General features: G+C 66.6%; 58 protein-coding genes and 1 tRNA gene (2 of these 59 cut by a window edge). 31 read left to right on the forward strand and 28 right to left on the reverse strand.

The features are described 5' to 3' along the window. A protein-coding gene (locus SROT_RS15060) for a hypothetical protein (protein WP_013139880.1) crosses the window boundary here: on the reverse strand, positions 1 to 791 show its 5' portion. It extends 250 nt beyond the left edge of the window; only the first 791 of its 1,041 coding nucleotides appear in the window; it begins with the start codon at positions 789 to 791; its stop codon lies beyond the left edge, outside the window. Between the two features lie 853 nt (positions 792 to 1,644). Here SROT_RS15060 and SROT_RS15065 point away from each other — a divergent pair. The 10 genes from SROT_RS15065 (at position 1,645) to SROT_RS15110 (ending at position 13,281) form a co-directional block, all read left to right on the forward strand. Then, positions 1,645 to 3,372: a fatty acyl-AMP ligase gene (locus SROT_RS15065; RefSeq protein WP_041407413.1), complete on the forward strand. Its 1,728-nt coding sequence runs from the start codon at positions 1,645 to 1,647 to the stop codon at positions 3,370 to 3,372. A 90-nt stretch (positions 3,373 to 3,462) separates the two neighbouring features. Next, a complete protein-coding gene (locus SROT_RS15070) occupies positions 3,463 to 3,714 on the forward strand; it encodes an acyl carrier protein (protein WP_013139883.1) in 252 nt (83 codons plus the stop codon). A gap of 6 nt (positions 3,715 to 3,720) precedes the next feature. Further along, positions 3,721 to 6,750, forward strand: a complete 3,030-nt coding sequence (locus tag SROT_RS15075; RefSeq protein ID WP_013139884.1) for a type I polyketide synthase — start codon at positions 3,721 to 3,723, stop codon at positions 6,748 to 6,750. Positions 6,751 to 6,775: 25 nt separating this feature from the next. Then, on the forward strand, positions 6,776 to 7,798 hold the full coding sequence (locus SROT_RS15080; RefSeq protein WP_013139885.1) for a 3-oxoacyl-ACP synthase III family protein: 1,023 nt from the start codon (positions 6,776 to 6,778) through the stop codon (positions 7,796 to 7,798). Then, positions 7,795 to 9,696, forward strand: a complete 1,902-nt coding sequence (locus SROT_RS15085; RefSeq protein ID WP_013139886.1) for an HAD-IIIC family phosphatase — start codon at positions 7,795 to 7,797, stop codon at positions 9,694 to 9,696. The genes SROT_RS15080 and SROT_RS15085 overlap by 4 nt, the downstream gene beginning before the upstream one ends. Further along, positions 9,693 to 9,914, forward strand: a complete 222-nt coding sequence (locus SROT_RS15090) for an acyl carrier protein (protein ID WP_013139887.1) — start codon at positions 9,693 to 9,695, stop codon at positions 9,912 to 9,914. Before SROT_RS15085 ends, SROT_RS15090 begins: the two co-directional genes overlap by 4 nt. 130 nt (positions 9,915 to 10,044) lie before the next feature. After that, positions 10,045 to 10,815 carry a 2-oxo acid dehydrogenase subunit E2 gene (locus tag SROT_RS15095; RefSeq protein ID WP_013139888.1) on the forward strand — a complete coding sequence of 257 codons (771 nt, stop codon included), beginning with the start codon at positions 10,045 to 10,047 and terminating at the stop codon, positions 10,813 to 10,815. Next, complete coding sequence (locus tag SROT_RS15100) at positions 10,812 to 11,516, forward strand: 4'-phosphopantetheinyl transferase family protein (protein WP_013139889.1); 705 nt, start codon at positions 10,812 to 10,814, stop codon at positions 11,514 to 11,516. Before SROT_RS15095 ends, SROT_RS15100 begins: the two co-directional genes overlap by 4 nt. Further along, complete coding sequence (locus SROT_RS15105) at positions 11,509 to 12,528, forward strand: alpha/beta hydrolase (protein ID WP_013139890.1); 1,020 nt, start codon at positions 11,509 to 11,511, stop codon at positions 12,526 to 12,528. The genes SROT_RS15100 and SROT_RS15105 overlap by 8 nt, the downstream gene beginning before the upstream one ends. 36 nt (positions 12,529 to 12,564) lie before the next feature. Then, complete coding sequence (locus SROT_RS15110; RefSeq protein ID WP_013139891.1) at positions 12,565 to 13,281, forward strand: thioesterase II family protein; 717 nt, start codon at positions 12,565 to 12,567, stop codon at positions 13,279 to 13,281. On the opposite strand, the gene SROT_RS15115 is transcribed toward SROT_RS15110, so the two are convergent. Together SROT_RS15115 and SROT_RS15120 are read right to left on the reverse strand one after the other, a co-directional pair. Next, entirely contained in the window at positions 13,274 to 14,254 is a 981-nt protein-coding gene (locus tag SROT_RS15115) for a cyclase family protein (protein WP_013139892.1), read from the reverse strand. The two genes, SROT_RS15110 and SROT_RS15115, sit on opposite strands and share 8 nt — an antisense overlap. Beyond that, complete coding sequence (locus SROT_RS15120) at positions 14,254 to 15,474, reverse strand: alpha/beta hydrolase family protein (RefSeq protein ID WP_013139893.1); 1,221 nt, start codon at positions 15,472 to 15,474, stop codon at positions 14,254 to 14,256. The genes SROT_RS15115 and SROT_RS15120 overlap by 1 nt, the downstream gene beginning before the upstream one ends. A 102-nt stretch (positions 15,475 to 15,576) precedes the next feature. Between SROT_RS15120 and SROT_RS15125 the strand changes: the two genes are divergently transcribed. Then, the gene (locus SROT_RS15125; RefSeq protein WP_013139894.1) at positions 15,577 to 16,191 is read left to right on the forward strand and encodes a TetR/AcrR family transcriptional regulator; all 615 of its coding nucleotides are present in this window, start codon (positions 15,577 to 15,579) and stop codon (positions 16,189 to 16,191) included. Positions 16,192 to 16,248: 57 nt separating this feature from the next. On the opposite strand, the gene SROT_RS16840 is transcribed toward SROT_RS15125, so the two are convergent. Further along, the gene (locus SROT_RS16840; RefSeq protein ID WP_013139895.1) at positions 16,249 to 16,962 is read right to left on the reverse strand and encodes a class I SAM-dependent methyltransferase; all 714 of its coding nucleotides are present in this window, start codon (positions 16,960 to 16,962) and stop codon (positions 16,249 to 16,251) included. A gap of 244 nt (positions 16,963 to 17,206) precedes the next feature. Between SROT_RS16840 and SROT_RS16845 the strand changes: the two genes are divergently transcribed. After that, entirely contained in the window at positions 17,207 to 17,554 is a 348-nt protein-coding gene (locus tag SROT_RS16845; RefSeq protein ID WP_187288047.1) for an anti-sigma factor, read from the forward strand. A gap of 173 nt (positions 17,555 to 17,727) precedes the next feature. Here SROT_RS16845 and SROT_RS15140 read toward each other — a convergent pair whose 3' ends face one another. From SROT_RS15140 to SROT_RS15205, 12 genes are all read right to left on the reverse strand, one after another. Further along, complete coding sequence (locus SROT_RS15140; protein ID WP_148223470.1) at positions 17,728 to 18,753, reverse strand: quinone oxidoreductase family protein; 1,026 nt, start codon at positions 18,751 to 18,753, stop codon at positions 17,728 to 17,730. Positions 18,754 to 19,359: 606 nt separating this feature from the next. Then, a tRNA-Phe gene (locus tag SROT_RS15150) sits at positions 19,360 to 19,432 on the reverse strand. 48 nt (positions 19,433 to 19,480) lie between these two features. Further along, complete coding sequence (gene purM / locus SROT_RS15155) at positions 19,481 to 20,557, reverse strand: phosphoribosylformylglycinamidine cyclo-ligase (protein WP_013139898.1); 1,077 nt, start codon at positions 20,555 to 20,557, stop codon at positions 19,481 to 19,483. Between the two features lie 74 nt (positions 20,558 to 20,631). After that, the gene (locus SROT_RS15160; protein WP_013139899.1) at positions 20,632 to 21,429 is read right to left on the reverse strand and encodes an ABC transporter ATP-binding protein; all 798 of its coding nucleotides are present in this window, start codon (positions 21,427 to 21,429) and stop codon (positions 20,632 to 20,634) included. A 10-nt stretch (positions 21,430 to 21,439) separates the two neighbouring features. Then, on the reverse strand, positions 21,440 to 22,912 hold the full coding sequence (locus tag SROT_RS15855; RefSeq protein ID WP_013139900.1) for an ABC transporter ATP-binding protein: 1,473 nt from the start codon (positions 22,910 to 22,912) through the stop codon (positions 21,440 to 21,442). Further along, positions 22,909 to 24,057 (reverse strand): ABC transporter permease, encoded by a 1,149-nt coding sequence (locus SROT_RS15175; RefSeq protein WP_013139901.1) that lies wholly within the window; start codon positions 24,055 to 24,057, stop codon positions 22,909 to 22,911. The genes SROT_RS15855 and SROT_RS15175 overlap by 4 nt, the downstream gene beginning before the upstream one ends. Then, positions 24,057 to 25,115 carry an ABC transporter permease gene (locus tag SROT_RS15180; protein ID WP_013139902.1) on the reverse strand — a complete coding sequence of 353 codons (1,059 nt, stop codon included), beginning with the start codon at positions 25,113 to 25,115 and terminating at the stop codon, positions 24,057 to 24,059. Before SROT_RS15180 ends, SROT_RS15175 begins: the two co-directional genes overlap by 1 nt. Continuing rightward, positions 25,112 to 26,710 carry an ABC transporter substrate-binding protein gene (locus SROT_RS15185; RefSeq protein WP_013139903.1) on the reverse strand — a complete coding sequence of 533 codons (1,599 nt, stop codon included), beginning with the start codon at positions 26,708 to 26,710 and terminating at the stop codon, positions 25,112 to 25,114. Before SROT_RS15185 ends, SROT_RS15180 begins: the two co-directional genes overlap by 4 nt. A 98-nt stretch (positions 26,711 to 26,808) precedes the next feature. After that, positions 26,809 to 27,294 (reverse strand): hypothetical protein, encoded by a 486-nt coding sequence (locus SROT_RS15190; protein WP_013139904.1) that lies wholly within the window; start codon positions 27,292 to 27,294, stop codon positions 26,809 to 26,811. Between the two features lie 35 nt (positions 27,295 to 27,329). After that, complete coding sequence (locus SROT_RS15195) at positions 27,330 to 27,845, reverse strand: hypothetical protein (RefSeq protein WP_013139905.1); 516 nt, start codon at positions 27,843 to 27,845, stop codon at positions 27,330 to 27,332. An 81-nt stretch (positions 27,846 to 27,926) separates the two neighbouring features. Then, complete coding sequence (gene purF / locus SROT_RS15200; RefSeq protein WP_013139906.1) at positions 27,927 to 29,438, reverse strand: amidophosphoribosyltransferase; 1,512 nt, start codon at positions 29,436 to 29,438, stop codon at positions 27,927 to 27,929. Next, entirely contained in the window at positions 29,435 to 30,013 is a 579-nt protein-coding gene (locus SROT_RS15205) for a MarR family winged helix-turn-helix transcriptional regulator (protein WP_013139907.1), read from the reverse strand. The genes purF and SROT_RS15205 overlap by 4 nt, the downstream gene beginning before the upstream one ends. A 36-nt stretch (positions 30,014 to 30,049) precedes the next feature. Here SROT_RS15205 and SROT_RS15210 point away from each other — a divergent pair, with 36 nt between their 5' ends. The 3 genes from SROT_RS15210 to SROT_RS15220 all read left to right on the forward strand — a co-directional run bounded on the left by SROT_RS15210 (position 30,050) and on the right by SROT_RS15220 (position 33,933). After that, entirely contained in the window at positions 30,050 to 31,018 is a 969-nt protein-coding gene (locus SROT_RS15210) for a pirin family protein (RefSeq protein WP_013139908.1), read from the forward strand. 190 nt (positions 31,019 to 31,208) lie between these two features. After that, positions 31,209 to 32,237, forward strand: a complete 1,029-nt coding sequence (locus tag SROT_RS15215) for an AurF N-oxygenase family protein (RefSeq protein WP_013139909.1) — start codon at positions 31,209 to 31,211, stop codon at positions 32,235 to 32,237. A 25-nt stretch (positions 32,238 to 32,262) separates the two neighbouring features. Further along, a complete protein-coding gene (locus tag SROT_RS15220; RefSeq protein WP_013139910.1) occupies positions 32,263 to 33,933 on the forward strand; it encodes an FAD-dependent oxidoreductase in 1,671 nt (556 codons plus the stop codon). A gap of 206 nt (positions 33,934 to 34,139) precedes the next feature. On the opposite strand, the gene SROT_RS15225 is transcribed toward SROT_RS15220, so the two are convergent. The 6 genes from SROT_RS15225 to SROT_RS15240 all read right to left on the reverse strand — a co-directional run bounded on the left by SROT_RS15225 (position 34,140) and on the right by SROT_RS15240 (position 38,486). Beyond that, on the reverse strand, positions 34,140 to 34,784 hold the full coding sequence (locus SROT_RS15225) for a hypothetical protein (protein WP_013139911.1): 645 nt from the start codon (positions 34,782 to 34,784) through the stop codon (positions 34,140 to 34,142). Further along, positions 34,771 to 35,238 carry a hypothetical protein gene (locus tag SROT_RS16260; RefSeq protein ID WP_245535320.1) on the reverse strand — a complete coding sequence of 156 codons (468 nt, stop codon included), beginning with the start codon at positions 35,236 to 35,238 and terminating at the stop codon, positions 34,771 to 34,773. Before SROT_RS16260 ends, SROT_RS15225 begins: the two co-directional genes overlap by 14 nt. A gap of 248 nt (positions 35,239 to 35,486) precedes the next feature. Continuing rightward, the gene (locus SROT_RS16265) at positions 35,487 to 35,960 is read right to left on the reverse strand and encodes a hypothetical protein (RefSeq protein WP_245535321.1); all 474 of its coding nucleotides are present in this window, start codon (positions 35,958 to 35,960) and stop codon (positions 35,487 to 35,489) included. Between the two features lie 149 nt (positions 35,961 to 36,109). After that, positions 36,110 to 37,915 (reverse strand): alpha/beta hydrolase, encoded by a 1,806-nt coding sequence (locus SROT_RS15230; protein WP_013139914.1) that lies wholly within the window; start codon positions 37,913 to 37,915, stop codon positions 36,110 to 36,112. Continuing rightward, entirely contained in the window at positions 37,912 to 38,211 is a 300-nt protein-coding gene (locus tag SROT_RS17335) for a hypothetical protein (RefSeq protein ID WP_013139915.1), read from the reverse strand. Before SROT_RS17335 ends, SROT_RS15230 begins: the two co-directional genes overlap by 4 nt. Further along, positions 38,208 to 38,486, reverse strand: a complete 279-nt coding sequence (locus tag SROT_RS15240) for a hypothetical protein (protein ID WP_013139916.1) — start codon at positions 38,484 to 38,486, stop codon at positions 38,208 to 38,210. The genes SROT_RS17335 and SROT_RS15240 overlap by 4 nt, the downstream gene beginning before the upstream one ends. Before the next feature lie 275 nt (positions 38,487 to 38,761). On the opposite strand from SROT_RS15240, the gene SROT_RS15245 reads away from it, so the two are divergent. Further along, entirely contained in the window at positions 38,762 to 39,208 is a 447-nt protein-coding gene (locus tag SROT_RS15245) for a helix-turn-helix domain-containing protein (protein WP_013139917.1), read from the forward strand. Between the two features lie 45 nt (positions 39,209 to 39,253). Here the strand turns inward: SROT_RS15245 and mshD are convergent, their stop codons facing one another. Further along, positions 39,254 to 40,051 (reverse strand): mycothiol synthase, encoded by a 798-nt coding sequence (gene mshD / locus SROT_RS15250; RefSeq protein ID WP_013139918.1) that lies wholly within the window; start codon positions 40,049 to 40,051, stop codon positions 39,254 to 39,256. Positions 40,052 to 40,054: 3 nt separating this feature from the next. Beyond that, the gene (locus SROT_RS15255) at positions 40,055 to 40,798 is read right to left on the reverse strand and encodes a winged helix-turn-helix transcriptional regulator (protein ID WP_013139919.1); all 744 of its coding nucleotides are present in this window, start codon (positions 40,796 to 40,798) and stop codon (positions 40,055 to 40,057) included. A 124-nt stretch (positions 40,799 to 40,922) separates the two neighbouring features. Between SROT_RS15255 and SROT_RS15260 the strand changes: the two genes are divergently transcribed. From SROT_RS15260 to SROT_RS15285, 6 genes are all read left to right on the forward strand, one after another. Beyond that, positions 40,923 to 41,711, forward strand: a complete 789-nt coding sequence (locus tag SROT_RS15260; protein WP_148223472.1) for an LmeA family phospholipid-binding protein — start codon at positions 40,923 to 40,925, stop codon at positions 41,709 to 41,711. Next, on the forward strand, positions 41,708 to 42,124 hold the full coding sequence (locus SROT_RS15265; RefSeq protein WP_013139921.1) for a thioredoxin family protein: 417 nt from the start codon (positions 41,708 to 41,710) through the stop codon (positions 42,122 to 42,124). Before SROT_RS15260 ends, SROT_RS15265 begins: the two co-directional genes overlap by 4 nt. A gap of 196 nt (positions 42,125 to 42,320) precedes the next feature. Then, positions 42,321 to 42,803 carry a DUF4395 domain-containing protein gene (locus tag SROT_RS15270; protein WP_013139922.1) on the forward strand — a complete coding sequence of 161 codons (483 nt, stop codon included), beginning with the start codon at positions 42,321 to 42,323 and terminating at the stop codon, positions 42,801 to 42,803. A gap of 32 nt (positions 42,804 to 42,835) precedes the next feature. Continuing rightward, positions 42,836 to 43,669 (forward strand): sulfurtransferase, encoded by an 834-nt coding sequence (locus tag SROT_RS15275; protein ID WP_013139923.1) that lies wholly within the window; start codon positions 42,836 to 42,838, stop codon positions 43,667 to 43,669. A gap of 21 nt (positions 43,670 to 43,690) precedes the next feature. After that, a complete protein-coding gene (locus SROT_RS15280) occupies positions 43,691 to 43,996 on the forward strand; it encodes a DUF1416 domain-containing protein (RefSeq protein WP_013139924.1) in 306 nt (101 codons plus the stop codon). 65 nt (positions 43,997 to 44,061) lie between these two features. After that, positions 44,062 to 44,724, forward strand: a complete 663-nt coding sequence (locus tag SROT_RS15285) for a heme-binding beta-barrel domain-containing protein (RefSeq protein WP_148223473.1) — start codon at positions 44,062 to 44,064, stop codon at positions 44,722 to 44,724. A gap of 39 nt (positions 44,725 to 44,763) precedes the next feature. On the opposite strand, the gene SROT_RS15290 is transcribed toward SROT_RS15285, so the two are convergent. Continuing rightward, positions 44,764 to 45,621, reverse strand: coding sequence for an aminodeoxychorismate lyase (locus tag SROT_RS15290; RefSeq protein ID WP_013139927.1), 858 nt, complete (start codon positions 45,619 to 45,621; stop codon positions 44,764 to 44,766). 175 nt (positions 45,622 to 45,796) lie between these two features. On the opposite strand from SROT_RS15290, the gene SROT_RS15295 reads away from it, so the two are divergent. The 3 genes from SROT_RS15295 (at position 45,797) to SROT_RS15305 (ending at position 47,654) form a co-directional block, all read left to right on the forward strand. After that, on the forward strand, positions 45,797 to 46,336 hold the full coding sequence (locus tag SROT_RS15295) for a hypothetical protein (protein ID WP_013139928.1): 540 nt from the start codon (positions 45,797 to 45,799) through the stop codon (positions 46,334 to 46,336). A 9-nt stretch (positions 46,337 to 46,345) separates the two neighbouring features. Further along, positions 46,346 to 47,362 carry a CAF17-like 4Fe-4S cluster assembly/insertion protein YgfZ gene (gene ygfZ, locus SROT_RS15300; RefSeq protein ID WP_013139929.1) on the forward strand — a complete coding sequence of 339 codons (1,017 nt, stop codon included), beginning with the start codon at positions 46,346 to 46,348 and terminating at the stop codon, positions 47,360 to 47,362. A 160-nt stretch (positions 47,363 to 47,522) separates the two neighbouring features. Beyond that, on the forward strand, positions 47,523 to 47,654 hold the full coding sequence (locus tag SROT_RS15305) for a DUF3073 family protein (RefSeq protein WP_425358190.1): 132 nt from the start codon (positions 47,523 to 47,525) through the stop codon (positions 47,652 to 47,654). Between the two features lie 75 nt (positions 47,655 to 47,729). On the opposite strand, the gene SROT_RS15310 is transcribed toward SROT_RS15305, so the two are convergent. Next, on the reverse strand, positions 47,730 to 48,653 hold the full coding sequence (locus tag SROT_RS15310) for a ferredoxin family protein (RefSeq protein ID WP_013139931.1): 924 nt from the start codon (positions 48,651 to 48,653) through the stop codon (positions 47,730 to 47,732). A 139-nt stretch (positions 48,654 to 48,792) separates the two neighbouring features. Between SROT_RS15310 and SROT_RS15315 the strand changes: the two genes are divergently transcribed. The 6 genes from SROT_RS15315 to uraH all read left to right on the forward strand — a co-directional run bounded on the left by SROT_RS15315 (position 48,793) and on the right by uraH (position 53,419). Continuing rightward, positions 48,793 to 49,509 carry a hypothetical protein gene (locus SROT_RS15315; protein WP_013139932.1) on the forward strand — a complete coding sequence of 239 codons (717 nt, stop codon included), beginning with the start codon at positions 48,793 to 48,795 and terminating at the stop codon, positions 49,507 to 49,509. Positions 49,510 to 49,545: 36 nt separating this feature from the next. Beyond that, on the forward strand, positions 49,546 to 50,109 hold the full coding sequence (locus SROT_RS15320; protein ID WP_013139933.1) for a DinB family protein: 564 nt from the start codon (positions 49,546 to 49,548) through the stop codon (positions 50,107 to 50,109). 1 nt (position 50,110) lies between these two features. Beyond that, positions 50,111 to 50,836, forward strand: a complete 726-nt coding sequence (locus SROT_RS15325) for a response regulator transcription factor (RefSeq protein ID WP_083777896.1) — start codon at positions 50,111 to 50,113, stop codon at positions 50,834 to 50,836. A gap of 12 nt (positions 50,837 to 50,848) precedes the next feature. Beyond that, on the forward strand, positions 50,849 to 52,384 hold the full coding sequence (locus SROT_RS15330) for a sensor histidine kinase (RefSeq protein WP_013139935.1): 1,536 nt from the start codon (positions 50,849 to 50,851) through the stop codon (positions 52,382 to 52,384). Between the two features lie 119 nt (positions 52,385 to 52,503). After that, positions 52,504 to 53,037, forward strand: coding sequence for a 2-oxo-4-hydroxy-4-carboxy-5-ureidoimidazoline decarboxylase (locus tag SROT_RS15335; RefSeq protein WP_013139936.1), 534 nt, complete (start codon positions 52,504 to 52,506; stop codon positions 53,035 to 53,037). Positions 53,038 to 53,098: 61 nt separating this feature from the next. Next, the gene (uraH, locus tag SROT_RS15340) at positions 53,099 to 53,419 is read left to right on the forward strand and encodes a hydroxyisourate hydrolase (RefSeq protein ID WP_013139937.1); all 321 of its coding nucleotides are present in this window, start codon (positions 53,099 to 53,101) and stop codon (positions 53,417 to 53,419) included. 280 nt (positions 53,420 to 53,699) lie between these two features. Here uraH and SROT_RS15345 read toward each other — a convergent pair whose 3' ends face one another. Together SROT_RS15345 and SROT_RS15350 are read right to left on the reverse strand one after the other, a co-directional pair. Beyond that, entirely contained in the window at positions 53,700 to 54,374 is a 675-nt protein-coding gene (locus SROT_RS15345) for a hypothetical protein (protein WP_013139938.1), read from the reverse strand. Next, positions 54,375 to 55,112 carry the 3' portion of a ParB/RepB/Spo0J family partition protein gene (locus SROT_RS15350; protein ID WP_013139939.1) on the reverse strand. Its footprint extends 234 nt past the window's final position, so the window shows 738 of its 972 coding nt (coding positions 235-972); the start codon falls outside the window, past its right edge; the stop codon is at positions 54,375 to 54,377.

Genomic DNA, 55,112 nt, shown 5'->3' on the forward strand with positions numbered 1-55,112 from the left:
GAGAAGTCCGTGGTCGCGGGCGCGTCCCGGTTGTACGTGGGGAACGACCAACGCTCCACCATGCCGAGCAAGGGGCTTTTGCGAACGAGATGGATATAGCGCTGCGCCTCGTCGAAATCGCCGCTTTGGATGATCCGCCCGATGGTCGTGCTCCGGTAGGACATCACCGTGCGCCTGCTGAGCCCGTTGTCGTCCGGTTCGAACACCAGCATGCCGGTGGACTTCACCACATGGTGCGACAGCGTCGCGTGCCCGAGCATCGCGTGGTGCGAATGCGTGTTCTCACCGAGCCGGGAAACCAGTTCGACTGCTGTTTGCACCAAGGGCGTCGGGTCGACGAACACGCCGCCGGCGGCCGCGGAGCGCCACAGTAGCCCCAAGGCCCTGTCCTGCGGGCGGCCCCAGAACCGAGCGAGGTGCGCGGCTGCTTTTTGCGGGTCGCCGCCCATGACGCTCAGCGCCGCGTCGAGCGCGTTCGCGAGCAGCTGTTCCGGCATCTTTTCGACTCTGACCAAGCGGCGGAACGCGTCCAGGTCCACATGCAGGTCAACCTCGCCCAATCCTTCCAGCAATTGCTTGCGCCGCTGCCGCAACGTGTCCGAGACCATATGTTCCGCGACGCCGGGAAGGACTGCGATCAGCGCTTGGAGCGTCTTGCCTTTGACGCGTTCCAACCAGTCCTCAGACCTCCAGAGCCTGCTGACGGTGCTCTCCTCCAGGCCGGACAGGAACGCCACATCGGACAGGGAAAGGCCAGAACGCTCGGCGAACGTCGCCAGTGCCACAGCCATGCCTTCCCCTTCTCAGCCGATGTTCACCAACCCGAGCGCGCAGTGCTCGAATAGGCGCAGTGCTCGAATAACAAGAATTGCCTCCGCGATATCAAGATGATGGTCCGAGTTTTCGTTTTCACCAATGAGTCTGGTTCGAACAGAACCTCGTGCAAACGAAAATAGCATGGCGCATATCGCGGCGCAAGAGAGTTTTCGGCGGTCGCGCTGTGTTCTGAGTTATAAGCAAGGGGCGTGTTTCGGAAAGATGTCGGCGGCGCCCCGTTCGGACAGTGCGCAACAGTCGTGTTCGCGTTCGTGTTACGCCCGTGTTGCGGGAGATTTTTCTTTATGCCGCGCGTTGCGCGCGCTGGGCGGCCCTGAGCCCTCCGCGCTGCCTTTACCACGAATGCCGTTGACGGTCAAGGACTCCTGCGCGCACGCAAGGCCGTTGCATCGCCATCATCCTCGATTGCCTGTTCCAGGACCGCTCCATACGATGAGGACAACGGACCGACAGGCAGGAGACGAGCTTGGGGGGCGGCAAGGGCGCACGAACCCAACGCTTCTCTCTTGCGCACTCGGCAGCCGTGACCCACACAAAAGATGCAGTCGCACGAATTTTTTGAGCGCTTTCCATATTCCTGCGGCAGCGTCGAAGAGCTCACCCGATTGTGCTTTTCAAAAACAACCGATCCGACGCAGGCCGAGGAGCGCCCGGCGACACGGCCGCAAAAGGATTGCGCCATATATAAACGCATTCTGAACAGAAAACTTCTGAACAGAAAACGAGGGACGCGAAAGCTCCGCCATCGACACATTGGGCCCTCCGCCAGAAAAACAGGCAATGACGACCACGAGAAGGGGAACGGCATTGAAAAACGCAACCGGTTTCACCGACTATCTCACGACCGTGCGGGCATGGGCGGACACTCGGCCAGAGCATGTGGCAGTCGGATTTTTGACAGAAAAAAGCGGGCGGCTCGAGGCGCAGGAATGGTCGTACCGCGAGCTCCTCTCCCGCGGCGACGCTGTTGCCGCGCAGCTGCGCGAAGAACACCAGCCTGGCGAGACAGCACTCCTGCTGTATCCGCCGGGCCTCTCCTTCGTCGCAGCGTTCTTCGGCTGCTTGGCTTCCGGCGTCATCGCAGTGCCGGCGCCCATCCCTGACGGCAGGGACAAAGCCAAAGAGCGCCTCGCGGGCATCGTCGCCGATTCCGGGGCGCGGACCATCCTCACCGACACGACGACCGCCGCCCTCCTCGCCGGATGGGCTGCAACCTTGCCCGGCAAGGTGCGCGTCCGCCCGACTGATTCGATCCCAGCCGACCGAGGCGGCAGCTTCGAGCCTCTTGCGGCGAAGCCGTCCGACATCGCGTTCCTCCAGTACACCTCCGGGTCGACGAGCGACCCGAAGGGAGTGATGGTCACCAGGGGGAACCTGGCGCACAATGTGCGGGAGATCCAAAGATCCGTCCATTCCTCCGAAGACACCTCGATGGTCAGCTGGCTGCCCCAGTTCCACGACATGGGCCTGATCGGCATGATCCTGCATCCCCTGTTCATCGGCGGGAGCTCGCGTTTCCTCTCCCCTGTCACGTTCATCAAACGGCCGATCCAATGGATCCGCGCGATGTCGGACCACGCGGCGACTTTCGCAATGGTGCCGAACTTCGCCTTCGACTTAGTCGCCCGCCGCTACAACGCCGACGATTTCGACGGCGTCGACCTCTCCAGCGTCCGCTACATCTTCAACGGCTCCGAACCCGTGCAGCTCGAATCCATGCGGCGGTTCACCGAGCTGCTGTCCCCCAAGGGGCTCGCGCCGAACGCGGTGCTGCCGGTCTACGGCCTCGCCGAAGCCACCCTGTTCGTCACTGCCACATCGCCTGGGACCGCCGCGGTCCGCGCAAGCGTGGACCGCGACGCGCTGGCCGACAACCGACTGGTCCTCGTCCCCGCCGACGAGCCCAACGCCCGCGTCCTCGTCGCGAGCGGGCACCCGCAGAGCCTCGAAGTGATCGTGGTCGACGCGGACGGCTGGCGGCTGGGAGACGGCCGCGTCGGCGAGATCTGGATACGCGGCGAAAGCGTCGCCGCTGGTTACTGGAACCGCCCCGAACTCTCGGCGCACACGTTCGGAGCCAGCCCGGTGGGAGAAACTGGAGGCTGGTTGCGCACAGGCGACCTCGGCGCGCTGCTCGGCGGCGAATTGTTCATCACCGGCAGGGTCAAAGACGTCATCATCGTCAACGGCCGCAACCTCCACGCCCACGACATCGAGGCCGCCGCGCGGTCAGCGGCCCCCGAGCTGGCGCGCGGCGTCGGCGCGGCGTTCGCCGTGGGCAGCCCGGAAAGACTCGTGCTGGTCCACGAAATCCGACCGGAAGACATCGAAAGCCGTTCGCCCGACGATGTCGCCGCTTCGGTGCGAACCGCGATTTTTGCGGACTTCGCGACACCATTGAGCGATTGCCTGCTCGTTCCCAAAGGCTCGGTGTCGCGGACCACGAGCGGCAAGATCCGCCGTTCCCACATGCGCGAGCTCTATGAGAACGGCCAACTGCAACCGTTCGCCGAAGCGGCGAACGAGCACGTCTGAGCACAACGCCGTCCGGACCCCAGATCAGCCCGAACCCCGCGCAAGCACCGAGCTTCCCGAACCCGGCCCACCAACGACGAGGAAGAAGACATGGCAACACCTGTGGCAATCGATGACTGGCTCACGACGAAGATCGCCGGATACTTGTCGATGCCGCCCGATCACGTCGACCGGGACCGGAGTCTGGCCGACTACGGCCTGGGCTCGGTCCACGCGATGACCCTGTGCGGCGAGATCGAAGACGCCTTCGGCGTCGAGGTCGAGTCCACTCTGGCATGGGACTACCCGACGGTGAACGCTCTGTCGGAATATCTCGGCGCACTTGCGGCCTCGGAGGTGTGATCGGAGATGGAAATAGATGTCGCAGGCATGGCGTGCCGCTTTCCTGGGGCGCCGGACCTCGGCGGGTTCTGGGATCTGTTGCTCCAATCCCGGCACTCGACTCGCGAAATCCCGGAGAACCGCTGGCGGTCAGACGAATACTTCTCCCCAGGCCCCGTGCGCCCAGGGCGCTCCAACACCAGGCACGCGTCGTTCATCGACGACCCTGAACAGTTCGACTTCGGTTTCTTCGGCATTGCTCCCAATGAGGCGGCCGCTTCGGACATCCAGCAACGGCTCGTTCTGCAAACGGCCTACCACGCGCTGGAAGACGCCGGGATCGACCCACGCGAACTGCGCGGTTCGGACACCGGGGTGTTCGTCGGCGTGATGGCGAGCGACTGGGGCGCGCTGCACCTGGCCGATTACGCGGGCATGACCCCCCAACGCGGGGTCGGCAACGGGCTGAGCATGATCGCGAACCGTGTTTCCTATTCTTTGGACTTGGCCGGGCCGAGCCTGTCGGTGGACACCGCGTGCTCGTCGTCGCTGACTGCTGTGCATCTGGCCGCCAACGCCCTGCGAGGCGGCGAATGCGGCATCGCGATCGCGGCCGGAGTGAACCTGATGCTCACCCCCTCGTTGTCGATCTTCTACGCACAAGCGGGCCTTTCCGCCCCGGACGGGCGGTGCAGGCCCTTCGCGCAATCCGCCAATGGCATCGGGCGCAGCGAAGGCGTCGGGGCGGTGGTCCTGCGCCGCGCTGAGGACCGTCCGGACAACGCCCCCTCGCCGTACGCGGCGATCCACGGCAGCTTCGTCGGGCAGGACGGACGCAGCAACGGCATCACCGCGCCCAGCAGGCGCGGGCAAGAACGAGTGATCCGCTGCGCGCTGCGCAGCGCGCAGCGCTCCGGCTCTGAAATCGACTTCGTCGAGGCCCACGGCACGGGCACTGTCCTCGGTGACATGATCGAAGCACAGGCGCTCGGCACGACGTGCGGCGATCGCGCGCACCGCCCGGCACTGGTGATGGGCTCGGTCAAAGGGAACATCGGCCACGCGGAGGGCGCGGCGGGGATCGCCGGATTCATCAAAGCGTGCTTGTCCGTGCATCACCGAACGGTCCCGGCAAGCCTGTTCGCCCAGGATGAGAACCCAGCCCTCACATTGGGACAGCGGGGCATCCGACTTGCCAAATCCGCCGAGAAACTGCCCCAAGGGCAAGTGTTCGCAGGCGTGAGCAGTTTCGGCATGGGCGGCACCAACGCGCATGTGGTGATCGGCTCGACGCCGCGGCGGCGCCGTCCGACCCGCCCAGGCGGCGTGGGAGTGCTCACAGTCTCTGCGAACAACACCGCCGCGCTGCGGCGCAATCTGCGCGATGTGACGGAGAAGTTCGGCGAGACGGATCACTGGGCACGGTACTGCTATTCGACGAACCAGGTGAAGTCCGGCGGCCAGCGCCGAATCGCCCTTGTCGCCCGCGACGGCGCGGACCTGGAGAAAGAAGCCCTGGTGGCCGAGCACAGGCTCACCCAGCAGGCAGAATTGCCATCGCGGGGCAGACGACCGCGAATCGCGTTCTTGTACACCGGCCAGGGAGCGCAGTACCGGTCTATGGCCCTGGCGGCGCGTGACGACCATCCAGGCTTCGCGGCCGCCCTGGAAGCGGCCGACGCTCTTGTTCGCCCGTCGTTCGGGGGATCGGTCATGCAGGCGATCGAGCGCGGCGAAGACCATCGGGGGCGCCCCCTGGACGACACGGCAGTGGCCCAGCCCGCCCTGTTCGCCGTGCAATACGCGCTGACACAAGCGCTCGCAGAACACGGGGTCCGCCCTCACGTCGTGCTCGGCCACAGCGTCGGCGAAATTGCGGGATGTGTGGCGGCGGGTGTGCTCACCGCCGCCGACGCGGGGGCTCTCGCCGTCGAGCGGGGCGCGTTGATGGGGGCGCTCCCTGCGGGCGGCGCGATGTTAGCCGCTCGGCTTTCAGCGCACGACGCCCGCCACATCATCAGCGGCGAGGTGGCTTTGGCGGCTGTGAACGGAGCGACCAGCGTCGTGTTCTCCGGTCCCGCCGAACAAATCCGACGAATAGCGGCACAGCTGGCGGAAAGGGGCACGCGCACCCGAGCGCTGCGCGTCTCCCACGCCTTCCACTCGCCCGCGATGACCGCAGCGGCGGACCCGTTGGCAGCAGCCGCGCCCACGCCAGCGACGGAAGGGAACGGCGTGGCGATGATTTCCTCAGTGACCGGCGAGGCCCTGAAGCCCGGATCTGTGGACGGCGAGTACTGGCGGAACCAGCTGCTCGCCACGGTGGAGTTTGACGCGGCGCTGCGCTCGCTCGCCGAAACGAAGCCCACGCATGTGGTCGAGATCGGGCCGCAAGCGGTTCTGCTCGGACTGTTGCACGCCTCCGGCCTGCTGTCGGACAGCGTGCGGACCGCTCCTATCCCGCGCGACGGCGCGAGTGGGCTCGAATTCGCCGACGCTCTCGCGCAGCTGTGGCAATCCGGGGCAGATGTGCGATGGTCGCCGCTGTATCAGGAGCGCGACCGCGTCATCACCAGGCTCCCCTCGTACGTCTTCGCTGATGAAGAGCGGTTCTTCGCTTCTGCGGCGACCGTGGGCCCGACGCGGGCCGCCGCAGCGACCCGGTCCGACAAGGAGAGCGTCCCCGACCTCTCGCAAGCCGACGCCCAACTCGAAGCGGTCCTCGCCGCCGACGCCCCCGAACCCGGCGGCACATCGGACAGGTCGCGGGGCATGAGCGCCGACACCGTCCACAGCGCCGTGATCCGAGTCCTGGCCACAGTCGGCGGACACCGGGAAGAGGTGCTGCGCCCGACAGCGGACCTGCGCGAAGACCTGGGCTTCGACTCTGTGCAAGCGATGCAGTTCGCGGATCGGATCGCATCGGAAGTGGACATGCCGCAACAGCTCGATCCGACTGCGTTCGGAGAGGACCTGGTCACTGTCGCCGACCTGACCCGGCTCGTCGTCGCCCGCGCGGGTTTGGACCGGCTGTCGAACAATGCCGCGCAACGATAGCGCCCCACGCTGGAAAAGAGGAATCATGGCCCAGACGCACATCTTGAGCATCGGCACCGCGTTGCCCGGCCCGCCCATTGACAACCCCGCCCTGTGCAAGCGGATCGGCGCGCAACCAGAATGGATCGACCTGTTCGTCGGCACCCGCACCCGGCATTTCTCCGTTGACTTCGAAACCGGCGAGCAAACCCACACACTCGCCGACCTCGCCGCCTCGGCTGCGCGCCAGGCCTTGACGCGGGCAGACGTCGACCCTGGCGAGGTGGGGTTCTTGGTCTTGGGCACCGCAACGCCCGACTATTTGATGCCCACCACCGCGAATCTGGTCGCAGACACTCTCGGACTGAACCAAATCCCTACTTTTCAGCTGCAATCGGGCTGCTCCGGAGCCATAGCCGCGTTCGAGGTCGGCGCGCGGATGCTCGACGAGGACCGGCGGATCGGGCTTGTGCTCGGCGGCGACCGATGCTTCAAACACCTGCCGCTCGACCGCGACACGAGTTCGGCGATGTCCCCTTCCGAGCTCATCAATTTCGTGCTGTTCGGCGACGGCGCGGGCGCGGCGGTCCTTTCGCTCGACCCCGACGGAGCACAGCTGCAGATCACCTCGTTGATAAACCAGTTCCGAGGGCTCGGGCGGGAGCGAGGACAACTTGTCAACTGGTTCGGCACCGCTGACCGGCACCTGGACCTCCCCGGCCTCCAAGAAGACTACAAAGCGATCGAGAAATGGGTTCCCGAACTGTCCAAGGAAGTCTTGTCCGCGCTGTTGCAGACGGCGGGCGTCGCACGGGAAGACCTCGACTTCCTCCTGCCGCCGCAACTGAGCGGCCGGATGACCGAGCGCATTGTGCAACATATGGGTCCCGCTGCGAACTGCAAGGAGATCTCCGTGGTCGCGGACACCGGGAACACCAGCAACGCCTTGCCCTTCCTCCAACTCGACGAGCTGGTTCAGACCATCCGGCCCGGCGAGAACGCGGCAGTCGTCGCGATCGAATCCAGCAAATGGATCGAAGGCGGCATGATGGTGGAGGCAGTGGCATGACCGTCGAGCCCGACACGACAGCCCGCGCGTTGTGGAATTCGCCCCCGATCGAAGGCCGCCAGGCGTTGGCGGTCCGTTTCACCGATGTCGTCACCGCACTTTCGGAGGCGGACGACAGAGCGGTGACAAGGACCGGAGCCGTGCTCAAACATATCGAGACCGCCGATGTGCCCCCAAGCGTCCCCACAGCGCGCATCGCGGTGCTCGGCACATCGACCTTAGGCCCCTTGCACGCGCCTCTTTTGGGGGCGCTCGCCGCTCGGGGCATCGCGGCGCGCGCCGAGTTCGGCGACTTCGATCGTCTGATCGCCGAGCTTTTCGACCCCAGCACGCCCGCGCTGGCACATGACCCGACTGCGGTCGTGCTCCTGCCCGACGGCGAAGCAGTTTTCCGCCGCGTCGCCGTGCCGTTCACTGCGGCTTCGGCGGCGAGCGCCGTCGAAAGTTTCGTCAACGATCTCATCTCGGCGATTCGGGCTTTCCGCGCGCGCTCAGCCGCTCCAGTCGTGGTGCCGACGCTGCTGTTATCGCCGGAGCGGTCGTCGCTCCTGCTCGACCTTCCCTCCCGCGCTCAGCTCGCTGCCGCGTGGAACCGTGCGAATCTGCGCCTGCTCGAACTCGGGGAAGAGATCCCCGGAGTGATCCCGGTCGACATGAACCAGCTGGCCGCGCATGCTGCCGGACCTGCGAGAGATCCCCGGCTCGCCGCGTACGCGCAGGCACAGTTCACCGAGCCTGTGCTCCTCGGCTACGCGCGGCAAACAGCCGCAGCGGTCGCCGCGCTTCTGGGGCGCACCTGCAAGTGCTTGGTCCTGGACCTGGACGGGACGATGTGGGGCGGCGTCCTGGCGGACGACGGCCCGCTCGGAGTCGTCAGCGGCGAAGGCCGTGTCGGGGAAGCCTTCGCAGAGGTGCACGACGTCGCGCGCCAGCTCTCGTCGCAGGGCGTGGTGCTCGCTGTCGCGTCCAAGAACGACGACGAAGCAGCGCGGGCGGCGTTGACCGAGCACCCCGGCGTGCGACTGAACGTGGCGGACTTCGCGGTGATCGCCGCGAACTGGGACCCGAAGCCTGGCAACGTGGCTGGGATCGCGGAAACCTTGAACATCGGGCTGGACTCGCTGGTCTTCCTCGACGACAATCCGTCCGAGCGGGGCGCTGTGCGCGCCGCCTTACCGCAGGTGCGCACGATCGCGGCGAACGCAGACGACCCCTCCTTGTCCGCGCCCGCGCTCTTACGGGACGGCGTGTTCACCTCCTTGCGGATCACCGACGAGGACCGGCTGCGGCCGCAGATGTACCGCGCGGAAACCGAGCGGGCGAGCTTTCGCCAATCAGTCGGAGCCGTCGAGGACTATCTCGCCGGGCTGGAGACAGAAGTGACCATCGCAGCGGCCGGCGAACAGGACGTCGTCCGGCTCTCGCAACTCACACTGCGCACCAACCAATACAATCTGACCACGGCCCGGTTGGACCCGGACGCGGTGCGGTCCGTGCTGCGACGGCCGCAGTCCATCGTGAAGACAGTCCGCTGCCACGACAAATTCGGCGACCACGGGCTCGTCGGCGCCTTGTTCGCGCAGATCGACGGGGACCGGCTGGAAATCATGCATTTCGCTATGTCCTGCCGGGTGCTCGGGCGGGGCGTCGAAGCGGCGGCGTTGCGCGCGGTGCTGGACGAAGGAGCCGACCGGGGCGCGCGCGACGCGGTCGGCTCCTTCGTCAGGAGCGCGAAGAACGGGCGGGCGGCCGATTTTTTCCGCCAATCCGACTTCATGCCTGACGGAGCCGACACCACGGACCAGATCGGGACTCGCACGACGTTCGTCCGCAGCCTCTCGACGCTTCCCGAACCCCCGCAACACCTCACCGTCACGATTATGAAGGAGAAACCTTGAACCCCGCCGAGTTCCACGAATTGGTGGTCGACGAGACCAGTCTCGCCATCGCGGTCGACGACCTCAAAACCCCGCTCGACGAGCTGCCCGGATGGGACTCGGTGTACATGCTCAAACTCATCACCGCGATCGAGCAGCGCACCGGCAAGCCCGTCTCCGTCTCCGCGCTGTTGGACGCCAGAAGCCTGGACGACGTCCGACAGGCTGTCGCCGCCTAATGGGCGCCCCGAGCGGTTTGCCTGTCCACGCCGACCACAACTGGCATGCACTGCCTGTTTTTTCGCGGGACCGGGCCGCGCGGCTGACCCGTTCCAAACAACCGAACGCACACCAGAAAGGACAAACCGCATGACCCGGACCTTTGCGCCGATTCCCGCGCGGCGCAGGCACACTTTGGCATTCTTGCGGTCCATCCGTTCCGCCGCGCCGGTGTACCTGGACACAGACGTGGATGTTTCCGCGTTGGTCGCGCACCGCGCCTCGTCCTCCAAGCGCTACTCCTACGTGACCTACGTGTTGGCGGCGCTCGGCGAGACGCTGCGCAAGCACCCGGAAGCCAATGTCTGCGTCGGCGGGCCGTGGTTCGCCCCGAAGCTCGCCAAACAGACGGCTGTCGACGTCAAACTCGCGTTGGACAAGACCGACGAGGGGGTGCGCCACGTCGCCTCAGCGGTGATCGCCGACGTTGCCGCGCTCCGGCTGGAGGAGATCCAGGACGAAGTGGACCGCTTGCGGGACACCCCGGCAGCGGAGCTCGAAGAATTGTCGGGCTCTCGGGCGTTGGACCGCTTGCCGCCCCTGCTGGGATCGGTGGCGTTCAGTTTTGCCACCCGACTGCCCACACGAGCAAGAGTGCTCGGCACGGTGGCGGTGAGCAGCCTGGGGCACGCGGACGTCCGAGGCTTTTACTCAGACGGCGGCACCGTGCTCACCATCGGCCTCGGCGCGATCCGGCATCGCCCGGTCAGCGTGCCGGACGGTCCGGGCAAGCACACCGTCGAGTCCCGCCCGGTGCTGCCGTTGAGCCTCACGTTCGATCATCGCGCCCTCGACGGCGCGGCGGCGGCAGAAGTGCTGAGCACCCTCGCCAAGACGCTTCGCGATGGAGCGGCGCGATGATCCAGTCCGTCACGACGCCAGACGAGCGCGCGGACCTCCCGAAGATCAGCGACGGCGTGTTCGTCGCTCGCGCGGATGTGGAGGACTGGGCCTTCGAGCCCGTCTCGCACCGCGCGATGGAGAGGCTGCTCGATTGCGATTACCCTCAGTGGCAGGCCGCCCGCTCCGACGAGTGGCGGGCCTGGTTCGCCGCGACCCGCCACTTCGCCAAGACGATGGTGGCCCGAGTGGCTGATGTGCACATCGACGACGTCGAGATGCGGCGAACAACGTTCCGGCGGCCCGAATTCGTGCTCCGGGGATCGGGCCGCCGACCGGTTGCGGACGCCAATCTCGCCCACACCCGCAGCACCGCCGTGATGGCGGTGAGCGTCCGCGGGCCCATCGGCGTGGACGTCGAAGCGGCGGACCGCAAGCTCGACAGCTCCGGCTTCGCGCAGGCTGTGTGCCATCCCGAAGAACTGCAGATCTACGAGCGGCTGGGTCCGCAAGCCCGGCAACAGATGCTCGTGCGGGTGTGGACCTGGAAAGAGGCCGCCACCAAAGCCATGGGCACAGGTCTGACGACACAGTTCGCGTCGTTGCGCGCCCACCTGGCCCTCGCGGAAGTCATCGATCCGCGCGGCGGGCGTTGGCGGGTGCACACACTGCGCGGGGGCGGCTACCAAGCGGCGGTCGCATCGGAGGCGCGGCATGCATGAGCTGGCCGAGCGGGCCGATCTGGTCCGGCTGCATTCCTTCGCCCAAGGGCTCTCCGCCGCAGAGACAACGAGAATCCTGAGCCGGATCGCCACCATCGACGACGGCCCCGCAGGATGGGCGACGGTGTGGTCGCAAGAAGGGTCGCGGTGCCTCTCCCGAGACGACAAAGCCGGAGCTATCGCGCGGTTCAACCTCGCGCGGTTCCCTTACCCGCACACCGACGACGGACACGCGGCGCTGCGCAAGTGCGTCGCGGTCGCGGGGGAGGCGGCCAGCGCTCAGGGCCTCTGCCGCATCGAGGCCGATGGGGCGCCGGCGTGGTATCAGCCCGCGCCCGGCGCAACATCTGGGCCGAATCTGCTGGTGCTCTGCGGCGGCATCGTGAGCGTGAAAGAGCAATGGCTCTCGATGGCAGAGATCGGCCGTCGTTTGTCGATGGCGATTCTGCTCACCGAGCTGCCGGGCGTCGGCGAGAACACGAACCCTTACGCGGCGGACGCTCCGGCGCGGCTCAGCTCGCTGCTGGACGCCGTAGAGCGCCGCAACCGGTTCGGCGCAGCTTTCCTGTTGGCGATGAGCTTCGGCGGCACGGTCGCGTTGCAGGCGGCGGGCAGCGACCCCAGGATCGGCGAGGTGTTCTCGGTGGGTCCGCCGATCCGGCATTTCTTCACCGATCCGCTCTGGTGGGAGAGGACGCCGCAGACGACAAAAGACGCCCTTTCGGCCACCACGGGCAAGCCTGTCGCGGCATTGCCGGACTTTTTGCCCTCGCTGGCGCTCACCGACGAGCAACTCAGGAGGATCCGCGTGCCGGTGACGGACATCGTGAGCCTGCGAGACGAGATCGTCCCCAGGAAAGACCCAGAGCTGCTGGAGTCCGCTGTGCCGACCGCCCGCACCATTGCCTTTGACGACGTGCATGGCTCGCCGGGCCATGTGCAGGACACCAAAGCCCATATCGCGGCGGCGCTCGCGGGCTTCGCCGCGCGGCACGCAGAGAGCGCCCTATGAGCCGAGCGAGCACGCAGAGCTGAGAAAGAAACCGACGTGACCAAGCTGCTGTGCTTTCACCACGCGGGCGGCAGCCCTTCTGCCTTCCGGGCATGGCAGACCGCCGCGCCCCCCGGGATCGAAGTCGTGCCGGTGGAGCTGCCGACCACTCGTCCTGTGGCTGGTCGCAGAGTCCACACCGGCGCTCGTGAGATCGTCGAACACGTCCTGGACAAGCACGCGGCGGCGCTGCGGGAAAGGCACGCGTTGTACGGGCACAGCATGGGCGGCTTGCTCGCGTACCTCGTGGCGCGCTCGGTCCTCGGCTCGTTCGAGTTCGCCCGGACGTGCACGCTGATCGTCGCCGCGAGCTGGTCGCCCCGGCTGCGGCCCATCACCGACGTCGACGCGCTGACAGACCCCGAGCTCGTCGAGCTGCTCGCCCGCATCGGGGGAGTCCCCCAAAGCCTGCTCAACCGACCCGAATGGCTGTACCCCCTGCTGCCGCTCGTCCGTGACGATCTGCGCCTGTGCGCAGATTACCAACACGACCCTGTCGATGACAGGCTTGCGATTCCGGTGCATGTGATCGGCGCGCGGGAAGACCGTTTGGTGTCCGCGCAGCAGATCCAGGGGTGGGCCGAGCTCAGCGGTTACACCACAATCGAGCACCAGCCCGGCGGCCACTTCTTCGAAGCGAGTCCGGAACAGCTGCGCGAGCGCGTGTTCGAGCTGGCGGCCCAAAGCTCCGCGGGCGCCGGTGGCCTCATTTGACCGCCAATGCGGAAACGGGGCTGCCGGAGGCCCCGGTGAGGGGCAGCGGCGAAGCCGAGAACATGAACTCGTAGACCCGGTCGGCTTTGCAGTCGGCCGACAGCGCGTCGAGGTCGAACATCTCGCCGAGCGCCAGCCCGGTGTGCACGAGCGCGACGATGTGCAGCGGCTGCCAGCAGTCGATCTCGTTGGGCAGCACCTCGACGCCCCAGGTGTCGGTCGCGACGGCCGCTATGTCCTTCTCGCGGAGCCAGGGAGCGGTGTGCAGCGACAGACCTGGGGAAGCGCCGCCCGCGTAGTCCGCCCACTTGCCGCGCCTGGCCCCCAAAAAACCTGTGCGGACGACCAAAGCGTCTCCCGGGCGGATTTCGACGCCCTCCGCCGCGAGGCATTCCTCGAGCTCGTCGGCGGTGATCGCGTCGCCAGGCTCCAGGGCTTCGACGCCGCGGTGCTCGGCGAGGTCGGCGAACACGCCCCGAGTGACGATGCGGCCCGTGTAATGCTGGACGCCGTTGCTGCGGGAGCCGCTGGTCCCGGCCTCAGCGGCCGGACGGCCGTTGTACATCCGGCCGCGCCAGAAAAAGTGGCACAGCGCGTCCCATTGTGTGCCCGACTGCGTTGGCATCACCAGCACATCGTCGTAGTAGCCCGCGCACGGGCGCCCGTCTGACTCGCTGAGCTGGGCCAACGCTGCTGTTTCTTTGGCGGTTTGCTCTCCGGCGAGATAGCCGGGCCCCGACGCGAGTTGGTACAGGACGGGATTCGACCTGCCGAGGTATCCGTTTTGCGGCCCCCTCATGTCGTAGGGCATCGTCAGCGAGACGATTTTTCCGACCCGCACGAGCGCCGCCGCTTCGCGGACCTTCTCCTCAGTGATGAGGTTGATGGTCCCCGCTTGGTCGTCGTCGCCCCATCGGCCCCAGTTGGAGCATCGCGCGATGTACTCCTCCAAGATCTCCAGTCCGTCTGCCATCAGAACCGCGCCGCCCGCTCCGTTTTGAAGGTGTCGTCGAGCCAGTCGAACATCCGCTGGTGGAAAAGCAACAACGCGCCCGTGTGGCAGTGCTCCCCCGCGCCCTCGTCCGCGGTGAAGCGCGCATAGGTTTTCTCGCAGCGCAAAGCGTCATAGAGCTCTTGCGGTTGCCCAGGGAAGAAATGGTCGTTCTGCGCCTCGCAGACCAGCACAGGGCACGAGATCCGCTCGACCACATCGGCGAGGTCGTATTTGCCGACCACATCGATGAGCCCCTGGGCCGTCTGCACCCCGAATGTCCAGAGCGCGTTCGAGAGCAGCCACCACAACGAGGTTGGGGCGTGCGAGCGGTTGGCGATCAGCTGGTCCGCGGCCGCGACGCGCTGTTCTGGGCCGAGTTGCCCCAAGTGGCCGCCCGCCGCCGCGGCCTGTGTGAACGCGCCGCCGCATCGGAACACGCCGTCGAAAGCGACACAGGCCGAGACGCGGGGCTCGAACGCCGCCGCCCGGGCGGCGAGATAGCCGCCCAAGCTCATCCCGATCAGCGCTATACGTTCCGGGTCCACTCCGCGAAGGCCCAACGCGAAATCGACGGCAGGGGTGACCACAGCCTCCCAGTCGTGACGGAAGAGCAGTTTGTTCAACCGCAGCGCCGCGCCTTGGCCGGGGCCTTCGAAAATCAGGCAGTTCCAACCCCGCCGCCGGGCCGCTTCGCCCACCACGAAGAACAGCTCTTCGGCAGTCGAGTCGTAGCCGCCGTGCGCCAGCAAAGTCGGCCCGGGCTGTTCCCCGGTGGAGTTGAGGTAGTACCCGGCCAGGGAGGTCCCTTCATAAGGAATGCTCACACGCTGCCATTGGGCCTGGATCTGGGGCGCGGCGCAGAACGTCTCGACAGACCGTTGGAAGGTTTCCCGCACACGCGGGTCGCGCGACGGGTCGTCCCGGAGGAAGAACTCAGCCGTCCGGTAGTAGTTCGAGGCCCGCAAATAGGCCTCGCTCGCACTGACGCAGTGGCCGCCCGCGGCGGATCGCTCGGCGACAGCGGCGATGCGGTCCGCGAGGGCTCGCCATTCCCCGTACCACGACTCGCGGTCGCCCGGCACGATCCGGGCCGCGGCCGACAACACTTCGCCGATGTCGGCTCCGCCGTAAGGAATGTATCCGACTGTGCGCAGAGTCTCGTATGAGAACGCCTCATCCGTGTCGAAGATGAATCGCATGAACACTTCCTCACTCAGGTGCTCTACTCTATAGCAACAAAAAGTTGCGTTAGGTTCAGCTTGGCACGGCCAGAGCAAGAAAGCAACAGCGAAAGACAACACATGGGCAAAAAACAAACCTTCCAAGGAGTTCGGCCCGCCGGCAGAAGCTCGGCTGTGCGCGAGGCAGTGCTCGCGGCAACCCTGCGCACGCTCATCGCCGACGGATACGCCGCATTGAGCGTCGAGGCCGTGGCTTCCCGCGCAGGCGTGAACAAGACCACCGTCTACCGGCGGTGGGCGACGCGGGACGATCTCCTCGCCGACGCCCTTGCGACGTGGTCGCAGGAAGCGATCCCCATCCCGGACACCGGCAGCGTCGACACAGACATGCTCGCCCTCGGGGGCGCGTTGGCCGAACAACTCAACGGCGGCGTCGGCCAGCAAGTCGCAGCGGCCATGCTCGCCGCGAGCCACCGCTCGCAGCAACTCCGCGAGGCCACTCGGAACTTCTTCGACCAGCAGCGCGTGCGCGCGACCCCCCTCGTCCGCCGCGCGGTCGAACGGGGCGAACTCCCCTCCGACACCGATGTCGACGCTTTGCTCACCACATTCCGCGCCCCGTTCTTCTACCGAGTCGTCACCACCGGGGACCTGATCGACGAACACCTCATCACGCAAGCAGCGCACGTCGCGCTCACCGCGGCCCGCGCGGGGGTCCTCTCCGCGCAGAACTGAACCGCCCACGACTTGTCGTGCGGCTTGCCGGACCTTGTTCGTCCTCGCCCAAAGGGCTTACACGAGTTTTCTCGCTTCGACCAAAAGGAACTTCGGCGACGAAAAATGCTCCTGCCACCAAGGGTCGAGCATCTGCTCCGCCGAAGGACGCGGCTCCTGCAGCCCGGTGACCGCGAACCCGGCCTCCACGAGCAACGCGCTGTAGGACTCCAACGGACGCAGCCAGTACGTGACCGGCACGGGCGATTTCACGCCGTCCACATCAAAGCACCGACAGGCACTGTCATTGGCGAAGTACTCCTGCACTGCGACGCCTTGGCGCGTGAAACACGGGTGCAGCATCAACACGACAGCCCGCCCGCCAGGCCGGAGGACACGAGCGGCCTCGGCGAACGCCGGGGCCGGGTCTTCAAGGTCGTTGACCACATGGTTGAACACAACAACGTCGAAAACATCGGAGAACTCAGCCGGCAAATCGCCGATGTCCGCGACGCGGTGTTCGACATCGAGCCGGAGCCGAGCCGCCTCCAGCCGAGCCGCCTCGACCAGCTCGGCCGCGCTGTCCACGCCGACAACATGCGCGCCCCGTTCCGCGAGCGCCCGCGACAAATACCCCTCGCCGCAGCCCGCGTCGAGCGCGCGAAGGCCTTCGCGCGCCCCGACCATGGACAGCACCGCGACATCCGTGAGTTCTGTGCGATACCGGTCCCGCCTGCGGCGAATGATGTCGATCCAGAATTCCGCGTTCAGCGCGTAGCTGGTCGCGCCCATCGCCTGATCCGTCAAAAATCCTCCGAGTCGGGCTGAGAGGTCCGGCCCACTGCGCCGAACCCAGGGCCTGCTGGTCATGAACCGATGTGAGTCTTGCCCGAACAGCCTACCCTGGAACGGGCTCTCTTCGCAGAACCCGCCGGCCACGGGAAGCGCCACTGGAATGCGGGGTTTCCCGCCTGTCCACACGATCTCTTGCGGGCTGTGTGCAGAACCTCCTGGCCAGGGACGATAGCGTATAACGATGTCTCGTCCATATATCTCGGTTTTCTTGTCCATAGCTGCGCGGAGCTCATCCTCTGGGCCGCGATGCGTCCTCCGCCGACGCAGCCCGGCGGCGGTCGCCGCAGTGCTGCTCGTCGGTGTGAACGGCCCGGAACCGATCGGCACGATGGACGCGCACGCCATATCGCCGTCCACGACGGCGGTGATCGACAACCTCGGCGACTCGACGGTCCTAGGGCTTTCCGTGGAGCCGCCGGGCGGTTCCCGGAAACCTCCTGGAGCAATGTTCGCCGAACTGCGGCTGAGCTGGCAGCAGGGCATGGCTCTCCTCGGCTTCACGGAACAAATGTCACACGTTCGCGGCTGAAGCGGGGTTTCATCGCGTGACACGACTTCCGCAGTCGCAGTTCCACGCCCCGTGAGATGTCATCGCGCGGGAATCTTCCAGGGATGCGCCCGAGCTTCTTGATGTCCGCGCGAACCAGCTCTCCTGGGCGTTCTCGATCGGAGCGGACGGCGAAGCCGCGGCGCTCTTGCGGGTTAGTCGGCCCACGGCAGCAAGACGGCCTTTCCCGTCGACTGCCGGTTCTCCACCAGGCGGTGCGCCTCAGCGGCTTGGGAGAGCGACATCTGCACGCCCAGCCGAACAAGGAGCCGACCGCTCTCCACGTGGTCGGCGAGCTCGTCGAGCACGGGCCTCAGCACTGCGGGGCCAGCGTGGAGGTACGGATAGAGGGTGAAGAAGTTCAGCGTCTGGTTTTTGGTGAGCCGTCCCGCCTTGAACTCCGCGAGGAAATCCAAGACGGGCGTCGTCTCGTCGGCGCCGCCGTAGGCGCTGAGACGGCCAAACGGCGCCAGCGAGGCGATCGATTGCGTGAACGACTCGCCGCCGACATTGACCAAAACGGCGTCGACCCCCCTTCCGCCTGTCGCGTCGAACACCTGGGCGCTCCAGCCTGGTTGCGTGTAGTCGACCGATTCGTCCGCGCCGAGCTCGATGGCGCGGCGGCGCTTCTCCGCGGTGCTGGCCGCCCCGATCACCCGGCCTGCGGCCATGATCTTCGCGAGCTGGACAGCCATGGATCCCAGGCCGCCCGCCGCGGCCATGATGAGCACCGAGTCGCCTGCGGCGAGCCGCACACCATCGCGCAGAAGGAAATAAGCGGTCAGCCCTTGCACGAGCAAGGCTGTGCTCTCTGCGTACCCGAGTCCGGGCGGCAACGGGTGGACCGAGTTGGCCGAGACGGCGACGTACTGCGCGTAGCCAGCAGGTTCAGCCCCCGAGAGAAAACCGAAGACTCGCTCACCCACCTCGACGTCCGACACGCCTTCGCCGACGGATTCGACCGTGCCGGCGAATTCAGATCCCAAGATGTGGGGCAAAGGCGGTTGAAACGGGTACTTGTTGCGCCGCTGATCGATGTCGGCGAAATTAATCCCGGCAGCCTCGTTTCTGACCAACACCTGACCAGCGGCGGGCTGGGGCTTGGGCACATCCTCGTACACGAGGTCTTCAGGCTGTCCGTGACGGTGAATCCGCACGGCTTTCATCATCTCCAATGTCATCGGTGGGTATCCTTTGATCGGTCCTATATGTCAAACTAGTTTACACCAGACTCGGCATGCACGACTCTCGAGAGCGGCCAAAGGCCGCCCGAAACACGAACGGCAAGCGCTGCGGTTCGTCCATCGGACGTTGCCGTCTGGGCGAGCGGCACCGCATGAAACCCGGGGCGCTGCACACCGCGAGCGCCGGGAAACGCCGAGCACGAGGCTTCACCCCGCGCTGGTTGGCGACGACCCTCAACCTCGCCGCTGCCAAACTGCGCGGATTGAAAGACTTCCTCAAGCATCAAACTGACCAAGCCCGCAGACAGTCACCCGCGAGCCCAGACAAGCGACGCCGCGCAAAGCGTCTCGCGGACTAGCGGCGAGACCCGAACGCGCCGCCCGTGGTCGGACCCGCCGCGCGGGTAAACTGAGCCGCTTCGAGAGGAGCGGCCACCAGTCGTCCTTCAACCCCGAAGAAGCGGCTCAGAACAGCGCAAAATTAAGTCCGGAACAGCAAAACCCTCTCGCCGAAATCATCGGGAGAGGGTTTTCACGTTCTCGGGCTATCCGCGTCCAAGTTTCGCAAACGCATGCAGTTCAGATACGCAAACAGCCCTATTGTGGCCAGAGCCGGGTTCGAACCGGCGACCCCACGCTTTTCAGGCGTGTGCTCTACCAACTGAGCTATCTGGCCCGAAAGGGCCACTAACCCTAGCATGAGGCTTCCTTCGCGGGCAAACCTCTAAAAGCCTGGGTGCGAACCAGTGAGCAGGACTTTCCCGTTGTCTTCGCTGCTGGCGCGGATGTCCCCGACCAGCCAGCAGTCCACATGCCGGGCGGTGAGCACGGCGAGGGCGCGGTCGAGGTCTTCGGGGGCGAGGATCGCGAGCATGCCGACACCGAGGTTGAAGGTCTTTTCGAGTTCGGGGAGCTGCACCTGGCCGGTTGTGCGGATGAGGTCGAAGACGGGGCCTGGGGTCCAGGTGTTGCGGTCCAGGACGGCGGTGAGGCCTTCGGGGATGACGCGCTCAAGGTTTTTGGCGACGCCGCCGCCGGTGACGTGGCAGAAGGTGCGCACGGTTGTCTCGGCGATGAGGGCGAGGCAGTCTTTGACGTAGATCCGGGTGGGTTCGAGGAGTTCCTCGCCGAGGGTCCGGCCGAATTCGGCCACATGGCCGTGCAGGTCGAGGTTGGCTTGTTCGAGCAGAACGTGGCGGACCAAGGAGTAGCCGTTGGAGTGCAGGCCGGAGGAGCGCATGGCGACGACGACGTCCCCGGGGCGCACGCGGTCGGGCCCGAGCACGGAGTCGGCTTCGACGACGCCGACGGCGGTGGAGGCGAGGTCGAAGGCGTCGGGGTGCATGAGGCCGGGGTGTTCGGCGGTTTCGCCGCCGAGCAGCGCGCAACCGGCGAGTTCGCAGCCTTTGGCGACGCCGGAGACGAGTTCGGCGACGCGCTCGGGGACGAGTTTGCCGCAGGCGATGTAGTCGAGCAGGAAGAGCGGTTCGGCCCCGCAGACCACGAGGTCGTCCACGACCATCGCGACGAGGTCGAGGCCGACGGTGTCGCGTTTGTCGAGTTTCGCGGCGATGTCCACTTTGGTGCCGACGCCGTCGGTGGAGGCGGCGAGCACGGGCTCGCGGTAGCCGTCTTTGAGGGCGAAGAGCCCGGCGAACCCGCCAAGGCCGCCGAGGACTTCTGGGCGGGTCGCCTTGCCCGCGAAGGGGGCGAAGAGCGAAACGGCGCGTTCGCCCGCTTCGATGTCCACGCCGGAGGAGGCGTAGGAAACCGGACCGGAGGCCTCAGAAGGTGGTGTCACACTGTAGATCCTCCCATGCGCGGGGGCGGGGCGGCGCCTGCGGGTGGGAAATCACAGGGAAGGGCTCCTTGGTCTCAGACGGCGGCGCGGAGCCATTCGGGTTGTGGGTCGGGCACGGCGGCGATGAGCTTTTGGGTGTACTCCTCGCGAGGGTCGCGCAACACTTGGGCGCAGGAGCCGGATTCGACTGTTTTCCCGGCTTTGAGGACGACGACCCGGTCGCAGAGCTGGCTGACGACGGCGAGGTCGTGGGTGATGAAGAGGGACGCGAACCCGTGCTCGGCGCGCAGGCTCGCGAAGAGTTCGAGCACTGTGGCTTGCACGGAGACGTCGAGCGCGCTGGTGGGCTCGTCGGCGATGACGAGTTTCGGCTCAAGGGCGAGCGCACGGGCGAGGCCGACGCGCTGGCGTTGGCCGCCGGACAGCTCGTGGGGGTAGCGTTTTTCGGCTCCCTGGGGCAGCGCGACGCTGTCGAGCAATGCCCGGATTTTCTCCGCGAGCTGGTTTTTTTCGAGCTTTCGGTGGATGACGAGGGGTTCGGCGACGCATTGGCCGACGGTCATTCTGGGGTTCAGACATGTGGCGGGGTCTTGGAAGACGTAGCCGAGGCTGGCCCGGAGCTGGCGCTGTGCGCGGGTTGGGCCTTTTGCGAGTTGTTGGCCGAGGAATTCGATCCGTCCGCCGCTGGGTTTTTGCAGTCCGGCGAGGCAGCGGGCGATGGTGGATTTTCCGGAGCCGGATTCTCCGACCAGGCCGACGGTTTCGCCGGGAAGGATGGTGACGCTCACCCCGTCCACCGCCGGGGCGGCGGCCCGGCCGGGATAGGCGACGTGGAGGTTGTCGATCACCGCGATGGGAGCCGTTTGTTCCAAACCGTGACTCCTAGCTCTGGGTTTCTGGGGGGTTGTCGGCGCTGTGCGCCGCAGTGTGCGTGTCGGCTTTGAGCTGTTTGATCCGGGTGAGGGCGGCTGGCCATCCCAGCTCGCCGGATTTCGCGGCCTCCAACGTGGCGGCGATTTCCGCGGCTGCGTCCTCGGGCTCGGGCTCGGGCTCGGGCTCGGGCTCGGGCTCAGGCTCAGGCTCAGGCTCAGGCTCAGGCTCAGGCTCAGGCTCAGGCTCAGGCTCAGGCTCAGGCTCAGGCTCAGGCTCAGGCTCAGGCTCAGGCTCAGGCTCAGGCTCAGGCTCAGGCTCAGGCTCAGGCTCAGGCTCAGGCTCAGGCTCAGGCTCAGGCTCAGGCTCAGGCTCAGGCTCAGGCTCAGGCTCAGGCTCAGGGGGTGATTGTGGCTCGAACAGCTCCGCCTGGCCCGGAGCCTCGTGCGGTTCGGGGGTTTCGGGTTCGCGGGTTTCGGGTTGGGGCTCTGGTTGCGCTGCTGGCGGGCCGAGGACCGAGGGCTCGAACAGCTCTTCCTGGTCTGCCGGCTCGGCGTCTGGTTGCGCCTCTGGCCACCCCTCTTGGTGGGCGGCAGTGACGTCGAGACGAGGGGTCGCGGCGAGCAACGCCGCGGTGTACTCGCTGCTCGGGTTGCGGAAGACGTCGCGGACCGCGCCGGACTCCACGATGTCGCCAGAGCGCATGACCACGACGCGGTCGGCGAAATTCGCGACCACCCCCAGGTTGTGGGTGATGAAGACGATGGCGGTGCCGATCCGGTCGCGCAGATCGGCGAGCAGCTGCAAAATCTCCGCCTGCACGGTGACGTCGAGCGCGGTGGTGGGCTCGTCCGCCAAAATCACCTTCGGGTCGCAGCTGATCGCCAGGGCGATCGCCACGCGTTGTTTCTGGCCGCCGGACAGCTCGTGCGGGTAGCGTTTGAGCAGTCGTTCAGGATCGGGCAGGCGGACCAAGCCCAGGAGTTCGGCGGCTTTGGCTTGGGCCGCTTTTTTGGAGATCTTCTGATGGGCGCGCAGGGTTTCCACGATCTGGTCGCCCACGGTGAAGAGCGGGTCGAGCGCCGCCCCTGGCTCTTGGAACACCATGGCCACTTCGGCTCCGCGCAACGCGCGCAGCTCCTTTTCGCTCCAACCGGTGATGTCCGACCCGCCGACCCGGATCACGCCGTCGCGGTGCGAGTTCTCCGGCAGCATGCCGAGCACGGCGCGCACGCTGACCGATTTGCCGGAACCGGACTCGCCGACCACGGCGAGGATCTCCCCCGGCGCGACGGCGTAGGAGACGCCTTTGAGCGCGTGCACGGGGCCTGCGTCGGTGGCGAAGAAAACTTGGAGCCCTTCGACGGACAGGGCGTGCGGGGCGTCCTCGAACACCTGGGGCTGGTGCTCGTCCCCACCGTCGGGAAGGACGTGGCTTTCGTCCTCGGCGGCGGGGTCTGCGCTGTCGAGTTCGGGTTCGGTCATGACGGGGCCCCCTCGTCGGCGGCGAGCTTCACGAGGTCTTTCGGGCGCAGTTTCGGCCTCGACCGCAGAAGCGGGTTCCCCGCTTCGGAGAGGCTTTCGCCGACGAACGCGGTGGCCAGGACCGCGAGCACGATGGCGACGCCGGGGAAGACGCTGGTCCACCACACGCCGCCGGTGATGTCGGGGATGCCTTTGTTGACGTCGTAGCCCCACTCGGCGGCTTGGCTTGGCTCCACCCCGAAGCCGAGGAAGCCAAGGCCGGCGAGAGTCAGGATCGCCTCGGAGCTGTTCAAGGCGGCGATCACCGGCAGGCTTTGGGTGATGTTCGGCAAGACGTGGCGGAAGAGGACGCGCCCGGTGGAGGCGCCGCAGACGCGGGCGGCGTCCACATACGGCTCGTTTTTCGCGACGAGCGCGCTCGCTCGGATCACCCGGTAGTACTGCGGGATGAAGACGGCGCAGACGGCCAACGCGCCTGCGGCGACGCCGGTGAAGTCGGGGAGGCCGTTGCCGCGCAGCCAGTGCGAGAGCGCCCCCGTCCAATTGCTGAAGCTGCCGGTGGCGAGCCCGACCGAGACGAGGATCGCGAGCAAAAGCGAGGGGAAGGCGTAGAGCGAGTCCATCACGAGGGTGAGGATCCGGTCCAACCATCCGCCGAAGTAGCCGGAGACGAGGCCGAGGACCACGCCGATCACACCGGCGATGACGAGCGAGACCAGGATGACCTCGAACGCGGTCTGTGTCCCGTAGACCACCCGCGAGAACACGTCCTCGCCTCGGACGGAGGTGCCGAAGACGTGCGCCGCGCTCGGCGGGGCCTGCCGGTCGAAGTCCACCCCGTATTTGTTTTTGGTCTGGTCGAACGTGTAGGGCGCGATCCACGGCGCGAGGACCGCGACGCACAGGAGGAACGCCATGAGGGCGAGCCCTGCGAGCAGAATGGCGCGCTGCGCGCCGTGGACATTGCCGAAAAACCGCTTGCGCCGGGCGGTTTTCCCGGTTCGGGGGGCGAGAGCCTCGGGCTGGTCGGGCCCGGTCTCGTCGGTGAGGACGAGGGCGGTTTCGGCGGGCAAGGGGAAACCCGCCGGGTCGGCGGACCCGCGCGCGAGGGCGTCCCTTTCGGCGTTTTCCTTTTCCGGTTCCATCAGAACCTCACCCTCGGGTCGATGAGCGCGACGACCGCGTCCACGAGGACGCTGAACAACGCGATGACGATCACCGAGAACACGACGATGCCCTGCACGGCCTCGAAGTCCCGTTTCACGAGATAGTCGGCGAGGGCGTGCCCGAGGCCCTTCCAGTCGAAGGCGTTCTCGGTGAGGACGGCCCCGCCGAGCATGGCCGCGGTCTGCATGCCCATGACGGTGATGACGGGGATCAGGGCGTTGCGCAGCGCGTGCCGCCCGAGCACTTTGCGGCGCGGGAGGCCCCGCGCCTTGGCGGCCTCCACGTATCCGGCCTGGCTGGTCTGGATGAGATTGGCGCGCACGAGGCGGAAGAGGACGCCCGCTGTCATCAGCCCCAGCGCGAGGGCGGGCAGCACGGCGTGCTTGAGCACGTCGGCGACGGCCGACCAGTCCCCGGAGAGGAGCACGTCGACGATCATGATGTGGGTGCGCGGGCGCAAGTCCGCCAGCTCCAGTTCGACGAGCGTGGACGAGCGCCCGCCGTTGGGCAACCAGCCCAACCACACCGAGAACACGAGTTTGAGCAGGATGGCGACGAAGAACACCGGGGCCGCGTAGACGAGGATCGCGGCGAGCCGCGACACGACGTCGGGGAAGCGGTCCCGCCGAGCCGCGGCGAACCGGCCGAGGGGAAGACCGACGAGGACGGCGACCAGCATGGCCCAGACCGCGAGCTCGAAGGTGGCCGGGGCGTATTGCGCAAGCACCTCCGAGACCTTCTGATGGTCGGTGGAGGTCGTGCCGAAATCGCCGGTCGCGAGCTTCTTCAGGAAGTCCCAGTACTGCTCGTAGACCGGTTTGTCGTACCCGGCCTCGTGTTTGCGCCGGGCGATGTCGCCCGGCGACGCGCGACCGCCGAGGGCCGCGGTGATCGGGTCACCGGAAAGCCGCACGAGGAAGAACACCACGGTGACGAGGAACAGCACGGTGGGGACCACCAGCAGCACCCGGACGGCGAGGTAGCGCGCGAGGCGCCCGAAGCGAGAGCCCGGGCTGAAACGCAAGACTGGGTTCATGCCGCCCCGCCCCCCGATGTCCTGAGCGAGCCGACCAGGAGCTTGGATGGCCCGCTGATCGCCTGCCTCTGGCCCGTGACATGGTCGGTGGTCACAAAGATCTGATGCCCGGTGAGCAGCGGGATCACGGACACCAGCTGCGCCGCCTCGCGCTGCGCCCGCGCGAGGACCGCCGCGCGGCGCGCGGGGTCGGGTTCGCCCAGCTCGCTCTGGATCAACTGCACGAGCACCGGGTCGGCGAACCCGTTGTTGATGAAGTTCTCGTCCACGAAAAACGGGGTGAGGTAGTTGTCCGGGTCGGGGAAGTCGGGGAACCAGCCGAGCTGGAAGAGCGGATAGCTGCCCTTGGCGTACTCCTGGTTGTAGACGGTCCACTCCGTGGACTGCAACTGCACCTGGAAGAGCCCGGTGGCCTCCAACTGGGCTTTGACGAGCGCGTACTCCTCGGAGGAGGACGGCCCGTAATGCTCGGGGGTGTACTGCAGCCGGAGCGTCACCGGGGTCGGCATGCCCGCCGCCCGCAAGAAGCCCTCGGCCTTGGTTGTGTCCGGGCGCTCCCCATAGGTTTCGCGGAACGCGGGGACCGACCCGAATTGGCCGCCCGGCACAACAGACCAGGCGGGCTCGAACTGCCCGTGGTACACGTCGCGGGCGAGCGCCTGCCGGTCGACGCTCGCGGCCACCGCTTTGCGCACGGCGAGCTTCTGCTCGTCGGTCTGCCCCGGCTGGGCGCCTTTGTTGAACACGAGGTAGCGCATCTCGCCGCCCGACCCCTGGAAGAGCTTCACCCCAGACGTGTGGGCCAGCTCGTCGTAGTCCGTGGTGGAGAGCGTGTGGTACACGGCGTCGATACGGCGCTCCAACAGGTCGAGCTTGAGGTTCCCCGCGTTGGCGTAGTACCGGAAGACGACGTTCGACGTGGCGGGGCGCCCGTAGATCCCTCGGTAGCCGTCCCGTGCTTGGAGCAGCACGAGATCGTTCTTGCGGTAGGTCGCGATCGTGTAAGGGCCTGCGAAAGGAGCCCTCGCGACGATCTCGTCGTCACTGAGGACCCGGTCGGCGGGAAAGACCCGCTCGTCGAGGATCGGGCCGGGCATGGAGGCGAGGACCTGCGCGAACGTCTGGTCGTTGGGGACTTTGAGCAGGAAGTCCACGGTTCGCGCGTCCGGGGTTTCGACCCGGTCGAGATTGTGGAGGAGCGACTGCGGCCCGTTGGGGTCGTTGATGCGTGTGATCCGGTCGAAGGAGAATTTGACGCTCTTCGCGGTGAGCGCGTGCCCGTTGGCGAACTTCTGATTCGGCCGCAGCACGCAGCGGAACCGGGTCGGTTCGGCGAAATCGCAGCGCTCGGCGGCGTCCGGGGCCGGTTTGTCGTCGCCGTAGGGGAAGTTCAAGAGGAACGGGTAGATTTGCCCGTACAGCGTGTACGAGCCGTTCTCATAGGACCCTGCCGGGTCGAGCGTGGTCACATGGTCGGTGGTGCCGATGATGAATGTGGAGTCTTTGGGGATCTGGCGGTAGCCGTGGCCGATCCCGCACGCGGCGGCGAGAAGTGGCAGCGCGAGGAGGATGGGCAAGCGTGCGAGCGTGCGCATGCACTCCTCTCTCCGTGGGGCTCCAGTGAGCGGTGGGGCTCAAGTGCGTCCATATTCCGGCATAGACCCCGCGAGCGCAACCGCAACGACCTCCGTGGCTACAGACCGGGCACGCCCGCGAAGACTTTCAGAAAGACGTCGTGGATCTGCACTGTGGCGGCGTCGGAGTAAAAGCCCCGGCGCACCGAGCTCTCGCCCCGGTACAGCTCCGCTTCGACGGGGTAGTCCCCTTGGACGAGGTACGGGTGGGCAGCGGAGGGTTCGGGCAGCCGGTTCGCCGCCGCGAGCAACTCCGACCACACAGCGCCGGAAATCGGCTTGGTGACGTGCATGTCGGGTTCCTCGGACCCGTCGACCGTGCCGTAGTCGCCCTTTTTCAGCTCCACCGAGCCCGGTTTGGCGACGATGATGTACTCGTTGTGGTAGTTGGGCGTCGCGTTCCACGGGAAATGGTCGGTGGGCGGGTAATGGTTGCCGAGGTAGGTGTACACGACCGAAACGCCTCCGTCGTCCGCGACCGCGGGGGCGGCGGGCGCGAGCGCGGCCCCCAGCGTCGCGGCGAGGAGCAAACCCGTTCTACGCATGTGGCACACCTTACAGCATCACGAACTGGCCAGTCTCAGATATACGGCTGACGGCCTGGTTGGAGCGGTTCTCCGTTCGGATCGGCCGGCCACTGGCTGGGCCCCGCCATCTGGCTGAGCACGTTCGGCAGGCCAAGGGCCTCGTCCACTGGCGTGAGCGCAGCGTCGACAGGCCCCGAGCAGGCGGCGCGGTCGTCAACGATCTCCCCGCCGCGCCACTGGACGAGACGGGGTCCGCCTTGGCATGATCCGCCCGTGTCTGCGAGCGCCTGAAGCACCGGCCGTCCGCCCCCGTCGCGAAGCGGGGTCGAGGAGTGCGAGACGTCGTCGCCCGCGCCGTTGCGGACCACCAAGTCCGCCGAACCCGGCCGGACGGTGACGGTGTACGTGGCCCAGCCCAGCGCCCCTTGCCGCGCAGCGGGCACCGTGCGCGTGACGTCGACCGAGGTGGAGTCATCGGGGGCGGGAGCGGCGTCGGCCAACGCCGCCGAGGACAGCCCCGCAGCCGCGGCAGCAGCAAGAACAACAGCGGCGAGAACAAGCGTGCGCATGTGGCGTAGCTTACCTCCTCGCGGACGCCGTGACCATCTGCGATCGCCGCCCGAACATCCGCGCCGCCCAGCGACGCGGGGCTAACCGACCTGGCCTTCCAACACCGACTTGCCCAATGCGGCCTCGTCGGGCAGCTGGATCGGGTAGACCCCGTTGAAGCAGGCCGTGCAGAGCCGGGTGAGCGGTTGCTCGGTCGCGGCCACGAGCCCTTCGAGCGAAATGTGGCCGAGCGAGTCGGCGCGGATCGAACGACGGACGCCTTCGAGCATCCCCTCGGGCCCGTCCGCCCCGTTGGCGATGAGCTCGGTCGTGCTCGGGAAGTCGATGCCGTAAAAGCACGGCCAGCGCACCGGCGGCGACGCGATCCGCACATGCACTTCGACAGCCCCCGCCTCGCGCAGCATCCGCACCAAAGCCCGTTGCGTGTTGCCCCGCACGATCGAGTCGTCCACCACCACGAGGCGTTTGCCCCGGATGACCTCGCGCATCGGATTGAGTTTGAGCCGAATGCCGAGCTGGCGGATGGTTTGCGACGGTTGGATGAAGGTGCGCCCGACATACGCGTTCTTGGTGAGCCCTTGCCCGTAGGGGATGCCGGAGCCCTGGGCGTAGCCAATGGCGGCGGGGGTGCCGGACTCGGGCACGGGGATCACGAGGTCCGCGTCCACCGGGTGCTCTTCGGCGAGGCGGCGGCCGATCTCCACCCGCGCCGCGTGGACGGAGCGCCCGGCGATGACCGAGTCGGGGCGGGCGAGATACACGTACTCGAAGACGCAGCCCTTGGGCTGGGGGTTCGCGAACCGGGTGGAGCGGACCCCGTCCATGTCGATGGCCAGCAGCTCGCCCGGCTCGATGTCCCGCACGAACGAGGCCCCGACGATGTCCAACGCGCTGGTCTCGCTCGCCAACACCCAGCCGCGCTCCAACCGGCCCAGGCACAGCGGGCGCACCCCCCACGGGTCTCGGGCCGCGTAGAGGGTGTTCTCGTCGAGGAAGGTCAAGCAGAAAGCGCCCCGCAGGGTGGGCAGCAGCTTCAAGGCCGCCCGCTCGATCGCGGTGCGCCCGCCCAGGTCCTCGAGTTCGAGCTGCGGGTCGTCCGCCATGCGGGCGAGCAGTCCGCAGATGAGGTCCGAGTCCGTGCCGACAGTGTCCCGGTTGTAGTTCCTGGGGTCGACCCGCAGCAGGCTCGGGCTGGCCGTGCTGCGCTCGAGGAGTTCCAGGGTGTTGACCAAGTTGCCGTTGTGGCCCAAGGCGAGGCACCCGCCGGAGGCGACGGTGCGGAACACCGGCTGCGCGTTTTCCCACACCGGGGCCCCGGTGGTCGAGTAGCGGCAGTGCCCGATGGCGATGTGCCCGGTCAACGTGGAGAGCGAGGACTCGTCGAACACCTTGCTGACGAGGCCCAAATCTTTGACCACGAGGATGCGGCTGCCGTCGGAGACCGCGATCCCCGCCGCCTCTTGGCCTCGGTGCTGCAGGGCGTGCAAGCCGTAGTAGGAGAGTTTCGCGACGTCCTCCCCCGGGGCCCAGACGCCGAAGACGCCGCATTCTTCGCCAGGAGGGTTCTCAAGGGGGTCCGGAGCAGTGGTCACAGAAGATCTCCAAGCTGACGAGCGGGCTGTGCTGCGATCAGTCTACCGCGCGTTCCGCTCGCGGGCGAACCTTCCTCGGCCTCGTCCTCGCGCAACCTGCGCAGGACCGCGGCGGAAATCTCGGCCATCGCGTCGAGCTGGTCCGGGGCAAGGGCTTCGACGAACCAGCGGCGGACGTCGCGGACATGGCGCGGCGCGGCGCGCTCGACGGCCTCGCGCCCGGCCCGGGCGAGCACGACGAACGCCCCCCTGCCGTCGGCCGGGCAGTCGTCCCGCCTCACCAAGCCCCTGCGCTGCATCCGGGCGACCTGGCGCGAGAGGCGGCTTTTCTCCCAACCGAGCCGCGCCGCGAGCTCGCCGGGGCGAAGCCGGGGCTCGGCAGCCTCAGACAGCTCCACGAGCACGCCGTAGTCCGACTCGGACAGTCCGTCGCGCCGTTGCAGCTCGCGCCCCAGACGCGCCATCAGCACAGCGCGCATGTCGAGGAAGCCGCGCCAGGCGGCGGCCTCGCGCTCGTCGAGCCACCGGGGCGGAATAAACCCGGCGCCGGGATCGTTTCCGATTCTAGTTGACATATCAACTACTTTATCCAAAGATCGGAAGGAAACGTCATGCCAGCCATCACCGCGGACGTTCTCACCCTGCCCCGGATTCCCGCCCCGGACCCGGCCACGACCACCGAGCGCCCGGTGCGGTCGGTGACCACCGCCCCCTCGGGGTTCGAAGGCGAAGGCTTCCCGGTGCGCCGGGCGTTCGCCTCCGTGCCCGCCGCAGCACTGGACCCGTTCATCCACATGGACCAGATGGGCGAGGTCGAATACGCCCCCGGCGAGCCGAAAGGCACGCCATGGCATCCGCACAGGGGGTTCGAGACCGTCACATACATGATCGACGGGACCTTCGAGCACCGCGACTCGAACGGCGGCAGCGGGACCATCCTGGACGGCGACACCCAATGGATGACCGCGGGCCGGGGAGTCTTGCACATCGAGCGCCCGCCCGAGCAGCTCGTGGCCTCCGGAGGGCTCTTCCACGGCGTGCAGCTCTGGGTGAACTTGCCGCGCGCGCAGAAACTCGTCGCGCCGCGCTATCAAGACATCCGGGGCAAACAGGCCGCTTTGGCCGCCTCGCCCGACGGCGGCGCGCTGGTGCGCGTCATCGCTGGCGAGCTCGCGGGACAACGGGGCCCAGGGGCCACCTCGACCCCGATCACCATGGCCCACGCCACGATCAGCCCCGGGGCCCGGCTCGCCCTGCCGTGGCGCGCGGACTTCAACGCCCTGGTGTACGCGCTGGCCGGAACCGGGTCCGTCGGCAGCGAGGCCCGGCCCGTCCGAAAGGGCCAGCTCGCCGTGTTCGGCAGGGGCGACGTGCTCACCCTCGCCGCGAGCGCCGCGCAAGCTTCCGCGGAACCAGCGCTCGAAGTGCTGCTCCTCGGCGGCAAACCGCTGCGCGAGCCCATGGTGCAGTACGGGCCGTTCGTCATGAACACGAAGGAGGAAGTGATCCAGGCCTTCGAGGACTACCAAGCCGGCCGGTTCGGCGTCGAGCCCGCCGAAGACCCGCCCCGCACCGTCTGAACCGCGCGCACCAGAACCTCCGCCACCGGGAAGACCAGCGCGATCCTGGCATTTGTTGCATGGGTCACATAGTTGCGAACTGTGATTTATGCCCCACTTATCTCGTGATAGCAGGCAAATACTTCACTCGGGAAGGGTAGAATCAAGTGATCCAGGCAACTCGAATATCTGGGACTGAGGAGACAGAGCGATGAAACGGCGCACATGGCTGGCGGAGCTGGACCCCGTCGCCGACGAGGCCTACTGCGAACGACTGGCAACTCTTTCGGAAGGGTCCGTGCGACGGTCGTTCAACCCCTTCACAGACATCGACTGGGACTCGCCCGAATTCGCGGTGACCCCGAACGACCCGCGCTGGATCCTGCCGCACGCCGACCCGATCGCGAGGACCGACTGGTACCAGTCCCTCTCCGAGGAACAGCAGATCGAGGTCGGGATGTGGCGCCAGGCCACGGTCGCCAAGACCGGGCTGCAATTCGAAGTCGCCCTCATCCAAGGCATGGTGCGCTACGCGGTCTCGCTGCCCAACGGCTCGCCCGAGTACCGGTACTGCACCCATGAGGTCGCCGAGGAGTGCAACCACAACCAGATGTTCCAGGAGATGGTCAACCGCATCGGCGTCCCCGTGACCGGCATGGGCAGGTTCCACCAGTTCCTCACCAGCTACGGGGCCCAAGTCTTGGCGGAGCTGTCCCCCTCGGCCTTCTTCGCCTCGGTGCTCGCCGGGGAAGAGCCGATCGACTACGTCCAAAAAGCCATCCTGCGCGAAGGCAAAGCCCTGCACCCGATCATGGAGCACGTCATGGCGATCCACATCGCCGAGGAGGCCCGGCACATCTCGTTCGCGCACGAGTTCCTGAAACTGCGCACTCCCCGCGCGAGCCGCCTCAAGCGGTTCGCGCTGTCCCTCGCCTACCCGCTCATCATGCGCTACGTCGAGGAGCTGATCGTGGTGCCGCCGAAGTCCTTCTGGGACCGGTTCGACATCCCCAAGTCTGTGAAGAAAGAAATCTTCTGGCAGTCCGAGGAGTCCCGCGATTTCCGCCGCCGCCTGTTGGCGGACTCGCGCGCGCTGGCGCACGAGATGGGCATTATGAACCCGGTCGCGAAACTGCTCTGGCGACTGCTGTCCATCGACGGGCGCCCGTCGCGGTTCCGCAGCGAGCCGCAGCGCCGCCACTTCGAGCCTCGGGCTGAAAAACCCGCCCTCGTGGCCTGACCCGGCGTTCGGACCCGCAGCCCCCATGCCGCACGTCATCACCCAGTCCTGCTGTAGCGACGGGTCCTGCGTTTTCGCCTGCCCCGTGAACTGCATCCACCCCACCCCGGACGAACCGGGCTTCCTGACGGCGGAGACGCTGCACATCGACCCCGCCGCCTGCGTGGACTGCGGGGCCTGCGTGCACGCCTGCCCGGTGGACGCGATCGCGCCCGACTCGAAGCTCACCGCCGAACAGCTGCCTTTCCTCGAAATCAACGCGTCGTTTTTCCCGAAGGGGAGCCGCAAAGCGTGGTTCAGCCCCATGCTGGCCCCCATCCCCGAAGCGCCGAGGCTCCGGCCGCGCCGGACCCCGCTGCGGGTCGCTGTGGTCGGATCGGGACCGGCAGGCATGTACGCGGCGGACGAGCTGCTGACGCAGGCGGGCGTCGAGGTGAACGTCTTCGACAAACTGCCGACGCCGTACGGGCTGGTGCGCGCGGGCGTCGCCCCGGACCATCAGCGCACGAAACATATCGCGAAACTTTTCGACCAGATCGCCGACCAAAAAGGCTTCGCCTTCTACCTGAATGTCGAGGTCGGGCGCGACATCACCCATGAGGAGCTGTTGCGCCACCACCACGCGGTGGTCTACGCCGTCGGCGCCTGCTCCGACCGCCGCCTGAACATCCCCGGGGAGGAGTTGCCGGGCAGCTTCACCGCGACAGAATTCGTCGCTTGGGCCAACGCCCACCCGGAGCAGGCCGAATTGCCCGTCCAGTTGGACCACGAGCGAGCGGTCATCGTCGGCAACGGGAATGTGGCGCTCGACGTCGCCCGCATTCTGACCATGGACCCGCGCGCCCTCGCGGCCACCGACATCTCCTCCGCCGCGCTGGCGGCGCTGCGCACCAGCAGCGTGCGCGAAGTGGTCCTCGTCGGACGACGGGGGCCGGAGTTCTCCGCGTTCACCATGCCCGAGCTCATCGGCCTGACCAACTCGGCACAGGTGGTGCTCGACCCACCGGCGCGCGCGCTGGTGCGCCAAGCCCTCGCGAGCGCCGAGGACCCTGTCCGCACAGAGAAATTGGGGCTTTTGGCCACCCTGGCGACCCGGCCCTCCGGCTCCGGCCGCCACATCCGGCTGCGCTACCGGCTCACCCCCGTGCGGGTTGTCGGGCAGGACCGGGTGGAGAGGGTCGAATTCTCTGCGACGAACACGGCCTTCGCGGCCGACAGCGACGAAGCCGAACGGTCCCCCGAGCCGACAAGCATGGCGGCGGGGCTCTTCGTCACCTCGATCGGCTACCGGGCCTTGCCGGTGCGCGACCTGCCTTTCGACGAGTCAGCGGCGGTCGTCCCGAACAAAGACGGGCGGGTTGTCGAGCCTGGCACAGGCGAGGCGAAACCCGGGGCCTACGTGGTCGGGTGGATCAAACGCGGCCCCAGCGGGTTCATCGGCACCAATAAAAGCTGCTCCCGCGAAACCGTGCGAGCGTTGGTCGACGACTACAACAACGGGCTGCTGCCCGATCCTCCCGAACGCCCCTCGCAGCTGGAAAAACTGGTCCGCGCGCGACAGCCGGAAACCGTCAACCGCCAAGGCTGGCACAAAATCGACGCGGCGGAGATCGCCAGGGGCCGGGCGGCGGACCGGGTCCGGGACAAATTCAGCACGACGGCGCAGATGCTCGCCGCCGCGAACGCCCGGCCGTGACCCTCACCCTCGGACGTAGGCGACATCCTGCGCGTGGACGGTGAAACCCAGCCCCCGATAGGTCGCGAGCGCCGGGGCGTTCGTCTGCTCGACATAAAGCTTGGCCTGGGCCAACCCACGGCTGCGCGAGCCATTCCCGCAATTTCTCGATGCTCCATCCGCCCTGCTCCGGGTGCCGGTCGAACGCGGCGCTGTTCGGCGGGCTCTCATTTCGGCGGCTCCCCGAAAGCGCTCGCACCATTCTTGGTGATCGTCTGAGGCATGAACGCCTTATTCATATAGCTTGGATCGTACGCGAAGTACGGGCTGCTCCAGTTTGTGGCCAAGGCGTGGTTCTGGTTCACGGTGAGGTCGAAGCTGTAATGGCCGGCTGTCGCGAAACTCGCCTCTCGGAAAGACTCGCTCAGCCCGGTCTTCGGGGGTATGTGCGGCGCTGTGACTGTTTGCGCGTGCGCGGTCCAGTAGGCGGCGAGCTTGTCGAACGCCTCCTCCGCAGTGCCCTCCGGGTAATGCACCCAGTAGAAGACAAGGAGTTTGTAGGGGCTGTCCTTATCAGATCCGTGATCGTTGACTTTGTAATTGGTCGAGCCGCCGAACCCGCTGTCGGATGGACCGTCGCCTATCGCGTAATCAGCGTAAGACCAGCCGTCTGGGAGGCTTCGCAGGGATTCCTGCAAGTACGCGGTGATCCGGTCGCGGGCTTGTTCCGCTGTGAAGCCTGGGATGGGTTTTTTGGCCACCGGCCCTCCGTTCATGGCGTGGTCGATCTGATGGTTCGCCCAACCGCATCCGCTGACTCCGAAAGGAAGCAACGCCACAAGCGGCAACCGGAGCGCTTTACGGTTCATCATGGGTTATTGTTGTAGGCACGGGAACATCACCGTGACGGAATCGAGAGGAGAAACAAGGCGTATCTCCAGTAAAAGACGGCGGATAACCAGCAAACCGGGATGGCCTGACTTCAATTCTTAAGATGTATCCATCGGGAGAGGTTCCTACCCTATTCGGCTTCTCGGAATTTTCCCGTTCTTCAACACGCCATCCCCACGAGTGCCATACATCTCCGGTTTTTCTTACTAAGTCCGCAAAATCTGTTTTCTCCGCGACATGCATATCACGGCTATCGTAGTAGTGTATAGGCGCATTCTCTCCATCAATTCGGTCATCGCAAGTGTCCACCCCGCCGCCAGCGCCGCCATAACGGGCATTGTCAAGCGCAATTACCGTAGGGACCTCTTGAAGAGTGCGGCGCATATAATCATATAATGTTTCCTGCGCCTGCTTTCGGGTCAGTTCTGTGTGCATTGGTGATCCTCCTGAGGTGACAGGACTTTGCGCGTGGGTATGTTCCACAAGGCTTCTGCCTGCATTTGAGCATCCCGTCAATGTTGCGAGAGAGGCAATGAGAAGGACGGAGATGGTAAAAGAATTCAGCACAGGTCGCTTGTGTTGACTCATTCTTCATGCTCCGGTTCTTGTCCGTCGATGATTTTGCCGGTGTTCTTCAAGCCTTCGCTGTCTCGCTTGAAGTAGCTGCTATGCGCAGACCATCCTCATGAGTCATCGCGTGTGATCACTGGGGGTATGGGAACATGGTCATCACGCAACTCCGGTGGGAAGCAAGGAGTGTTTCCGCCGAAAGATGGCGGGAAGGAGGCAAACTGCGGCGGACGCGCCGTTATGTTCAGCGAGTACCCATCTGGCGAGTAGCCGTAGCGATTAGGATTGTCTGATCCTTTTCGTTCTTCCACGCGCCATCCCCATGAACGCCAGACATCTCCCACTTTTGCGACTAATTCAGCATAATCAATGCCCTGCGGCACGCGCATGTCCCGATAGTCATAATAGGAGATAGGCGAATTCTCTGAATCGATTCGGTCTTCGCATGTGTCCACACCACCGCCTGGGCTCAGGCGCGTGTTATCAAGCGAAATACCTTGCGGCAGTGCTTGAAGTGTTTTTCGCATATACTCATACAGGACTTCTTGAGCCTGCCACTGGCTTGATGGCTGAGATACGTTAGTCATGGTATTTTTTTCTGATCTATGGAATTTTCTTGTTTCGGAATTGGGCGTTTGAACGCTAGCAGGACCACCGCAACCTCCCGCGAGGACTACTGCCAAAACGCAGAGAAGCGTCAGCCGTCTACACCGGACTACTTTAGCTGTAGAAATACTCATTCATGCTCCGGTTCTTGTCCGTCGATGATTTTGCCGATGTTTTTCAAGCCTTCGCTGCCTGGTTCGAAGTAGCTGCTGTGCGCGTCGAGGCTCAGGCCGGTTCCGTACCCGTCTGGCCCTGGGTCGGTTTTGAACTTGGTGACGTCGGTCCAAGTGTGGGGGTCAACACCGAGGGGGTGGACGCCGACGCCGTCCCCGGCGTTCGCCACTTTGATGACGTCGTTTTCCGCGAGCGCGTCGAAGACCCTCGCGTTGGGGTTGAGGTCGAGCTCGCTCGCGCTTGCGGCGAACGCTCCTGGGGAGCCGACCTGTATCACCGCGTCTGCGTCGAGATGGTTTCCCCCGGTGGCGGCAGCGCCGACGACGGAGGCGCCGTAGCTGTGCCCGATGACCGTCTGGTGGGCGCGGCCTAGGTGCTCGTCGTCGTGCGAGGCGCGGATGCCCGCCTGGTACTCGCTCAAGTACGGCGCTCCGTCTTTGGCGAATTTGGGGTCACCGGCCCATTGGTCGGAGCCGTCCAACTGGCCGGTGATCGGGTCGTAAGCGGTCATGGGCCGGTCGTAGCACATCCACGTCGTCACCGAGACGTCACCGGCCTTCAAGGTCGGATCTGCGTTTCGCGCCGCTATCTCCATATCCTGTGCGTGTCCGTCGCAGATGCCCATTCGTGAGAGGTCTTGCCCGGTCCCTGGGACGAAGGTGTCCACTTTTTTGGCGTAGTCCGAGTTGTTGATGGCGAGGGCGGCGTGCCCTTTGCCGTCCACGAAGGTGAGGAATCGCGGCGGGTTGCTATTGCCCAAAGTCCGTTTGAGGTTGTCCAGGCCGTCGATCTCGTGTCGCAGCTCGTCTGTTTTCCTCTTCCAGTCCTGGTACGCGGCGCTGCCCATCGGGAGGTTGTCCGGCCCCCAGTCAGGCGCGTGCCGGTTCAAATCGTCCAACTGCGCTTGTTTCTCGGCGCGAATCCTCTTCAAGTTCTCCTTGTTGTAGTGGTCGCGCCCGAGGTGGTCGGGCGGGTCGACAGGGATGCCCCCATGGTTGCCGATATCGGGGTACCGCTTGTAGATGTTGTTTTTCTCGTCCTCATTGAGCTTCGACCACAGATCCCGCAGCACATACGGGTCTTTGGGAATCGGTATGACACCGTCCGCGATCCCTTTCGCGGTGTCGTGGGCCGTTTTGTCCGGGTCGTACGGTGTGTAGGGGTGGCCGTTCGCGTCCAACGCGAGGCTGTTGAAGTCCATCGCCTCGCGGACCTTCGCGCCCCACTCGCGACCGAGGTCTTCGAGCTGCCCGACGAGGTTTTTAAGGTCTTGGGTCAGCTCTTGAGCCTTGAACTGGAGCAGCTGCCCGACCTGCCACGGAGCCCCAGACGGGACCGAACCGGGTTTGACATGCACGGCGAAGTCCTGGGCGACCTCGAACGGCTCCCCGCAGTCCCAGGTCTGCGACCCGTCCGGCGAGGCCACGAACATCGCCATCCCCTCCACCCCGGCGACGAACTGGCGCGCGGTGTTCGCGGACTCCGACAAGTACCCGCCTGCCTGCTTGTACGTCTCGGCGGCGTGGAGCAGCATTGCGTGCTCTGCGCCGTAGGTGCGCCCGAAGCCCTCCGCGCGCTCTCGCAGCGCGTCCGAGGCCGCGCCGGTCCACTCCTGCCCGCCAGCGGGAAAACGCAGACGCTTGGGGAACTGCGCCTGCTCGTCCGCGATCTTCCCCGCCCGAGACTGCAACGCCTGCGCCGCCGTGCTGAGCACGGAAGGGTCCAGTTTCTCCAACAGGGCGCGGGTGAACGGGGCGCTCATGTGCCCACCCCCGAGCGCTCGATCACCGCCGCGCCGTCCTCGTCGGTCGCCCCAACGGTGTCGGCTGCCTCGACAACGGCGTTCCCGAGCCAGTCGTGCCCGTCCGCGAACCGCCGCAAATACGCCTCCTGCCCGTCCGCCACAGCCCGCAGCGCGTCCGCCACGTCCAAGCCCTCCAAACCGGCAGCGGCCTCCCGAGACGAAGCCGGCGTCTGGTCCGCCCGCAACCCCTCGCCGTCCGCCAACACCTCCCGGCCCGCCTGCCGGGCCTTGTCCACATCCAACCGTAACGTCATCGACGCGCCCCATCTCGGGCTTGTTTCACCAACGCCTCACGCTGGCGCATCTGCACAGCCTTCTCGCCCGAGTACACCGCGAAACGCGAGCCGCCCATCTCGACCACCTGGTCCGGCGCGATCGGCGGAAGGCTCCGACGCGCGGCCTCCGCCCGCTGCCGAGCCGCCGCGTGCTGGTCCGCCTCCTCCTCGCCCATGCGGTCCATATAGTCGAAACGCTTCACAGCAGGGCCAACATCCTGATACCCCCGCCACTGCCCACGATGCAACGCCATACGCCCGTCTTCTCTCCTGGCTCCACGTCGCCAGATGGCGATTCGGTGTTTTTGTGGGCTCGATCATACATGCTCACCCAGCTTCTGTCACGAGCCTGTCGGTCACTTTTAGGAAGTTCTCGATCAAGCCAAAAAATTACTAAAATACCTGTTTGATAAATAATTTCTCAGAGAAGCCAGCAGCAATAAAGTATTATTTGGGAACAGGTGCTTTTGAGCTAAAACAGATAGCGTTGCGACCGTGACGAGATGCCCTCGGCATAAATCGTCCGACGATGGTAGAGCGCGCCATACGTGGCCTCGACCTCGATGCGCTCGTGCGAGCGCGTGAAAAACGGCGCATGACACGCGCCGACTTGGCCCGCCTCACCGGCCTTTCAACCTCGACCATCCAGAAATGGGAGAGCGGGGCGACATCCCCGAATATCGAGACCTTGGCGAAAGCCGCCGCAGCGCTCGGTGTCCCAATGCGCCGCATCATCAAAGTCCCCACCAAACGGCGCACACTGGCAGACTGGCGGCGCCTTTCCGGGCTCAGCCGAACCAAACTTGCCCGAGCAGCCGGTCTCACCACGCCCGCTCTCGCAGCCCTTGAACGAGGCGAAAGCCAACTCACCGACGAGAAGGCCGACCGAATCGCACCACACCTGAAAGCCACACACGCCCAGCTCCACGCCGCATGGCAGCGCGCCCGCGAACGGCCACCAGGCACACCGGCCTAGACGACGGCGCAGATGCTCGCCGCCGCGAACGCCCGGCCCTGAACCTCACCCTCGGACGTACGCGACGTCCTGCGCGTGGACGGTGAACCCCAGCCCCCGATAGGTCGCGAGCGCCGGGGCGTTCGTCTGCTCGACGTAAAGCTTGGCCTGGGCCAACCCCTGGTCCCGCAGGTGGCGCAGCCCGACCAAGGTGAGCGCCTTGCCCAAGCCCTTGCAGTGGCATGCCGGGTCCACCCCGAGGACATAGACCTCGCCGAGCTTGTGCTCGGTCTGCGTCTGCGGATGGGTCCTGGTCCAGTGGAAACCGATCAGGCGGTCCTGCTCATCGCGGGCCAAAAAGATCCCCGCCGGGTCGACCCACGGCTGCGCGAGCCGTTCCCGCAGTTTCTCGATGCTCCATCCGCCCTGCTCCGGATGCCAGTCGAACGCGGCGTTGTTCACTCGCAGCAACTCTTCGTCGTCCTGGGGGCCTTGGTACTGGCGAACCGACACGCCGTCGGGGAACACGGGTTCGGGCAGCGGGGGGTAGGCGAGCCATCGGCGCATCTGGCACAGGGTGCGCACGGGCACGAGGCCGTTGCGGCGGACGATGGCCTGCGAGGCGGGACTGTTCTCGTGGTCCCACAGGTAGGCTCCCGGGCCGGCTTCGTCCAGGGCGGCGCGGACCAGCCTGCCGCCGAGGCCGCAGGAGCGGTGCTCCGGACGGACCTGGACCTCGACCATGGCCGGTTGGCCGGGCCGGCCCGGCTCGATGACGGCGAAGCCCGCTTCGCCGCCCTGCGCGTCCCGCGCGAAGAGCCGCCGCGTCCCATTGGGCAGCTCTTCGCGCACGAGGTCGTCCATGTGTCAGCGAGCCGCCTGTTCGACGGCTTCGCTTTCCTCTGCGGATTCTTCTGCCTGGTCATCGTCGCGACGACGGTCTTTCGAGCGGACGTTGGGGCGCACTGCCTTGTAGCCGACGTTGCGCACGGTGCCGATGAGCGCCTCGTACTCGGGGCCGAGTTTGGCCCGCAAACGGCGCACATGCACGTCCACCGTGCGGGTGCCGCCGAAGAAGTCGTACCCCCACACCTCTTGCAGCAGTTGCGCGCGGGTGAAGACCCGGCCCGCGTGCTGGCAGAGGTATTTGAGCAGCTCGAACTCTTTGTAGGTGAGATCGAGCGTCTTTCCCCGCAACCGAGCGGTGTAGGTGCCCTCGTCGATGACCAGCTCCCCCAACGTCACCTTGTCGGAGCCGCTGCTCACCGCGGCCCGGCCGCGCAAAAGGCGCAGCCGCGCGTCGAGCTCGGCAGGGCCGATGCTCGCCAGGAAGAAATCGTCAATGCCCCAGTCCGAGGACAAGGCCACCAATCCGCCCTCTTGGAACAAAGCGGTGAGGACCGGGGAGGTCCCGCCGCCCGCGAGCACCCGGCAAAGCCCCCGTGCCGACCCCAAATCGGTCCGCGCGTCGACAATGACGACGTCGACCGGACCGACGTCGACCAATGCGGAAAAGTCCGGCACGATGACCCGCACGCTGTGGGCGAGCAAGCCCAATGCGGGGAGGGCGGCCTCTGGACGAGGGTCGGCGCTCATGAACAACAGGTCCATCGCGCCTCCAAATATGTCGTCTCGATCATCAATTTCTCGGCCGTTCGTCACAGAACCCACGACGATTGCGGCACTCATACTGTATCGCGCGCTGTCCTGCCCGCGCGCAATGCACAATGAAGCGATGTGGAAAAAGGTCCTTCTGGGCTTCGCGCTCCTGTGCGGGGTGCTCGTGCTCGCCGACTTTTTGCTCGCCGCGCACTCCGAATACCGCTTCTCCCGGGCGGTGCGGGGGGCCAGCGGCCTCAAAGGCGACCCCTCCGTCACCATCAGCGGATTCCCCTTCCTGTGGCACAGCGAACGCGGGCGGTACGAGAAGATCACCATCCAAGCGGCCGACGTGCCGCTCGGCGGGGGCCGGTACGCGGACATGGAGGCGACGCTGGGCGAGGTCTCCAGCGCGAAACGCGGATTCGCCATCCTCGGGGCCGATCGGCTCCATGTGAATTTCGCGAAGGCCCGCACCCAGCTCGACGCCCGGAACCTCGGCCGCTACCTGAACATCCCCGACCTGCGGATCTCCTCGGCCACAGCGCGCGCGCAGCAGATGCCGTACAGCTTTCCGCTGTTGCGCCGCACCCTCACCACCTATGGCGTGGTGCTGACCGGGACCATCCACCTCGGCGACGGCTTCGCCAGCCGGGTTGCCGTCCGCGCGGCGATCTGGCTCGAAGGCCAATCGGTGCGGATCGTGCCGGTGAGCCCCTACACGGGTTTGGAGGCCCCCGACGCCGTGCCCACCCCGCCGGGCTCGGAGTCCGACGTGCTGAACCTGTTCAACATCACCCTGCCGCAACTTCCGCTGCCATTCGACATCGCGGCGGAGCAAGTCAGCGTCGTGGGCTCGAAAATCGTGGTGGAAGGACAAACGAAGGAAATGGACGTGACCCCGCAACGGTTCTATTTCGCATGAACGCATCTCTGCCGCTCATCGCTTTGGCCGTCGCGCTGATCGTCGGCGTCGCCGTCGGGGCGCTGTGGCGCTCCCGACAAGGCAAAATCCGCCTGGCCAAACCCGGCCCTTCGGCGCCGGACCCGCATGTGGACGAATTGGCGGGGCACGGCGTCGGCTCCGGGGAGCCGGTCGTCATGCATTTCTCCGCCGCCTGGTGCGCGCCGTGCTCGGCTGCGCGCGCCGTGATCCAATCTGTCACCGCCGAGGGCCGGGGCCGGGACGTGGAGCTCGACCTCGACGAGCATTCGGCCTTGGCGCGCAAGCTCGGCGTGCTGTCGCTGCCGACCACGCTGGTCTACAACGGCGAAGGGACACTGGTGGCGCGCATCGCGGGCGTGCCGAAAGCGGACAAACTGCGGGCGCTGCTCTGAGCGGGCCCGCGCACCGCTCGCGATGCAGGCGCGGGCGGTCGCGTATGCTGGGCCCCATGGTTGTGCGCCTCACGAGTCGTCGTGCCCTCGACCAGGGCCGGTGCAGCTCGCAGCTGTGTCCGGCGAGCTGACAGACGCTCCGGCGTCCCAGACTCCTCGATAACAGAGCCCCACAAACCTTTCAGGAAATCTCCCCATGACCGCTCCCCCTGTCGGCCACGTCGACGTCCGAGGCCCCCGGTTCGCCGCGACCGCCACCACTGTCGTCCTCGCCGCCGCCCTTGTCCTTTCCAGAAGCAACCAGTTCGCGGCGTTGGCCCTGCTCGCGCTGCAAACGGCGGTCTTCGCCATCACTGCTGCCGTCGGGCCGAAGCGCGGCCCGTACGGGCGGCTCTACGCCACGTTGATCGCGCCGAGGCTCGGCCCGGCGCGGGAGCACGAGCCCGTCGCGCCCCTGCGGTTCGCCCAGCTCGTCGGCTTCGTCTTCGCCGGGACAGGTGTCCTCGCCCTCACGCTCGGCCTCGCCCTGCCGTCGGCCGTCGCGTCCGCGGTCGGCGTCGTCGCCACCGCGTTCGCGCTGTTCGCCGCTTTCCTCAACGCGGCGTTCGGCATCTGCCTCGGCTGCCAGCTCTACCCCTTCGCGTTGCGCCTTCGCCCACAGACCGCCTCCGAGGCTTGACGGGGAAACCCGACTGACAGAAAGGATCTGCCATGTCCCGTGAGCATGTGCTCGTCAGCGCCGATTGGGCCGCAGAGCATCTGAACGATCCCGCCGTTGTGTTCGTCGAAGTGGACGAGGACACCGAGGCGTACGAGTTCGGGCATCTGCCTGGAGCGGTGCGCCTGGATTGGCGCACCGAGCTGCAAGACCCGGTGCGCCGGGATTTCGTGTCCAAAGAAGGCTTTGAAAAGCTGCTCTCTTCCAAGGGGATCGCACGGGAGGACACCGTGGTCCTCTACGGCGGGAACAACAATTGGTTCGCCGCCTACGCCTACTGGTACTTCACCCTGTACGGGCACGAGGATGTGCGCCTGTTGGACGGCGGCCGGAAGAAATGGGAACTGGACGGGCGGCTTTTGACCGCGACCGTGCCCGACCGCCCGACGACCGACTACAAGGCCAGCGAGCCGGACACGTCGATCCGCGCCTTCCGCGACGAGGTGATTTCGGCAATCGGCACGGCGAACCTGGTGGACGTGCGCTCGCCGGACGAGTTCTCCGGCAAGATCCTCGCCCCAGCGCACCTGCCGCAAGAGCAGAGCCAACGCCGAGGCCACATCCCCGGCGCGATCAACGTGCCGTGGAGCAAGGCCGCGAACGAGGACGGCACCTTCAAGTCTGACGAGGAACTGCGCGAACTGTACACAGGCGCGGGCCTTGACCCCGGCAAAGAGACCATCGCCTACTGCCGGATCGGCGAGCGCTCCTCGCACACCTGGTTCGTGCTCAAAGAGCTCCTGGGCCAGGACAAGGTGAAGAACTACGACGGCAGCTGGACCGAGTACGGCGCCCTCGTCGGCGTCCCCATCGAACTCGGCGCCTGAGAGCGCGAGAAGGAGGAACACATGTGCGCAGCGCCTCGTCAAGGCCAAACCTTGCCCGTGAGCGTCAATTTGGAGAAAGAGACCGTGCTCACCGGCCGTGTGCTCGACGCGGAAGGATCGCCTGTGCCCGGAGCGTTCGTCCGGCTCCTGGACGGCGCCGACGAGTTCACCGCGGAAGTGGTGACCTCCGCGACCGGCGATTACCGTTTCTTCGCCGCGCCCGGCGTCTGGACGTTGCGCGCGATCTCGCGCCGAGGCACCGCGACGGTGGAAGTGCGGCCGGAGGGCGCGGGAGTCCACGAGCACATCCTTGTCGTCTCCGCCTGATACGCTAGAGCCATGGTCGTGCACTTTTTCGAAGCCCTCCTGGTGATCTCTGGCGTCGTCATCGTCTGGTTCGGCGGGTACCTGGCGAAGTCGCTCTTCACCGGCTCCAAGTGAGCGACCCGGCCCCGAAGAACCTCCCCGCCCTGCCGGGGCTGCCGTTGCCTGAGGACACGGCGAACCTGCGATTCGGCCCGGATCTGTCCCCGCAGCTGTTGGGGCTTTTGCCGTTGGTCGGTGTCTGGCGCGGGGAGGGCGAAGCCCATGAGCCTGGTCGGGGCGACTACCGCTTCGGCCAGCAGATCGTCGTCGCCCACGACGGCGGGGACTATTTGGTGTGGGAGTCGCGCGCGTGGCGGATCGACCAGGAGGGGAACTACGCCGGGCCCGACGCCCGCGAGTCGGGCTACTGGCGCATCGCCGCGAATGACGACATCGAGCTGGTCCTCACCCATGCCAGCGGGGCTGTCGAAGTCTATTACGGCAGGCCGCGGAACCAGATCTCGTGGGAGCTCGGCACCGACGTCGTCGTGCGCACGAGCTCCGGTTCCGCCAGCGCTGCCGCGAAGCGCCTGTACGGAATCATCTCGGACCCGGCGGCGCACGACAACGGGGAAGGCTCGCTGTCGGAGCGCGCCGGCGGCGACCTCGCTTATGTGGAGGAGCGCGGAACTGGCGACGGCGAGTTCTCCCCGTCGCGCTCGGCGCGTCTGCGGCGCTTCATCGGCTGAACCCGGCGTTCTGTTCGCCTGATTCGCCCAAGCGGCGGATCAGGCCAGCGCCGCATCGACCAGGGGGCGCAGATCCAGGGCGCCGTCGGGGTGGCGCAAGGGCTCCCCGTCCAGAACGCGCACCCGGCTCGCGAGCGTGATGGAGGCGGTCAGCCACACCCCGTCCGCTGCGCGCAGATCCTCCTGGGTGAGAGGTTCGGCGACGCATTCGAGCCCGATTTTCTCCGCGTGGCGGAACAAGGCGCGCATCGTCGTGCCGTGCAGGATGCCGTCGTCGGGCACGGGAGTGACGAGCTTGTTCCCCTTGGTCAGCACAACCGTGGTCGTCGGTCCTTCCAGCACCTGGCCCGCAGCGTCGAGAAAGATCGCTTCTGCGGCCCCGCGCTCAGCGGCGTAGCGCAACGCGGCCATGTTGACCGCGTACGAGAGCGTTTTCGCGCCCAGAAGCAACCATGGGGCGCGCGCGCCGAGGTCCGCGGGGAAACCGCGCTCCAACGTCACCGCGCTGACGCCGTGGGCTCGTTTGGCAAAAGTCGCCTCGGGCACGGGCGAGAGGTACACGAATCCTGTCGGCTGCCGCTGCTCGGCAGGCACGCTCTCCCGCCCTCGGGAGAGCACCAGACGCAACACGCCCTCGCGCGCCGGGTCCCACTGCCCCACGGCGACCGCCACCGCGGCCGCCCATGTCTCGGACGGCACAACCGGCAGCCCCATCCGCCGCGCGGAGCCCGCGAGGCGTTCGAGGTGCAGGTCGAGTTTGAGCGCCGTGCCGCCCCGGACCAAGACGGTCTCAAACACCCCGTCTCCTCGCAGCGCCGCCAAATCGTCGACGTGCAAAAAAGCCGCCGAGGGATCATGGGCCTGGCCGTCGAGCGAGACGAGGAAGGAGGTGGGCATAGTCGAAGCTTACTGGTGCGCCCCATCGAAGGGGACGACGCCGTTGGACGCGGGAGCCACGGCGCCGAGGATCACCTTTTGCTCACAATTCGGCGCAACGGACCAGAACGGGCCGCGCGCGCAGCTCGGGCGACTACAGTCGCTACCGCGCAAAGCCCATGTGTAAGGAGGCCTGATGCGAACCTTGTCTGCTCTCTTGGCAGTTTCCGCCGCTGGTGTGACCGCCAGCCTGTTCCCCGCCCCCGCCTTGGCGATCGGCGACGCGCCAGCCGTGTGCGACGTCGCGCGCGCCCACGCCTCGGCCGTGTTCGACGCGTCCAACGCCTTCACCGACGTGCTGCACAGCCAGGGCGACCCGACCGCCGAAGCGGCCCAGACGAAGTTCCGCGCGACGCAAACCGACCTCGTCCAGAAACTGCACGCCGAAGCCGACGCGATCGACGGCGAGGCGGTGCCTGCCGATTTCCAGCCGGCGACGAAGCGCTACACCGCCGCGGAGCGCAAATTCGCCGACGCGCTCGTGCAAGGCGACCTGGATTCCTTCCAATCGGACGTGGACGAGCGCAATTCGGCGCAGCACGCCCTGTTCGCCCAATGCAACAACGCCATCGGCGCACAATCGCAGGGCTCCAGCGACAACAGCCCGCCGAGCGCGGGCGACAGCGGCCCGCAGGCCCCCGCGCAGGACGGGTCCTCGGCGCCAGCGGGCGAGTAGCATGGAGCCATGACCCCGAACGCAGCCGTCCTGCCGCCGCAAAACTGGCCGGACCAGGGCGTGCCGTGGCATTACGGCAATCCGCTCGGGGAACAGCGCGCCGCAGCGGCGGACCGCGCGGTCGCGGACCGCTCGAACCTGGACGTGATTCGGCTGACCGGGCCGGAGCGTCTGGCGTGGTTGAACAAAATCGTCACGCAGAAAGTGGACGAGCTGCCTGCGCCGTCGTGGGTGCAAGCGTTGGTGCTCGACGCCCATGGCCGGGTGGAGCACCATATGGAGGTCCACGAGACCGGCGAAGAAGCCTGGCTGGTCACCGAGCCGGGGCACGGCGAAGCGCTGCTCGCCTATTTGGCGAAAATGGTCTTTTGGGCGGACGTCGCCCCCGAGCCCGCCCCGCAACACAAAGTCCTCGCCGTGTACGAGGGCGCCGCCCGCCGCCACCTCGTCCTGTCCCCCGAGCAGTTCGCGCCGCGGTGGAGCCAACTCGTCCAGGGCGGCGCGCGCCCGGTCGGGACATGGGCCGTCGAGGCGTTGCGCGTGGCCGCGCTCGAACCCCGGCTCGGCGCGGACACGGACGAGCGCACCGTTCCCCACGAAGTCGGCTGGGTGAACCCGAGGGGCAGCGCGCTGCCCGAGTGGAAGGCCGTGCATCTGGGAAAAGGGTGCTACCGAGGCCAGGAGACAGTTTCGAAGATCGCGAATGTCGGGCGGCCCCCGCGCCAACTGGTCTTGCTGCACCTGGACGGCGAGACCTGGGGCGACTTGCGTCCGGGCGAGACGGTGCTCGACGAGGGCGGCTCGTCTGTCGGGCGCCTCGGCACTGCCGTCGCGCACTACGAGTTCGGGGATATCGCCCTCGCCCTGGTCAAACGCGGCCTGAGCCCGGAGGCGCCGCTGATCGTCGCGGGGCGCCCCGCGCAGCTCGATCCCGGCTCCTTTCTTCGTGAGGAAGAGCACAAGCCCGGCCGGGACGCCGTGAGAAAATGGCGTTTGGCGAGCACTGCGGACAAAATTGTTCCGTGAGTACGGTGGGGATCGTGCGCGGCGGCTTCAGGGACGCGCTATCATGAATCCTGTAAGCCAATAAATGTGAACACACATGGGAACCAACCCCCTCAGGTTTCCCATCAGCGCAAGGGGGTTCCCCGTGGGCCGTGGCCGTGCCAAAGCAAAGCAGGCAAAGGTGGCGAGGTCGCTTAAGTACAACTCGCCCAACACAGATTTCGACCAGCTCAAGCGCGAGCTGGCAGGCTCTGGCGGCGATCAGTCCGACGAGGAGCAGTGGTACGAGGCCGAGCCCGAACGCCGGTACTAGCGCGAGCGGTGCTCATGGGAGGCTTGGCGGCATTCGCGCATCCTCGCAGATTCTCAGACTCGCAGAACCTCGTCCTCAGAGGACGTCTTCCTCGCAGAGCCTGATCCCTGCGGAGCGCAGCACGAGGACTGATTTCGGCTCGGCTCCGCAACTCGCCGGTCGTGGGGGCAATGTCTCCGACGCGATGGACACGAGAAATCGCTGCTGCGCGCCGGGCATCGTTTGGAGCACAATCTCGACATCGCCGTCCTCGCGCTCTTTCGCGCGCAGAACCCGCGCGTTGCGCCCGCCCTGCCCCGCGGCCGCGCCGAGCACCGCGATCTCCGCGACCTGCTCCCTGGCCGTCAAACAGGTCCGACCACGCAAGCCTTCGAGTTCGATTCGTCCTTCGCCGCTTGCTCGCGCGGTTGCCACCGCGGCCTCGGGGCTGAGCCTGCCGTAGACGCTCCCGTCGGGGAGGAAAATCACCGACGGGGCGAAACGATGACCGCCCGTGTGCGAGCATTCCCACACGTCGTGCCCCGCCTCGGCGAGGGCCTCGGCCACCGGCCTGCCTCGCACCGCGCAGCATTGGTCCCGCCGCCCGTGGGCGCACACCAGCACCGGACGCGCCTGGCGCCAACCCGGCAGCCGTTCCCAGGCCGCCTCGTCCCAGGCGAACAGCGGCTCCGGGTCCAGCTCGATCAATGCGCGCAGATCGGCGAACTCCAGCTCGCGGGCCTGGCTCGACCCCGGGTCCAGCTCCGTTGTCGCCAGCACCGCGCGCTGGCCGGGCTTGGCGAGGCGGCGGGCCCGGCGGCGGCGAACACACAGGAGCCTCGCGTCGGCCCGCTCGGCCCATTGGGCCACAGCGTCGGTGAGCGCGCCGAAAACTTCGGCCTCCAGAATGTCTCTGCCCCAGGGTCCAGGATGCTCCAGGCACAACCAACGCCGTCCCGAACCGGCAGTGCCCGCCAAGGGCTCGTCAAGCGCTGAAACTGCTGAACAACTGAGGTCCACACGCTCCACTGTAAGGCACAAAGCCCCGCTCCGGACACGCCCTCCGGCCGCCCGAGCCGCCGTTTTCCTCAGGGAGTTGCCAGGCGGGCATGTTTACAGTGGATGCGGAAATGGTCCCGACACGGAGGTTTGACCCATCATGATGCGACGCACGCACCGCCTCGCCGCCCTGCTGGCCGCGGCAACGACAACGTTCGGCTCCGCCGCGACCTCAGCCGCCGACACCGAGCCAGGCGGGCCGCAGCCCCAACCCAGCGCGGCGGAGTCCTGCGCGGCGCTCGCCGAACCGGCCGCGGATCTGAGCGAGCTGAAGGAGAAAGTTTTCCGACTCGCCGGGAGCGCGGGCAACGCGACCAAAAACGGCATGGATTTCGGCAGCTTGATCGCGCTGTACGGCCAATCGCAAGACATCTTGCACTCGCTGCGCGACGAGAGCGCCGCCTTGCGGACCGCGGGCGACGAAGTGCGAGATCCGCAGCTGCGCGACTCGGCCGTCGCGCTCGCGGACACTTTCGACGAAGGCTCCGCCCTGGCAGACCAGTTCACCAACCCGGCAACCCCGAAGCCGCAGGGCGAGGATCTTACCCACAAGGTGACAGACCTTTCCAAACACGCCGCGGTGTCGTTGCAGCGTTTCGGGGACAGCTATCAGAAGACCTGCGGGGTGGACCTCGGCCTCGGCGGCCTCACCGCGATGGCGAAAAGCTTGACCGGCGCGAACCCGCCCCAACAACCGCCCGCGCCCACAGCGCCTGGCCAGCTGTCGCCCGCGCCGGCAGCTCCGAGCGAGAAGACGGACAACGCGCCCGCGCTGAGTTCGAACAAATCGCTCCTCGCTCCTGCGCCCGTCAAATAAGACCGGAAACGACAAGCGCCGCATTACAGTGGCCCCATGACCGAAGCCACGATCCAGCCCCGCGCTGACCGCGAGATCCTCCTCGACATCCTGGCCGTGCAACGCCAATCGCTCATTGCCAGCTGCCACGGCCTGACCGAGGACCAGGCGCGGGCGAAGCCCACCAGTTCGAGCCTGAGCCTCGGGGGCCTGGTCAAACACGCCGCTTACGCAGAACGCAACTGGGTCTCCCTGGCGTTCACCTTCTGGGCCCCTGGCCAACAACCTCCGGGCGGCGGGAGCGAAGCCTTCACGCGAAGCTTCCAACTCGCAGCGGACGAAACATTGGCGCAAGCCATCACGGACCTGCGGCTCGCCGGGCAGCTCACCGAAGCGTATTTCCGCGCGATACCCGACGAAGCCTACGAGAAGTCCCTGCCGATGCCCGCGCATCCCTGGCTTTCGGTTTTCCAATCCGAACTTTCCCCGCGCTGGTTGCTCGCCCACATCATCGACGAGCACGCGCGTCACGCAGGCCATGCCGACATCATTCGAGAAAGCCTGGACGGCGCGAAGGCCTACCCGCTCTGGCGAGCGGCTTTAGGGCTGCCCGCCGAGTAGGATGCTGGGCATGGAGACTAGTGCTGGTTCCCCAACCGTGCTCGTGGTGGACGACGACCCAGACGTGCTTTCTTCGCTGCAACGCGGGCTGCGCCTCTCCGGCTTCTCAGTGGTCACCGCCGACAATGGCGCCGCCGCCCTCTCCGCAGTGCACCAGCAGCACCCGGACGCCTTGATCTTGGACATGAACATGCCCGGCCTCGACGGGGTGAGCGTGGTGACGGCGCTGCGGGCGATGGGCGACGACATCCCGATCTGCGTGCTTTCCGCCCGCAGCTCGGTCGGGGACCGGATCGAAGGGCTCGAAGCCGGGGCCGACGACTACCTCACGAAGCCGTTCGTGCTCGGCGAGCTCATCGCGCGCGTCAAAGCCTTGCTGCGCAGGCCTTCCACGACGAGCCGCGCCGCCCCGACCGTCGAGTACGGGGTCATCCATGTGGACTACCTGGGGGTGGACATCCCCGGCAGGCGGGTGACGGTGGACGACGAGTCGATCGAGCTGACCAAACGCGAGTTCGAGCTGCTCGCCGCGCTCGCCGAGAACACCGGCGTGGTGCTCTCGCGCACCGAACTGCTCGAGAGGGTGTGGGGCTACGACTTCGCGGCGGACACGAACGTCGTCGACGTGTTCGTCGGCTATTTGCGCAAGAAACTCGAACTCAAAGGCAGGCACCGGCTCATCCACACGGTGCGCGGCTACGGCTTCGTGCTCCGGGCCGGTCAGTAAAGCCCTCGCTCGATGACTGATCCGGACGACACAACCGCGCGCGCGTCAGGCGACGACGCGCGCCATGTGGCGGAGGAGACGCATGCGCGCACGGTCCCGCCCGGCGACGAGCCCCACCACGCGGCCCACCGCAAGCGGGGCCGCCTGGACCGGTGGTGGCGCGCGGGCGCGAAACGACTGCTCCTCAGCCGCCGCCGCTCCCCTTCCCTTCGCGCGCAAGTGGCCTTGTCCTCGGGGATCGGCACGTTCTTCATCGTGACCGTGGTCGCGATCCCGCTCTGGATGCTCATCACGGACTTCAATTTCAACCAGGCCGACGCCCGGCTCCAACGGCTGACCACCGTCGTGCAGGGCCCGGTCTCACGGCGCGAAACCCCCGACGCCGGGCTCGACTTCACCATCCGCACCTCCGGCCTCAGTTTCAGCCGAGGAGCCACAGCCCCGGACCTTCCGGCAGGATCGTTGGTCACCGCGCAGATCGACGGCCGCCTGTATCGCGTGTACACCGTGATCTTCGGGCCGACCGACCAGAACAAACTGGCGGTGGCCGAGCTGCTCGAACCGACCTTGAAGCACATTGACGAGCAGCATCGGGTGATTGTGGTGGTGGGGTTCGCCGCAGTGGTGGCGGGCGGGGTGCTGGGCTGGCTGCTGGGCGGGTTCGCCGTGCGCCCGCTGCGCGAGCTGGCCACCGCCACCCGGCAGGTGACCTCCTCCGGCGGCGTGGGCGAGCCCCCCCACGTCACCGGGGCCCGCGAGGTCGAAGCCATCGCCGAAGCCATGCGCGCCATGCTCGCGCGCATCGGCGAGGAACGCACCACCAGCGACGCCGCCCTGGCCACCGCCCGCGACTTCGCCCTGCTCTCCGCCCACGAACTGCGCACCCCCCTGACCGCCATGCGCACGAACCTCGAAGTCCTCAACATCCACAACCTCCCCCAAGACGACCGCCAAGAAATCGTCGGCGACGTCCTGCGCACCCAACGCCGCGTCGAAGAAACCCTCTCCGCCCTCGAACACCTCGCCGCCCACGAGCTCAACACCGACGACGACTACGCCGACGTCAACCTCAACGACCTGCTCGACCAAGCCGTCGTGGACGCCGCGCGCGCCAACCCCGACGTCGCCATCCGCCTCGTCGCCAACGAACCCCTCCACGCCCGAGCCGTCCGCGCGGGCCTGCGCCTCGCCGTCGACAACGCCATCACCAACGCCATCCGCCACGGCAACGCCACCCGCGTCCACGTCACCCTCGCCACCGCCGAACACCACCCCGACGACGCCCCCGCCATCACCATCACCATCGACGACAACGGCTGCGGGGTCCCCGAAAAACAACGCGACATCGTCTTCCGCCGCTTCGTGCGCGGCACCACCGCCAAAGGACCCGGCTCCGGCCTCGGCATGGCCCTCATCGCCCAACAAGCCCAAATCCACCACGGCAACGCCACCCTCACCACCTCCCCCCAAGGCGGAGCCAGACTCACCATCACCATCCCCCAACAACAACCCACACACACCGCCCACACCAAAGACGACACGGTTTAGGTAACGCTCTGGCAACGGCGCTTCGATCTTCTCAGCCAAAAATGAGAGACTACGTGGGCAACCAGGCAGACCGCTGACATCCGCGCGCTGATACCGCGCCACGAACGAAGGAGCATCCGATGAGCCAAGAGGCAGGCCTTGCCCGATTCAACGAGTTGAACAAGCCAGCCTTGCTCCGGGTCCTGCTGGAGGTCTGCCAATCCCCCGCCTGGCGCAACGACCTCTGCGACAACCGCCCGTACCCGGACGTCGACTCCCTGCTGGAGTCTTCGGACAAATTTCTCGCCGACATCACCGAGATCGAGCTCGAGGAATCCCTCATCAACCATCCCCGGATCGGCGCGAAGAACGCCGGTCCGCGCTCCGCCCGGGAACAGTCCCGGTTCGCGAGCACGATCGACGAGGCCGCGTTCGCGGAGTTCGCCGCGCTCAACCAGCAGTACGAGGACAAATTCGGGTACCTCTTCCTGATCGCCGCCGAAGGACGTTCTGCGGCCGAGATCATGGACGTCCTCAAAGGCCGGCTCAAAAACGACGTCGCGACCGAACGAGGCGTCATGCGGGTCGAGCTCGCGAAAATCAACCGCCTTCGCCTGCAACAACTTCTTTCCGAGGACGTTTTCACCGTCTCGAGCAATCCGCACGTCGTCTGAGCGGACGACACGGCGCGGATGACACTGAGGAAATGACACGGATCAGGAGGTGTCTCGGCAGATGACGACCCTTTCCAGCCATGTGCTGGACACCGCGACCGGCGCCCCGGCCCGGGGCTTGCGCGTCGAGCTGCTCGACGCGCGCCGCGTCGTTTTGGCGCAAGCAACCACAGACGACGACGGTCGGGTCAAGGGCCTCGGCCCAGAACTCGTCCCCGGCGATTACACCGTGGTCTTCCACACCTCGGACTACTTCCAATCCCAAGGCCAAGTCGGCTTCTACCCCAAAGTCACCGTGGAATTCCACGTGGCTGGCGATCCCCACTACCACGTCCCGCTGCTGCTCTCGCCGTACGGCTACAGCACCTACCGGGGAAGCTGAGCGACACTCCCCCAATAACTGAAGAGCCCAACAACTGCAGGGCTTTTCTCCTCTTTTGAGGAATAATATTTCTTAAAAAGGGCTTTTGCTTTTTCGGATTTGGTTTCTTCTCAGACCCTGTTTCGCCAGGAGGCGGTGGGCGGCGCCAGGCTTGTGCTCGGAGCCTGGCGGGCGGCCGCTCCAGGTCGGGGCGTTCGCACGAAGGACACCCCGGGGCGGTCGGGCCGCGCAGCCGCGCGTTCCGCATCCCGAATGTTTCATGTGAAACATTCCGGTTCGCTCAGGACGAGGCGCCGACAAGAAGGGGGCGCAGCCGGGCTTCTTCCACAAGTTCCGCCAAGGCTTCTTCCACGCTCGCCCGCCACAGGAGTCCCGTGCCGCCGAGTTCCAGACGCAACCGGGGGTAATGACGATGGGCGGCCGCGACGGAGAACCCGGCTGCTTTGAAAAATTCTGACGGGTTCACGCACCGCTTCGTGTCTTCGTCCGCGTCCGCCTCGTCTTCGCGGCCAAATGCTTCCACTGCTCGAACGCCGCGGCTGGCGAGGTCGGCGATGCTCGCAAGAAGCAGGGGGGTGGCGACCTCGTCGAAATCGTGCCCGTCTTCCACGCCCGCGTAGGTGATCAGCACGGCGTCCGGGCTCACTGGGGCCGTGGGGAACTCCTCCACGCGGGAAACCATCCCCGGCGGCGCGTAACAAATCTGTCCGACGCCCCGTTCTTGTTCTCCTTCGCCGACAACGGCGAGTTGTCCGCAGGGCCCCCACTGCAAGAGGACGGAAGAAAGCCATGCCTCTTTCTCGAACCGGGCGTCCATTCCCCCGCCGATTTGATCGCCGGTTTTCGAGTCGAATTCCCAGAACAGGCATTGCTGCGCGTGCTTGGGCAACAAGGCAGAGCGCTCGAGGGTCAATGGGACAACCCTGACGTGCGTCTCAAACGGCTCTCGGCTCATTCACCACTCCCGTTGGACCGGATGGCCGCCGTCTGAGACAGGGGCGATCTGGTCTGCGATGCGTTCGAGGTCGGCCACGGAACCGAACTCTATGACAATTCTGCCCTTTTTCGCGGTCAGACCGACCTGCACGGTCGTGTCCAAGGCGAGGGAGAGCCGGTCTGCGACTATCGCGAGCTCTTCCGGAGGGGCCGCTTTCGCCCTTCCTCGCGGTTTCGTCCTCGTTTTGTGGCTGGACAACGTGACTGCTTCTTCGACGGCTCGAACGGAAAGCCCTTCGGCGATAATGCGGGAGGCGAGGTCTTCCTGAGCTTCTGTGTGACCGTCCAGGCCGAGCAAAGCCCTGGCATGTCCGGCGGACAGCACGCCCGCGGCGACTTTGCGCTGCACCCCGACCGGGAGGCGGAGCAGCCGCAACGTGTTGGAGACCAGCGAACGCGAACGACCGAGACGTTCGGCCAATTGCTCGTGCGTCGCGCCGAAATCTTCGAGGAGCTGCTGGTAGGCGGCGGCCTCCTCAAGGGGGTTCAGCTGTGCCCGATGAATGTTCTCCAGAAGCGCGTCCCGGAGCAAATCGTCGTCCGCCGTGTGTTTGACGATCGCGGGGATCTTCGCGAGCCCCGCCGCTTTGGTCGCTCGCAGACGACGTTCGCCGACGACCAGCTGGTAACGGCCGAGGGACGTCGGGCGCACGACCACCGGTTGCAGCAGGCCGAACTCTCGGATGGAGTGCGTCAG

Source organism: Segniliparus rotundus DSM 44985 (genome assembly GCF_000092825.1).
GTDB lineage: Bacteria > Actinomycetota > Actinomycetes > Mycobacteriales > Mycobacteriaceae > Segniliparus > Segniliparus rotundus.

Coding starts and splice junctions, on each gene's coding strand:
- SROT_RS15070 (WP_013139883.1), top strand. CDS start 3,463: ATGGCAACACCTGTGGCAATCGATGACTGGCTCACGACGAAGATCGCC.
- SROT_RS15075 (WP_013139884.1), top strand. CDS start 3,721: ATGGAAATAGATGTCGCAGGCATGGCGTGCCGCTTTCCTGGGGCGCCG.
- SROT_RS15080 (WP_013139885.1), top strand. CDS start 6,776: ATGGCCCAGACGCACATCTTGAGCATCGGCACCGCGTTGCCCGGCCCG.
- SROT_RS15085 (WP_013139886.1), top strand. CDS start 7,795: ATGACCGTCGAGCCCGACACGACAGCCCGCGCGTTGTGGAATTCGCCC.
- SROT_RS15095 (WP_013139888.1), top strand. CDS start 10,045: ATGACCCGGACCTTTGCGCCGATTCCCGCGCGGCGCAGGCACACTTTG.
- SROT_RS15100 (WP_013139889.1), top strand. CDS start 10,812: ATGATCCAGTCCGTCACGACGCCAGACGAGCGCGCGGACCTCCCGAAG.
- SROT_RS15105 (WP_013139890.1), top strand. CDS start 11,509: ATGCATGAGCTGGCCGAGCGGGCCGATCTGGTCCGGCTGCATTCCTTC.
- SROT_RS15115 (WP_013139892.1), bottom strand. CDS start 14,254: ATGGCAGACGGACTGGAGATCTTGGAGGAGTACATCGCGCGATGCTCC.
- SROT_RS15120 (WP_013139893.1), bottom strand. CDS start 15,474: ATGCGATTCATCTTCGACACGGATGAGGCGTTCTCATACGAGACTCTG.
- SROT_RS15125 (WP_013139894.1), top strand. CDS start 15,577: ATGGGCAAAAAACAAACCTTCCAAGGAGTTCGGCCCGCCGGCAGAAGC.
- SROT_RS16840 (WP_013139895.1), bottom strand. CDS start 16,962: ATGGGCGCGACCAGCTACGCGCTGAACGCGGAATTCTGGATCGACATC.
- SROT_RS16845 (WP_187288047.1), top strand. CDS start 17,207: ATGTCTCGTCCATATATCTCGGTTTTCTTGTCCATAGCTGCGCGGAGC.
- SROT_RS15140 (WP_148223470.1), bottom strand. CDS start 18,753: ATGACATTGGAGATGATGAAAGCCGTGCGGATTCACCGTCACGGACAG.
- SROT_RS15855 (WP_013139900.1), bottom strand. CDS start 22,912: ATGACCGAACCCGAACTCGACAGCGCAGACCCCGCCGCCGAGGACGAA.
- SROT_RS15175 (WP_013139901.1), bottom strand. CDS start 24,057: ATGGAACCGGAAAAGGAAAACGCCGAAAGGGACGCCCTCGCGCGCGGG.
- SROT_RS15180 (WP_013139902.1), bottom strand. CDS start 25,115: ATGAACCCAGTCTTGCGTTTCAGCCCGGGCTCTCGCTTCGGGCGCCTC.
- SROT_RS15185 (WP_013139903.1), bottom strand. CDS start 26,710: ATGCGCACGCTCGCACGCTTGCCCATCCTCCTCGCGCTGCCACTTCTC.
- SROT_RS15190 (WP_013139904.1), bottom strand. CDS start 27,294: ATGCGTAGAACGGGTTTGCTCCTCGCCGCGACGCTGGGGGCCGCGCTC.
- SROT_RS15195 (WP_013139905.1), bottom strand. CDS start 27,845: ATGCGCACGCTTGTTCTCGCCGCTGTTGTTCTTGCTGCTGCCGCGGCT.
- SROT_RS15205 (WP_013139907.1), bottom strand. CDS start 30,013: ATGTCAACTAGAATCGGAAACGATCCCGGCGCCGGGTTTATTCCGCCC.
- SROT_RS15210 (WP_013139908.1), top strand. CDS start 30,050: ATGCCAGCCATCACCGCGGACGTTCTCACCCTGCCCCGGATTCCCGCC.
- SROT_RS15215 (WP_013139909.1), top strand. CDS start 31,209: ATGAAACGGCGCACATGGCTGGCGGAGCTGGACCCCGTCGCCGACGAG.
- SROT_RS15220 (WP_013139910.1), top strand. CDS start 32,263: ATGCCGCACGTCATCACCCAGTCCTGCTGTAGCGACGGGTCCTGCGTT.
- SROT_RS15225 (WP_013139911.1), bottom strand. CDS start 34,784: ATGATGAACCGTAAAGCGCTCCGGTTGCCGCTTGTGGCGTTGCTTCCT.
- SROT_RS16260 (WP_245535320.1), bottom strand. CDS start 35,238: ATGCACACAGAACTGACCCGAAAGCAGGCGCAGGAAACATTATATGAT.
- SROT_RS16265 (WP_245535321.1), bottom strand. CDS start 35,960: ATGACTAACGTATCTCAGCCATCAAGCCAGTGGCAGGCTCAAGAAGTC.
- SROT_RS15230 (WP_013139914.1), bottom strand. CDS start 37,915: ATGAGCGCCCCGTTCACCCGCGCCCTGTTGGAGAAACTGGACCCTTCC.
- SROT_RS17335 (WP_013139915.1), bottom strand. CDS start 38,211: ATGACGTTACGGTTGGATGTGGACAAGGCCCGGCAGGCGGGCCGGGAG.
- SROT_RS15240 (WP_013139916.1), bottom strand. CDS start 38,486: ATGGCGTTGCATCGTGGGCAGTGGCGGGGGTATCAGGATGTTGGCCCT.
- SROT_RS15245 (WP_013139917.1), top strand. CDS start 38,762: ATGGTAGAGCGCGCCATACGTGGCCTCGACCTCGATGCGCTCGTGCGA.
- mshD (WP_013139918.1), bottom strand. CDS start 40,051: ATGGACGACCTCGTGCGCGAAGAGCTGCCCAATGGGACGCGGCGGCTC.
- SROT_RS15255 (WP_013139919.1), bottom strand. CDS start 40,798: ATGGACCTGTTGTTCATGAGCGCCGACCCTCGTCCAGAGGCCGCCCTC.
- SROT_RS15260 (WP_148223472.1), top strand. CDS start 40,923: ATGTGGAAAAAGGTCCTTCTGGGCTTCGCGCTCCTGTGCGGGGTGCTC.
- SROT_RS15265 (WP_013139921.1), top strand. CDS start 41,708: ATGAACGCATCTCTGCCGCTCATCGCTTTGGCCGTCGCGCTGATCGTC.
- SROT_RS15270 (WP_013139922.1), top strand. CDS start 42,321: ATGACCGCTCCCCCTGTCGGCCACGTCGACGTCCGAGGCCCCCGGTTC.
- SROT_RS15275 (WP_013139923.1), top strand. CDS start 42,836: ATGTCCCGTGAGCATGTGCTCGTCAGCGCCGATTGGGCCGCAGAGCAT.
- SROT_RS15280 (WP_013139924.1), top strand. CDS start 43,691: ATGTGCGCAGCGCCTCGTCAAGGCCAAACCTTGCCCGTGAGCGTCAAT.
- SROT_RS15290 (WP_013139927.1), bottom strand. CDS start 45,621: ATGCCCACCTCCTTCCTCGTCTCGCTCGACGGCCAGGCCCATGATCCC.
- SROT_RS15295 (WP_013139928.1), top strand. CDS start 45,797: ATGCGAACCTTGTCTGCTCTCTTGGCAGTTTCCGCCGCTGGTGTGACC.
- ygfZ (WP_013139929.1), top strand. CDS start 46,346: ATGACCCCGAACGCAGCCGTCCTGCCGCCGCAAAACTGGCCGGACCAG.
- SROT_RS15315 (WP_013139932.1), top strand. CDS start 48,793: ATGATGCGACGCACGCACCGCCTCGCCGCCCTGCTGGCCGCGGCAACG.
- SROT_RS15320 (WP_013139933.1), top strand. CDS start 49,546: ATGACCGAAGCCACGATCCAGCCCCGCGCTGACCGCGAGATCCTCCTC.
- SROT_RS15325 (WP_083777896.1), top strand. CDS start 50,111: ATGCTGGGCATGGAGACTAGTGCTGGTTCCCCAACCGTGCTCGTGGTG.
- SROT_RS15330 (WP_013139935.1), top strand. CDS start 50,849: ATGACTGATCCGGACGACACAACCGCGCGCGCGTCAGGCGACGACGCG.
- SROT_RS15335 (WP_013139936.1), top strand. CDS start 52,504: ATGAGCCAAGAGGCAGGCCTTGCCCGATTCAACGAGTTGAACAAGCCA.
- uraH (WP_013139937.1), top strand. CDS start 53,099: ATGACGACCCTTTCCAGCCATGTGCTGGACACCGCGACCGGCGCCCCG.
- SROT_RS15345 (WP_013139938.1), bottom strand. CDS start 54,374: ATGAGCCGAGAGCCGTTTGAGACGCACGTCAGGGTTGTCCCATTGACC.